42 protein-coding genes and 1 tRNA gene are annotated in these 53671 nt (G+C 40.8%); 18 read left to right on the top strand and 25 right to left on the bottom strand.

The annotated features are described in order from the left end of the window. From EDM53_RS00805 to EDM53_RS00760, 10 genes are all read right to left on the bottom strand, one after another. Positions 1-197 (bottom strand): AAA family ATPase (locus EDM53_RS00805; RefSeq protein ID WP_165379514.1); only part of this gene is annotated, 197 nt, incomplete at its 3' end. Then, entirely contained in the window at positions 194-2800 is a 2607-nt protein-coding gene (alaS, locus tag EDM53_RS00800; RefSeq protein ID WP_130121479.1) for an alanine--tRNA ligase, read from the bottom strand. The genes EDM53_RS00805 and alaS, both read right to left, overlap by 4 nt. A 66-nt stretch (positions 2801-2866) precedes the next feature. Then, the gene (ftsA, locus tag EDM53_RS00795; RefSeq protein ID WP_130121477.1) at positions 2867-4111 is read right to left on the bottom strand and encodes a cell division protein FtsA; all 1245 of its coding nucleotides are present in this window, start codon (positions 4109-4111) and stop codon (positions 2867-2869) included. A gap of 14 nt (positions 4112-4125) precedes the next feature. Beyond that, the gene (locus EDM53_RS00790; RefSeq protein ID WP_207215390.1) at positions 4126-4926 is read right to left on the bottom strand and encodes a cell division protein FtsQ/DivIB; all 801 of its coding nucleotides are present in this window, start codon (positions 4924-4926) and stop codon (positions 4126-4128) included. Between the two features lie 5 nt (positions 4927-4931). After that, positions 4932-5849 carry a D-alanine--D-alanine ligase gene (locus EDM53_RS00785; protein ID WP_130121473.1) on the bottom strand — a complete coding sequence of 306 codons (918 nt, stop codon included), beginning with the start codon at positions 5847-5849 and terminating at the stop codon, positions 4932-4934. A gap of 44 nt (positions 5850-5893) precedes the next feature. Further along, positions 5894-6736 (bottom strand): type I glutamate--ammonia ligase, encoded by an 843-nt coding sequence (locus EDM53_RS00780; RefSeq protein ID WP_207215389.1) that lies wholly within the window; start codon positions 6734-6736, stop codon positions 5894-5896. An 11-nt stretch (positions 6737-6747) separates the two neighbouring features. Beyond that, positions 6748-7362 (bottom strand): Holliday junction branch migration protein RuvA, encoded by a 615-nt coding sequence (gene ruvA / locus EDM53_RS00775; RefSeq protein ID WP_130121469.1) that lies wholly within the window; start codon positions 7360-7362, stop codon positions 6748-6750. A 48-nt stretch (positions 7363-7410) separates the two neighbouring features. Further along, on the bottom strand, positions 7411-8190 hold the full coding sequence (locus EDM53_RS00770; protein WP_130121467.1) for an NAD kinase: 780 nt from the start codon (positions 8188-8190) through the stop codon (positions 7411-7413). A 19-nt stretch (positions 8191-8209) separates the two neighbouring features. Beyond that, a complete protein-coding gene (gene radC / locus EDM53_RS00765; RefSeq protein WP_130121465.1) occupies positions 8210-8902 on the bottom strand; it encodes a RadC family protein in 693 nt (230 codons plus the stop codon). Between the two features lie 5 nt (positions 8903-8907). Then, the gene (locus EDM53_RS00760) at positions 8908-10437 is read right to left on the bottom strand and encodes an acyl-CoA carboxylase subunit beta (protein WP_130121463.1); all 1530 of its coding nucleotides are present in this window, start codon (positions 10435-10437) and stop codon (positions 8908-8910) included. Positions 10438-10608: 171 nt separating this feature from the next. Here EDM53_RS00760 and EDM53_RS00755 point away from each other — a divergent pair, with 171 nt between their 5' ends. From EDM53_RS00755 to secA, 4 genes are all read left to right on the top strand, one after another. Next, positions 10609-11385: an outer membrane protein gene (locus EDM53_RS00755; protein ID WP_130121461.1), complete on the top strand. Its 777-nt coding sequence runs from the start codon at positions 10609-10611 to the stop codon at positions 11383-11385. Positions 11386-11473: 88 nt separating this feature from the next. Continuing rightward, a complete protein-coding gene (locus tag EDM53_RS00750) occupies positions 11474-14368 on the top strand; it encodes a coiled-coil domain-containing protein (RefSeq protein ID WP_130121459.1) in 2895 nt (964 codons plus the stop codon). A 198-nt stretch (positions 14369-14566) separates the two neighbouring features. Further along, the gene (locus tag EDM53_RS00745; protein ID WP_130121457.1) at positions 14567-15778 is read left to right on the top strand and encodes a dicarboxylate/amino acid:cation symporter; all 1212 of its coding nucleotides are present in this window, start codon (positions 14567-14569) and stop codon (positions 15776-15778) included. A gap of 114 nt (positions 15779-15892) precedes the next feature. Then, positions 15893-18580, top strand: a complete 2688-nt coding sequence (gene secA / locus EDM53_RS00740; RefSeq protein WP_130121455.1) for a preprotein translocase subunit SecA — start codon at positions 15893-15895, stop codon at positions 18578-18580. Between the two features lie 135 nt (positions 18581-18715). On the opposite strand, the gene EDM53_RS00735 is transcribed toward secA, so the two are convergent. The 3 genes from EDM53_RS00735 to EDM53_RS00725 form a co-directional block, all read right to left on the bottom strand. Continuing rightward, positions 18716-18789 (bottom strand) — tRNA-Thr (locus EDM53_RS00735). 19 nt (positions 18790-18808) lie between these two features. Next, positions 18809-21775 (bottom strand): YhdP family protein, encoded by a 2967-nt coding sequence (locus tag EDM53_RS00730; protein WP_130121453.1) that lies wholly within the window; start codon positions 21773-21775, stop codon positions 18809-18811. A gap of 62 nt (positions 21776-21837) precedes the next feature. After that, complete coding sequence (locus EDM53_RS00725) at positions 21838-22692, bottom strand: polyprenyl synthetase family protein (RefSeq protein ID WP_130121451.1); 855 nt, start codon at positions 22690-22692, stop codon at positions 21838-21840. A 124-nt stretch (positions 22693-22816) separates the two neighbouring features. On the opposite strand from EDM53_RS00725, the gene dnaG reads away from it, so the two are divergent. From dnaG to EDM53_RS00705, 4 genes are all read left to right on the top strand, one after another. Further along, entirely contained in the window at positions 22817-24631 is a 1815-nt protein-coding gene (dnaG, locus tag EDM53_RS00720; protein WP_130121449.1) for a DNA primase, read from the top strand. A gap of 4 nt (positions 24632-24635) precedes the next feature. Beyond that, complete coding sequence (gene rpoD, locus EDM53_RS00715) at positions 24636-26564, top strand: RNA polymerase sigma factor RpoD (RefSeq protein ID WP_130121447.1); 1929 nt, start codon at positions 24636-24638, stop codon at positions 26562-26564. Positions 26565-26689: 125 nt separating this feature from the next. Then, positions 26690-27088, top strand: a complete 399-nt coding sequence (locus EDM53_RS00710; protein WP_130121445.1) for an HI0074 family nucleotidyltransferase substrate-binding subunit — start codon at positions 26690-26692, stop codon at positions 27086-27088. Further along, a complete protein-coding gene (locus tag EDM53_RS00705; RefSeq protein WP_130121443.1) occupies positions 27078-27371 on the top strand; it encodes a nucleotidyltransferase family protein in 294 nt (97 codons plus the stop codon). The genes EDM53_RS00710 and EDM53_RS00705 overlap by 11 nt, the downstream gene beginning before the upstream one ends. Before the next feature lie 347 nt (positions 27372-27718). On the opposite strand, the gene EDM53_RS00700 is transcribed toward EDM53_RS00705, so the two are convergent. The 5 genes from EDM53_RS00700 to EDM53_RS00680 all read right to left on the bottom strand — a co-directional run bounded on the left by EDM53_RS00700 (position 27719) and on the right by EDM53_RS00680 (position 33156). Continuing rightward, positions 27719-28702 (bottom strand): KpsF/GutQ family sugar-phosphate isomerase, encoded by a 984-nt coding sequence (locus EDM53_RS00700; protein ID WP_242507805.1) that lies wholly within the window; start codon positions 28700-28702, stop codon positions 27719-27721. A gap of 107 nt (positions 28703-28809) precedes the next feature. After that, positions 28810-29319: a pantetheine-phosphate adenylyltransferase gene (gene coaD / locus EDM53_RS00695; RefSeq protein ID WP_130121441.1), complete on the bottom strand. Its 510-nt coding sequence runs from the start codon at positions 29317-29319 to the stop codon at positions 28810-28812. Between the two features lie 72 nt (positions 29320-29391). Next, positions 29392-31824, bottom strand: coding sequence for a fimbria/pilus outer membrane usher protein (locus tag EDM53_RS00690; protein WP_130121439.1), 2433 nt, complete (start codon positions 31822-31824; stop codon positions 29392-29394). 50 nt (positions 31825-31874) lie between these two features. Further along, positions 31875-32603, bottom strand: a complete 729-nt coding sequence (locus EDM53_RS00685) for a fimbrial biogenesis chaperone (RefSeq protein ID WP_130121437.1) — start codon at positions 32601-32603, stop codon at positions 31875-31877. A 22-nt stretch (positions 32604-32625) separates the two neighbouring features. Further along, the gene (locus EDM53_RS00680) at positions 32626-33156 is read right to left on the bottom strand and encodes a Csu type fimbrial protein (RefSeq protein ID WP_130121435.1); all 531 of its coding nucleotides are present in this window, start codon (positions 33154-33156) and stop codon (positions 32626-32628) included. A gap of 212 nt (positions 33157-33368) precedes the next feature. Between EDM53_RS00680 and EDM53_RS00675 the strand changes: the two genes are divergently transcribed. The 5 genes from EDM53_RS00675 to lipB all read left to right on the top strand — a co-directional run bounded on the left by EDM53_RS00675 (position 33369) and on the right by lipB (position 38377). Then, on the top strand, positions 33369-34694 hold the full coding sequence (locus EDM53_RS00675) for a C40 family peptidase (RefSeq protein WP_130121433.1): 1326 nt from the start codon (positions 33369-33371) through the stop codon (positions 34692-34694). A gap of 20 nt (positions 34695-34714) precedes the next feature. Then, positions 34715-35632, top strand: a complete 918-nt coding sequence (gene thyX, locus EDM53_RS00670) for an FAD-dependent thymidylate synthase (protein ID WP_130121431.1) — start codon at positions 34715-34717, stop codon at positions 35630-35632. A gap of 156 nt (positions 35633-35788) precedes the next feature. After that, on the top strand, positions 35789-36673 hold the full coding sequence (locus EDM53_RS00665) for an RNA polymerase factor sigma-32 (protein WP_130121429.1): 885 nt from the start codon (positions 35789-35791) through the stop codon (positions 36671-36673). Between the two features lie 271 nt (positions 36674-36944). Next, a complete protein-coding gene (gene ubiG, locus EDM53_RS00660) occupies positions 36945-37709 on the top strand; it encodes a bifunctional 2-polyprenyl-6-hydroxyphenol methylase/3-demethylubiquinol 3-O-methyltransferase UbiG (protein ID WP_130121427.1) in 765 nt (254 codons plus the stop codon). After that, positions 37670-38377, top strand: coding sequence for a lipoyl(octanoyl) transferase LipB (lipB, locus tag EDM53_RS00655; RefSeq protein WP_242507802.1), 708 nt, complete (start codon positions 37670-37672; stop codon positions 38375-38377). The genes ubiG and lipB overlap by 40 nt, the downstream gene beginning before the upstream one ends. Here the strand turns inward: lipB and ndk are convergent. The 5 genes from ndk to htpG all read right to left on the bottom strand — a co-directional run bounded on the left by ndk (position 38374) and on the right by htpG (position 43682). Next, positions 38374-38796 carry a nucleoside-diphosphate kinase gene (gene ndk, locus EDM53_RS00650; protein ID WP_130121423.1) on the bottom strand — a complete coding sequence of 141 codons (423 nt, stop codon included), beginning with the start codon at positions 38794-38796 and terminating at the stop codon, positions 38374-38376. The genes lipB and ndk overlap by 4 nt on opposite strands. Before the next feature lie 204 nt (positions 38797-39000). Continuing rightward, positions 39001-40236 (bottom strand): aspartate kinase, encoded by a 1236-nt coding sequence (locus EDM53_RS00645; RefSeq protein ID WP_130121421.1) that lies wholly within the window; start codon positions 40234-40236, stop codon positions 39001-39003. A 128-nt stretch (positions 40237-40364) separates the two neighbouring features. After that, positions 40365-41189 (bottom strand): enoyl-ACP reductase FabI, encoded by an 825-nt coding sequence (locus EDM53_RS00640; RefSeq protein WP_130121419.1) that lies wholly within the window; start codon positions 41187-41189, stop codon positions 40365-40367. A 19-nt stretch (positions 41190-41208) separates the two neighbouring features. Next, complete coding sequence (locus EDM53_RS00635; RefSeq protein WP_165379512.1) at positions 41209-41721, bottom strand: RT0821/Lpp0805 family surface protein; 513 nt, start codon at positions 41719-41721, stop codon at positions 41209-41211. A gap of 77 nt (positions 41722-41798) precedes the next feature. Further along, positions 41799-43682 (bottom strand): molecular chaperone HtpG, encoded by a 1884-nt coding sequence (gene htpG, locus EDM53_RS00630; protein WP_130121415.1) that lies wholly within the window; start codon positions 43680-43682, stop codon positions 41799-41801. 106 nt (positions 43683-43788) lie between these two features. Between htpG and EDM53_RS00625 the strand changes: the two genes are divergently transcribed. The 4 genes from EDM53_RS00625 (at position 43789) to lptB (ending at position 48582) form a co-directional block, all read left to right on the top strand. Next, on the top strand, positions 43789-44667 hold the full coding sequence (locus EDM53_RS00625) for a cation diffusion facilitator family transporter (protein WP_130121413.1): 879 nt from the start codon (positions 43789-43791) through the stop codon (positions 44665-44667). Between the two features lie 125 nt (positions 44668-44792). Beyond that, entirely contained in the window at positions 44793-47522 is a 2730-nt protein-coding gene (locus EDM53_RS00620; RefSeq protein ID WP_130121411.1) for a sodium:solute symporter family transporter, read from the top strand. 90 nt (positions 47523-47612) lie between these two features. Then, entirely contained in the window at positions 47613-47894 is a 282-nt protein-coding gene (locus EDM53_RS00615; protein WP_130121409.1) for an exodeoxyribonuclease VII small subunit, read from the top strand. After that, positions 47863-48582, top strand: coding sequence for an LPS export ABC transporter ATP-binding protein (lptB, locus tag EDM53_RS00610; protein WP_242507799.1), 720 nt, complete (start codon positions 47863-47865; stop codon positions 48580-48582). Before EDM53_RS00615 ends, lptB begins: the two co-directional genes overlap by 32 nt. Here lptB and EDM53_RS00605 read toward each other — a convergent pair. Together EDM53_RS00605 and EDM53_RS00600 are read right to left on the bottom strand one after the other, a co-directional pair. Next, on the bottom strand, positions 48575-52330 hold the full coding sequence (locus EDM53_RS00605; RefSeq protein WP_165379510.1) for a hypothetical protein: 3756 nt from the start codon (positions 52328-52330) through the stop codon (positions 48575-48577). The genes lptB and EDM53_RS00605 overlap by 8 nt on opposite strands. Positions 52331-52432: 102 nt before the next feature. Then, complete coding sequence (locus EDM53_RS00600) at positions 52433-53215, bottom strand: division plane positioning ATPase MipZ (RefSeq protein WP_130121403.1); 783 nt, start codon at positions 53213-53215, stop codon at positions 52433-52435. A 176-nt stretch (positions 53216-53391) separates the two neighbouring features. On the opposite strand from EDM53_RS00600, the gene EDM53_RS06020 reads away from it, so the two are divergent. Then, positions 53392-53595 (top strand): hypothetical protein, encoded by a 204-nt coding sequence (locus EDM53_RS06020; protein WP_165379509.1) that lies wholly within the window; start codon positions 53392-53394, stop codon positions 53593-53595. Positions 53596-53671 lie beyond the last annotated feature (76 nt).

Raw genomic sequence — 53671 nt, 5'->3', positions numbered from 1 at the left:
TCCTTTGGCTGGAGATGATCAAAGAAGTAGTAAAGCATCGATAAGTTTAAAGTCTTGCCAAACCTTCTCGGCCTTGTAATGAGAATAATATCAGCTCCATCATCAATGATATCTCTGATTAGGTGCGTTTTATCGGCAAAGATATAGCCACCTTTTATGAGCTTTTTAAAGTCACTTAAGCCAACTGGAAGTTTCATTTTATACCTAACTTGTTGAGTTGTAACATATACTCTTTACAAAGTTGGACAGAGTCTTCAAGTTTGTCAGATTGTATACCACCAGCTTGTGCTAATTCCGCGTTACCACCACCATTACCTCCTATGTTAGCGATGATGTGTTTAACAATAGCAGAGGCTTGGTAGATGGCTGTAGCACCTTTTGTAATGGAAAGCATAAGCTCTACATTATCACCGCATTTGTTAAAAAGAAGTATTATGCCTTGCCCTTCTCCTAGAGACTGCAATAACCCGTTGATAAGACATTTCAAATCTTGCTTTGCAAAGTTTTCAACGATTTTGACGATGAATCTGAGGCCTTGTATCTCCTCCGATTTAATATCAAACTTTAGGGCCTTCAAAACCTGCAGTTCTCTATAGCTTTTCTCGATTTTTTGTTTATCATCCATGATTGCCGCCAATCTTTCAAGTATTTGGCCTTCCTGACATTTTAGCATTATGGCGGTTTTTTGCAAAATATGTTGCTTTTGGCTCATATAGTCTATAGCAGCAAGTCCAGTGACAGCTTCAATTCTTCGAACCCCAGATGCGATCGACTCCTCAGATACGATTTTAAAGGCGCCTATCTCCCCAGTTTGATGAACATGTGTGCCACCACATAGCTCTATAGACTCTCCAATCGTCATCATTCTCACATCATTATCGTACTTTTCACCAAACAAAGCCATCGCGCCAGCTGCGATCGCGGATTGAAGAGAAGAAAATGTTGTATGCGTTGTATGGTTGGTAGTGATCACTTGATTGATTTCTCTCTCTATCGCCACGAGCTCATCCTGTGAAATCCGCTCGGTATGTGAAAAATCAAAACGCAACTTATCTGGCCCAACCATCGAACCTTTTTGTACAACATGTGTACCCAATCTTTTTCGCAATACGTTATGTAAAATGTGCGTAGCAGAATGGTTGGCTTGTATCTTTCTTCTCCTTCCTGTGTCAATCTTGACATGCACCACGTCACCAACTTTTAATGTGTTTTTGATCGTCGTGATGTGTCCGATAATAGATTCAGCAAATTTCTTGGTGTCTAGTACGTCACTGTCGTTGATATTCCCTGTATCACCTACCTGGCCACCTGATTCAGCATAAAAGACTGTTTGATTTAACACCAATGTTGCTTCACAGTCACAAGCTTCATTTACCAACTCGTTGTTTATAACGATAGCTTGTACTACAGCTTCTATCTCCTTGTTAGTATACCCTACAAAGTCTGTTCCGCCAATTCGCTCTTTTAGTTGGTACCATAAAGCTTCACTTTTTGATTCTCCAGAGCCAGCCCATGAAGCTCTTGCTTTGATCCGCTGCTGCTCCATACATAGCTCAAAGCCAGCTTCATCTACTTGAATATTTCTGTCTTTCAAAATGTCCTTTGTTAAATCCAGAGGAAATCCGTATGTATCGTATAGACTAAAGGCGACATCCCCAGAAATGGTATCCCCAAATTTCAGCTCCGATGTGGCTTTATTAAGCAACGCCAAGCCCCTTTTTAAAGTGCTTTGAAATGTCTCCTCCTCAAGCATGAAAGTGGAAACGATAGCGCTTTCCGTTGCTTTTAATTCCGAATACGCTTCACCCATTTCTTGAACTAAAGTCGATACAAGCTTATGCAAGAATGGTGTTTGAACCTGAAGCATTTGAACATGCCGCATTGCCCTCCGCATGATACGCCTTAGCACGTAGCCGCGACCCTCATTTGAGGGCAATATTCCCGCAGCAATTAAAAAAGCTGCACATCTAAGGTGGTCCGCTATGACTCTATGCGATATGATGGTGTGTTGATCTGTAGAAGACAGTTTCTGGGACATACCTATTAACCTTTGAAAGACATCTGTCTCGTAGTTGTGGTAAGTGCCCTGCAAAACTGCTGTGATCCTTTCTAACCCCATGCCAGTATCTATGCAAGGTTTGGGGAGGGGTACTAAAGAACCATCCTGAAGCCTTTCATATTGCATAAAGACTAAGTTCCAAATTTCTACGTATCGATCTCCGTCAGATGTAGGTGTGCCGGGTAGACCTCCTTCATACTTTGATCCGTGATCATAAAAGATCTCGGAGCATGGGCCACATGGGCCTTGGTCCCCCATTGCCCAGAAGTTATCTGAGGAGGCGATTTTGATAATTTTACTGTCGCTAAAGTTGGTCAGCTTTTTCCAAATATTAAAGGCTTCCATATCATCATGGTAGACTGTAATGTAAAGCCTATCGTGAGGTAAGGATAGTTCTTTTGTGAGATATTGCCAAGCCAGCTCTATGGCCTCTTCTTTAAAGTAACCTCCAAAAGAAAAATTTCCAAGCATTTCAAAGAAAGTATGGTGTCTTGCAGTATACCCTACGTTTTCTAGATCGTTGTGTTTCCCTCCTGCACGTACACACTTTTGAGCTGTTGTAATTTTTTTGTGGTGAGGAGCCTCAAGTCCGGTAAAATAATTTTTAAACGGTACCATACCAGCTCCTGTAAACATGAGGGTAGGGTCATTGTGAGGGATTAAGGAGCTTGAATGCTCAACATGATGATCATGGTGTTTAAAGTAGCTTAAAAATGAGCTTCTTATTTCGTTGAGGTACATATTATTTTGCCTTGTTATAATTCTTCAGGCACTTTACCACATTTCTGTGAACTGATCTAAAAGTACTTAATAAAAGTGCTGCTTCAACCACTCGATCAGATTAGCAAACCAAGAGCCGTGTCTGTTGGTATTGTCCATACCGAAATGGTTCGGTTTGTGAATACCCTCAGAGACGTACAACAGCATTCCTATGGGTGCCGTGAAGGCTAAACCACTGGTGTTCTCGGCGAGCCCATCGATGACTACAGGGTAGCCTATTCTCACCGTCTTGGAAAACTTCTCTCCAACGAGCTCTTTGATGCCAGATAGCTGCGCTGTACCTCCAGTGATTACAACTTTATTGCCAGACAAATCCCCGACACGACTGTTTTCTAGTTTTTCTGCAACGATATCAAGTATTTCCTCAACTCGCGCTCTGATAATTTCGACAACTGTACTTCTTTGTACTATGTTCATTTCGCTATCATCTTCATTTGATAACGGTACCTCTATCATTTCCTTTGAGTCAGACACACTGGATATGACCGTTCCGTAAAGCGTTTTGACTCGTTCTGCACTTGCAAAATCTGTACATAGCACCCTTGCCAGATCATTGGTAATGCTGATGCCTCCGATCGGCAATCCATCTGTAAAGATAAGCCAACCATTGTAAAAAACAGAGATTGAAGTGCATCCTCCACCAAACTCTATCAGTGTCACTCCTAGACTTCGCTCATCTGGAGTCAAGCATGCAAGACCACTGGCATAGGAGGATGACACGTAGCTTTCCACTTCCAAATGGGACTTCGCAGCGCTGTTGGCAATATTAAGCAGTGTACTCGTGTGCCCTGATAGTATATGGAAATCGCACGACAACTTATTGCCATACATGCCGAGAGGGCTCTCTATACCTCTATTGCCATCTAGCGTATAATTGTATGGAAAGAAGTGTATCACCTCCATGTCCTGCTCGTTAAACCTGTCCAAGATTTGAAACAAAAGCTTGTTGAGGTCTTTGGCGTTAATTTCATGGCCAGTGATGGTGATGTCCGACGTCACTCTGTGTGACAACAGATTGTTGGAAGAAATGCTGATAAAGACTTTGTGTATCCGTTCTCCTGCCATCTTCTCAGCGGCTTCGATAGATTGCAAAATGGACTTTTCTATAGCCTTAAGATCGCTGACAATTCCAGCTCTGATGCCATTAGAGATGTGGTGGCTCACTCCCAGTACTTCCAAACGTCCATGTACACTTATCTTGGCGATAAAACAGACCACCTTAGAGCTTCCAAGGTCTAACACCGCAATCACATTTTTTCTTTGTTTAGACATGTATCAAAATGACCTTACTTGTTGATGTAGATCTTGTCAGGCATGAGTCTTAGGTCGATTATAGCATAATCTAAGGTTTTGCCTGCAAGTATTTTAGATAATGTTTGAATGGACTTTGAAAGTATGCCACTGCCGTTATCCTCTGGCAGCTTCACTATCGTCCCTGTTTTAAGATGAACGTTCCATCGTCTATTTCCAACTCTCTCAAGAGCCTTGACGGTTTGATCGATTGTGTGTTCAACTAATAAAGCATTTAAAGAAGCGTATGTATCGCATGCATTGTCACCCAGCAGGACCACATACTCTTCTTTGATATTTGAAATGTCTTTGGTATCTACTTGGGTGATGACTTGGCCCTTATTGTCCACAAAGTGATACTGATTGTTGTGATACCAAAGCGCATTGACAATGCTTTCTTCCACAGTGATTTGAACGGTATCTGGAAATATCCTTCTCACAGATACCTCGCTGATCCAGCTATTGCTCTTGATGTCAGCTCTGATTCCTTCAAGATCAAGTGTGAGAATGTTTGCGCCATCATACAAACCACTTAGCTTGATGATATCATCTTGTGAAAGACGCTTGTTCCCGGAGACTTGAATCGTACGCAATGTAGGTGTCATAGACGTTGCGATCATCTTTGTGACGATTTTGGCCCCGCTGTTCCAAATCTTCAAAGCGTCACGACACAAATACACCATCACACAACAAACTGCCAATCCCAGAATTATAGGCAAAATATAGCGTTTGTGATGCTTTTTTCTTATTTGAACCAACACCTGTTGTGATTTGGGTACATACCCTTGTATCTTCATGGGCACTAAACGGATATGTGGCATTTCGCTTGTGCGATCAGTTCCTTGATAAGGTCCTTCAACTCATATCCTGCGTAAGCAAGCAGATCCGGGACCATGGAAGTAAAAGTCAGGCCTGGCTGTGTATTAATTTCCAGAAAATACAAACCATCTGCTCCTTTGCTTTCATCAAATTTGAAGTCGCTTCTGCTGATCACAGAGCATCCAAGTGCCTGGTGCAGTGCTGTAGATTGTTTTGCTACCTTGTCGTATATTTCTTTTGAAATTGAAGCAGGTATGATATGTGTGGAGCCTCCTTCTGCATACTTAGCATTGTAGTCTGCAAACCTATCTTTGTAGGACAGCTCCAACACCCCAAGGGCTTCATTTTTAAACACAGCGACACTAAGCTCTTTTCCTGGTATGTAGGTTTCAAGCAAAAACTGATCTCTACATAGTGCATTAACATCCACATCACTAATGTCGTACACGATTTGAACGCCTATGCTTGATCCATCTGAGATCGGTTTGATCACGTAGGGGAGGGGCATCGGATGCTCACCATTTGTGATTAGATCAACCAAAGCTTCCTTTTGAACAATCTTGTGGTGTGGAGTCTGAATATTGAGCTGTGACGCTATTTGCTTGGTCATTATTTTATTAAAAGCGATGGCGGATGATGTGATGCCGGAATGAGTATATGGAATCCGCATGATCTCAAGTAAACCTTGTACTGCACCGTCTTCTCCATATGTGCCGTGTAATGCGTTAAAGACGACATTCGGTGATAATTCCGCGAGTCTGAGTGCTAGGTTCTTGTCGGGTTCAACAACAGTAACAGTATAGCCAAGTTCCCGTAGCACAGAAGCTACCCTTGTCCCTGAAACCACAGATACCTCAGCTTCCGTCGACGAACCACCCATTAAGACCACAACATGCTTCATTTATACAAATTACCTCATTGATAAACCACAAAAGCCTGCTTTCATTAATACTGGTTAGCAAAAAAATCTATATATTTTTTAAGCGTTTGCTTTGTATTAAAGAGCTTGCTTGCCATTTTTAAATCTTTTGGCAGAATTTGTAAAGCATACTGTTCGTCAAAGGCATTACCGTATATCTTTGGAAAAGAAAGGTGAGGGTTTGTAAAGCCGTGATATATACCTATTAGCAGAAATGCTACCACGTCTTTGACATCTGCGCTTGAGGGCGCGACTCTAAACTCAAACCTTCTCCTTGTATCATCGCTGATCGGTATGCGTATTGCTGTTGTTCTATTGTTGCCTCCCCAGCTAATGTTTGTAGGGCACATCATGCCTGGTACAAACCGTGCGAAGTCCCTGTCATGGCAAAATAGAGCAATGCCCTGATCAAGCAGCTCCAAAACTCCAAAGATGCTGCTGTGTAAGTATTCTTTCCCCATGGCATGTGTTCCATAAACATTTTGACCATTGTCATCATGTAAACTGACATGCACATGCAAAGCCGATCCGTAGTCATCACAAAAGGGCTTGGCGTCAAATATTATGTCAAGCTTTTCCATTGCTGCTACATTGACCAGTATGTCCTTAGCAGACTTTAGCTGATTTAGCAGATCTAAAATGCTGCCATTTTGTAGTATGTCTATTTCATACTGGTTTTGCCCTTTTTCTTTGACGACATGAAGTCCATTTGCAGCAGCACGACTTTGAAAGTTTGTGTACGCTCCATCAAAGCTGTCCTTTTGTGGTTTGAGGTAAAACTCAAGTTCAAGACCTATGAGTGGTGCTACATTAAAGCGAGACTTCAAGTGCAACTGCACATTTTGTAGCAGACTTGAAATTGATGCCACCATATGCACTACTATAGCGAGCCAAGTTGCCCCAAAGCCTCTTTAATCAGATTTTCCAGTGGTATGTCTTGATCAGAGGCGAGAATATCTGTCACGATCTTATAGGCATTGGTACGATTAAATCCCAAATTTGACAAGGCAACGACTGCATCTTGAGCCTTTGTACTGGTGGCTGCATTACCATGCTGCAATGCGCTATGGCTCAAAAACAGCTCGCTATTTTTACTATTTGTAAATTTGTCCTTGAGCTCGTTGATGATTCTGGATGCGATTTTACTACCTATGCCTGGAATCTGCTTAAAAAGGTGCTGATCTCCCGACAGTATAGCCCCCGTTAACTTTTCAGGTGACACAGATCCAAGTATCAGCAGAGCTACCTTGCTGCCAACTCCCTGAACAGTTTGTAGCAACTTAAACCACTTTTTTTCAATAGTTTGAAGAAAGCCGTACAGCACTATCTGCTCATCCTTGATATGTAGATCGGTGTAAACGGAGGACTTTTGGCCAACTTGAAGTGTGCTTAAAGTACCTACATGCCCAAAGACGATGTACACGACACCATCAACATTCAACAAGAAGTGATCCTCGTCAATGTGCTCAACTATTCCTACAAGCTTGCCTATCATATTGCTATAATTCAATGATACACCGATGAGGCTACATTTGACAGTGTCTCATGTCAAGAATTGTTCTCTCATTAAGCGCTCCTCAAAGGTGTATTCCTTATCAAATAGCAAAGTTAGTGGCAAATCTGATCTTTCAATGATCTCGATGAATTTGACGTTTCTGCATCCCACGTAATCCGCTGAAGCACCGACTGGGCGCTTTGTAGGGGATAACACTTCAAATGATATCTTGCTATTATGCGTTAAAAGTGCTCCGTGCCATCTACGCGGCCTAAAAGGCGCAAGTGGTGTCAACGCCAACATTTTAGAGTTGAGTGGAAGAATTGGGCCATAAGCTGCAAAGTTGTAGGCGCTGCTTCCTGCAGGGCTTGCTACTAAAATTCCATCGCCTACCATCTTGTCTAACTCAACTCTGTCGTTGATGCTAATTTGAATGTGCGCTGCCTGATTTGTCTCTCTTAGTAGGGCGATCTCGTTAATCGCAGTTGCTACAGTCACCGTTCCATGTACATCTGTACTTGTCATTTCCAACGGATATATGACAGTTTCTTTTGCGTTCTCAAGCTTAGCAAGTATGTCATCCAGACTATACTTATTCATTAAGAATCCAATAGAGCCCCTGTTCATACCGTATATCGGTACAGTGTGCTTCATGAATCTGTGCAACGCTCTGAGCATTACACCATCACCACCTATGGCAAGGATTACGTCGTAATTGTCATTCTCATCGACTTCTGCAAAACCGTAGCGCTTAAGTATTTCGTTATAAGCTTTTGATGCTACGTGCGACTTATGGTCCAGCACCACGCCAACTTTCTTAAATTTCATATGCTTTCATCGTTACAAATTATAGTAACCCTACATTTTTAAATGAAAAGATGCAATCGTGAGACACGATAAGATGATCGTGTACACTGATGTTAAGTGGCTCCAGTGTTTTTATAATATGTTTGGTCATCGAGATATCGTCTGACGATGCCCTAGGATCACCGCTTGGATGGTTGTGTACGAGTATGATGGCACTTGCTCCCATGTTGAGGCACGTCTTTAGAATTTCTCGTGGATATACCGCCACTCTGTCTAAAGTCCCTTCTTGTATTACTTCGTCACATAGCAGTAGATTGTTTCTGTTGAGGTAGAGCACTCTGAACACTTCTATGCTCTTGTAGCCCATTGTGGTCCTACAGTAACCTAAGACCGCAGACCAGTTGCTTAATACGTCAAAATTCTTTTTGTTTGGTATCACAACCCTTGATATAATGTCTTCAAGCAATTTAAGCATACATGCTGTATTTGCCCCTATACCTTTAATTGTAAGTAAGCTGGAGGGCTCTGCGTTTAATACTCCATGTATGCTGCCAAATTTTCGTAGCAATTCTTTGGCAAGTGCTTTTGTATCTCGCCTTGGATAGCAACTAAACAAAAACATTTCCAAAATTTCGTAGTCTTGTAGCGTGCCAATTGTAGATTTTAAAAACCGCTCTCTTAACCTTTCTCTGTGACCTGCATTAAAGTTAGGTTGTGTCTTTAACTCAGTCATGGCTCTTACAATGGTAGGTTGTCGTGTTTCTTCCAAATCTTTTGAACTGTTTTATGCTCAAGCAAAGCCAAGGCGCGGCATATTCTAAACCTTGTATTGTAAGGTCTTATAATATCATCCAAAAAGCCACGCGATGCTGCTACGAATGGATTACTAAACTTTTCTTGGTATTCCTGCACCTTTTTTTCAAACATCTCTGAGTCATTTGCTATGTCCCTGTGAAGAACACTGGCCGCGCTTTTAGCGCCCATTACTGCTATTTCGGTGTTGGGCCATGCATAATTGATATCTCCTCTGAGGTGTTTAGAGTTCATCACTATGTATGCTCCTCCGTATGCTTTCCTTGTGATGATGCTAATTTTTGGAACGGTTGCCTCTGCGTATGCATACAGTAACTTGGCACCATTTCTAATGATTCCGGTGTGCTCCTGTTCCAAACCTGGCAAAAACCCTGGTACGTCTATTAAAGTAACAATTGGAATGCTAAAGGCATCGCAAAATCTAATGAACCTAGCGCCTTTGATAGAGCTGTTAATGTCGAGACATCCTGCTGCGCACATTGGCTGATTTGCAACTATTCCGACAGTTCTACCTTCAAACCTTCCAAATCCCACTATGAGATTTTTTGCATAATCTGGCTTAATTTCAAAAAAATCGCCTTCATCCACCAACTTGTCTATGAGTTCCTTCATGTTATAGGGTTTGTTGGGATTTTCAGGAATAAAGTTTTCCAATGACATTTCAACCCTATCTGCTGGGTCGTATGTAGGTCTAAAAGGTATTCCCGATCTATTTGAAGATGGCAGGAAGTTAAAAAACCTTCTTACCTGCTGCAAACAATCTATATCATTTTCAAATGCGCTATCACAGACTCCACTTTTTGTAGTGTGTACATCTGCTCCTCCCAGTTTTTCGTGAGTTACTTCTTCGTGTGTAACTGCTTTTAAAACATCCGGCCCAGTGATGTACATGTAGGATCTGTTTTTTACCATAAATATGAAGTCGGTAAGTGCAGGTGAATAAACTGCTCCGCCTGCGCACGGCCCCATAATCAATGACAGCTGTGGAATAACACCTGAAGCATCTACGTTTCTTTGAAACACTTCTCCATAGCCTCCTAAGGAATCTACGCCTTCCTGAATTCTTGCACCGCCGGAATCGTTTATACCTATGATAGGTGCGCCCAGCTTCATTGCATAGTCTTGTACACGATTGATCTTTGCGGCATTAGTTTCACTTAAAGAGCCTCCAAATACTGTAAAGTCCTGGCTATACACAAACACTAACCGTCTGTTAATCGTACCATGGCCAGCAACAACTCCATCTCCTGAAATTACATTTGCATCCATGTCAAAATGTTTGCATCTGTGCTCCACAAACATTCCAAGCTCTTCAAAAGAATCAGGATCTAGCAAAAGCTCAACTCTTTCACGAGCTGTCAACTTCCCCTTTTGATGTTGCTTGTCGATCTTGTCTTGCCCGCCTCCCAACCTTGCAGCTTTACGTTTTTGTTCAAGAGCTTCAATGATTTCCATAAAATGACACAAAAATTTAACAATTGGGCACAGCTCAGATATACTCCAACTTTGACGAAGAAGCAAACTGAAATGTGGTGTTAAATAGGAATAAGGACTGATGTTAAAGCTTTACAGCAATGAAGTAAATGATATAATCCGTGACATGAAATTCAACTAACGTAACTTTTTATGAAAAAATCTCACATTATCGCTTCCATACTATTTTTAGCTCAGGTTAGTATTGCCTCAACTGCTTTTGCTGCTCCTGCAAGTGGCAAGAGGGCACCAACCACAAAGCGCGACAAAGGGTTTTACGTTGGCCTCAGCTTCCCTATCACCTCTTCGTTTGATAAGTTTAGGGGGGTTGATAATGGTCTTCCCGAAGATGACCGGTTTGTTTTGTATTACAAAAAGGCCCCAAGTCTCAAATCACCAGCGTTGCCATCTGTATACTTTGGTTATCAATTCAATAAATGGTTTGCTGCAGACATCAACGCTCATGTGATGCGTTTGGGTTACAAATGTACAGATGTCGCTTACGAGAAAGGTAAGCGTTGGGACGGTTCTATATCACAAAACAAAATTACATCTCAGTCGCTATTCCTAAACGCTTACTATCAGGGAGTGCTCAATAAATATGTGTCTCCCTATCTATCGCTGGGTGTTGGGTATGCGAGGAATAATGGTGGAAGCATAACAAGAAGAGAATTTGCTGTGAGCGGGGAGTCTGGTATAGTGGGAATGGGTGGTGGAACAATTCATAATCTTGCGTGGAATGTGAGTACAGGAATGAAGCTGCATATAACCGGGAGTTGGAATATAGACTTAAAGTATGGGTATTATGACCTTGGTAATATTAAAAGTGTAAATACGTGGACTAGCTCTATTAGTGCGATAAATAGGCGATCTATCGTACAAAAAATGAAATTGCAGCAGTTATCCTTGGGTCTAAGCTATTATTTGTAAGAATATTAAATTTATTTTTGCATATTATTGGTTTTGATTGTATAATTTGGTAACTAATTCTAACAGTTTTTGAGGTCAAAAAGTCGTTATGAGTATAAAAAGTGTTCTAGAAAGCAAGAATTCGGCCTACCAAACCCAACAGGGTGGCGCGAACAACAACCCACAGTTAGGTCAGACTCCTGTCTCTGGTGGATCTAATAACCAACAGCAGGCTTCGTGGGGTTTGCTTCCTGCTGCAAAGTGGGCGCTTGGCGCAGGTACTGCTTCTGCCTTGTTATCTGTAATAGGTATAGTGGGTGCCGCAGTATTAAAGAAGATGAAGGGAGCTGGCGGAGGATATAAAAAACTAGATGATATCAAGGGCGTTGACAAGGGCGTTGAGCATATTGAGATGAATAAATTAGATGATCGAAAAGTCGACAAACCTGAAGTGCCTGATAATGATCCTAACCAAGATGGTGGGAGTCGAGAACTTTTGAACATTAACCAGGGCCGAGGTAATCCTGATGCGCCTAATGAAGAAGGTAGGCCCTTGATTCCAGGACTCTTGTATAACTCAAACCTTGTGCCCATCGAAAATACTGCTGCATCCTCTCTTCAAGAGCACCTGGTAGCAGAGGAGTCTCAACCAACTGATTTCGAGGGGTGGTTTGCACACCATCCTCTTGATGATGTTCCTGAATCTCTTCACATACAGAGTCAAGCTACACAGACAACCCTGGAGGAAGAGGTTGATGAATTAGTTAACAGTGTTCACGCAATAGCTGTATCAGTAGAAACTTTATTGGGTGTGTTATTGAGCGTTACTGCTGACGTACATGTGGATGGATTGAACATTCAAGCCTTAAGCAACCAGGTTGTGGTTCTGCAAATGGTACTACAATCCGGGAAGGAACATCCCGATGTCATTATCTCTAAATTGACAGAGCTTATAAAGCAAACTGTAGAGGTTTTGAACGTATTGTACACCCATTTTAGCCACCAAATAGGTGATGGTGTTGGCAATCACAACCCTGAAAGTTTAGCTTCTGTGGTGAATGAGGTCATCAAGCAAATTGGTATATTGCATCGACTTGGTCGTGAAGCGAGTGAAGTCAATGCAGAATCAATGGCGAAAATACAAATTCTCCAAAGAGAGATAAATGACTACATTGATGAACTAGCACTGAAGCGTGAATATTTGGAACAAGCAAATGAAGCGCTGTCAGGGCGTGAGGCCGATTTAAATGCAGAACAAGCAAGAATCCAGCAGGAGCGAGCAGATTTTGAGATGGCGAAACAAGTACAGCAGTTAGAGTATGACCGGATTGTGGATAGAGCCAAGATTGAAGTAGAAGAAGCTACTGACTTAGTAGAGATCGTGGGCTCTGAAATGGTACACCAACAACTGCTACTACAGCAGGAGTTAGGGCAGCGCCAGAGCAGACTAGAAGATCAGCTTCCTGAAGAAAACCAATCCAATGATGAAGTGAATAATCAACCAAACGTTCCTGATGTAGTACCACAAAACACAGGTATTCCGGGTAATGATGTGACTCAAGTGCATGAAGATCCAGATGCACAACATACGATAGGTAGTGTGTTGTCAAAGAGGAATGAGAACAATCAGGAAAATGAGGATTGTGAATTCTTATCTCTTCCACCTTCTGAGGTAGGGGAAGATGATCTAGATTCACCGTCAGAGCAGGATCAACCTGGTGCAGTAGGTACCTCGCAATCGACAGGTTCCCAAAGTAGCGTAACCCAAAATGAGGGACAACCTCCACAGCAAACCAATGCAGCACCGTCTGCTCCTCTGCATAATGAGGGGCTCACTACCCCGCCTACACATTCTCCTACGGACAATACTCAACAGTCGACTTCGCAAATTCTCGAGCCTATTCAGATAGGTGGACACCAATCCAATGATGAAGTGAATAATCAACCAAACGTTCCTGATGTAGTACCACAAAACACAGGTATTCCGGGTAATGATGTGACTCAAGTGCATGAAGATCCAGATGCACAACATACGATAGGTAGTGTGTTGTCAAAGAGGAATGAGAACAATGAGGGAGGTGAGGCCTTGCAATTCTCCTCTCCTAAATCTTCTGACGCAGGGGAAGATGACCGAGATTCATTGTCAGAACAGGATCAACATGGTGCAGCAGGTACCTTGCCACCGACAGGTGTAACCCAGAATGAGGGACAACCTCCACAGCAAACCAATGCAGCACCGTCTATTCCTCTGCCTAATGAGGAGCTCACTACCCCGCCTACACATTCTCCTACGGACAATACTCAACAGTCGACTTCGCAAAGTCTGGACACTAGGGATGCTAGGAATGTCGAATGTAACACCGTTTTCGCTAGATTAAGTGGATTATTGGATAATGAGGCTAAAACCGAGCTCATTGCACTACTCAATGAATTACTTAATGGATACAATGTGGCTCGCGACCTACCCCCTAATTCAGAAGAGTCTATCGATGAGACTGATGTCCACGATGAGACTGATGTCGAAAGACCTGCTAGAAATACCGATTTTGATAGAGTTATAGTCGAATTACGTCAAAAATTTAATCGAGACAATGTGGCTAGCAACCCAGACGGCCATACTGAGTTACAACCTCCACAGGAAACCAATCCAGTACCGTCTGAGGAGGAGATACAAGGAGAGCACACTACGCCTACACATTCTCCTACGGACAATACTCAACAGTCGACTCCGCAAAGTCCGGAGCCTATGGATACCGTAGATACAGATTATTTGATTGGATTATCTGCATTATTTGGTCAAGACAATGTACCTGGCGACCCAGAGGCTCCTACTGAGTCACAACCTTCTGATGATGTGCAGCAGACCACTCAACATACTCCAGAGGTATCAACGCTTCCGTATCAGGAACAAACTTATACTACTCCGCATAATATCGACGGACTCGGCGTCCCACACTCCAACAACGGCGGAGAGGGGGACCACCCCAATGGTGTCGGGGACTAAACTTAACATTTGCTGCGGCGCAGTATAGGTTTGTCTTGCAATCAAGCTGAAGTTATTGTGTGCTATAAACCAGCACACAAAAGGTTAGGCTGTTCTATGAACCGGGAATTCAAAGAGCTTGGCACACGTTGAGTGTGCCAAGCTCTTTTGCATAAAACAGAGTAATTAAGGCTAATCGATGATTTTGGTGAGGTTTGTATGAAATTAAAAATGTGGCAAAAAGTTGCTATCGGAATGATACTTGGAATCTTACTAGGGCATTTTTATAAGGATACAGGCATAGTCTTAAAACCTATAGCCATCATCTTCATCAACATGATCAAAATGGTGGTAGTGCCACTTGTCTTTTTTTCAATACTAAATGGAGTTGCAAGTATGACGGATGCTGCAGCGTTCACTAGGATTGGTTCAAAAGCTTTCATGGCGTACACCTGTACTACTATTGTTGCGGTGATAATTGGATTAAGTTTTGGCACAGTGTTTGAGCCAGGGAAGGGTATCAATATAGAGCTGTCTCAGTACTCACAGTCGTCGCAGCAGTCCACAAAGGGTGTAATGGAATTTATACTGGATATCATTCCTACAAACCCTATTCAAGCAATGGCAACCGGCAATATAATGCAAGTGGTGGTATTTGCCTTTTTTACAGGCTTTGCTTTAATTTTGATCGGTGAAAAAGGCAATGAACTAAAAAAGCTAATAGTATCAACAACTCATCTGGTTTTTAAAATGATAGAGTTGGTGATTTCATTAACTCCATATGGTGTTTTTGCAATGATGGCTTGGGTAGTGAGTACTCATGGGCTTGTCATTATATTGACACTTGGTAAATTGATAGTCGTACTGATGGGAGGTTTTGGACTACAGTATCTCCTGTTTGGGGTGATGTTGATGGTTTTTGCTAGACTTAAGCCGTTCCCGTTTTATAAAAAGATGATTCATACTCAAATGCTTGCACTAGCTACGGTAAGCAGTAAAGCAACTTTACCGATTGCAATGCAGGAACTAGAAACAAAAGTCGGAGTCTCTAAAAGGTCTGCTTCATTTGTAATGCCTCTAGGTGCTGCTGTGAACATGGATGGTAGCGCTATATACCTTGGCATTTGTAGCGTCTTTTTTGCCCAAGTCGTAGGGGTTGATCTGACACTCGCTCAGTACTGTATACTGCTTTTTACTTGTACATTTGGTTCAATAGGAGCAGCAGGCTTTCCAGGAGGAGGAGTGGTAATGCTAAGCATGGTACTTGCTTCTGTTGGGCTTCCAATAGAAGGAATATCTTTGGTGCTTGGCATTGACAGGTTTGTCGACATGTTTAGAACCACTTTGAACGTTACAGGAGATTGCGCTGTGACTGTAATTGCAGACAGGCTTGAAGGAACCTTTAATGAAAGTATATACTATTCAAAGTAAATGACATAGCATGCAAAAAGGAATTGTAGGTTGCTTGAAATAAGAAAAGTTGCAATGTACTGACTATTGCGCTACTAATAGATACCAGGAATAAATTGGTACCATTAAATATACGTGTTTAAGTACATAGCAAAAAAGCTTTTTAGCAGTTCCAACGATAGACTTTTAAGGTCTTTGCAACCGACTTTAACTAAGATCAATCAGCTTGGGGATATCATTAAGCCTCTTTCAGATCAACAGCTTAAGTTGAAGACTGAAGAGTTTCGTGAAATGTTGGAGCGCGGTTCTACTTTGGATGATATATTACCTGAAGCATTTGCAGTGGTCAGAGAAGCTGCAAGTAGAGTGTTAGGTGAGAGGCACTTTGATGTGCAGCTACTAGGAGGCATGATTTTGCATAAGGGGATGGTTGCTGAAATGAAGACCGGAGAAGGTAAAACTTTGGTTGCGACACTACCGGTGTATCTCAACGCGTTGTCTGGTCATGGAGTACACGTTGTAACGGTAAACGACTACTTGGCAACTAGAGATGCTGCTTGGATGGGTGCACTGTACAAATTTTTAGGGCTTACAGTTGGTACAATCACAGGAAGTATTTCTGAAGACATGAGAAAAGAATCATACTTAGCGGATATTACATACTGTACAAATAACGAGTTAGGGTTTGACTATCTAAGGGATAACTTGAAGTTTACCAAAGAAAAGATGGTTCAAAGGGGCTTTAACTACGCGATTATAGACGAAGTAGACAGTATATTGATAGATGAGTCAAGGACACCTTTGATTATCTCAGGAAGTACGGAGGATAATTCAGCATTATACTATAAAGTGAACGAGTTGATACCAAAATTGGTGTCGGTAGATTACGAAGTTGATGAAAAAAACAAAAACTGTATGTTGACCGAGCATGGCCATCAGTCAGTTGAAGAAATGCTAAAAAAGGCAAAATTGATAAACCCAAACACCAGCCTTTACGATATTGAAAATATGGAGTTGGTGCATCATGTCAACCAAGCACTAAAAGCCCACCACATGTTTAAAAAAGAGGTGGATTACATAGTCAAAAATGACGCTGTAATGATCATAGACGAGTTTACGGGAAGAGTTCTTGATGGTAGAAGGTATTCAGATGGGCTCCATCAAGCAATAGAGGCAAAAGAAAACGTTCGTATACAAAACGAAAATCAAACGCTGGCATCTATTACTTTTCAAAATTACTTTAGAATGTATCCTAAGATTGCAGGTATGACTGGTACAGCGATGAACGAGGCAGCAGAATTTCAGGATATATATAAGCTTCAAGTTGTGTCTATACCGACTCATCTGGAGATCAAAAGGCGAGATGAAGAGGATATAATATACAAAACTGCCCATGAGAAGTATAAGGCGATAGTTGAAGAAATAGCTCGTGTGTCAAGCGAGGGTCAGCCTATACTTGTTGGTACAATTAGTATAGAAAAGTCCGAGCACCTCTCAAACTTGCTGCACAAGAGGAAAATTAAGCATAGCGTGCTAAATGCCAAGTATCACCAGCAGGAAGCAGAGATTATAGCGCAGGCCGGTAGGCCTCATGCCGTTACAATCGCTACTAATATGGCTGGGCGTGGTACTGATATTATGCTTGGAGGAAACCCAAAGATGCTTTACAAAGCTGCGTCCGAACACTATAAGGGAGATCTTGAAGCTCTTGAAAAGAAGATTCATGAGCAAGTTGAGCTTGATAAGAAAAAAGTGTTGGAACTTGGTGGTCTATACGTTTTGGGAACTGAAAGACACGAATCAAGGCGCATAGATGATCAGCTGAGGGGAAGATCTGGAAGGCAGGGAGACCCTGGAATCACCAGATTTTACATATCGCTAGAAGATGATCTTATGAGGATATTTGGTTCTGACAAGATCAGCACTGTATTGACAAAGTTTGGCCTCAAAGACGGTGAAGCGATCATACATCCGTGGATTAGCAGGTCCATAGGAAAAGCTCAGCAAAAAGTTGAATCGAGAAACTACGAGATACGCAAAACGCTATTGAAGTTTGATAACGTTATGAACGAGCAACGTTCAGTGATATATGCTCAGAGGTTTACATTAATGGACTCAGAGACAATACTGGAAATACTGAGCGATATCCGTAAGGAAGTGAATCGTGAAATGGTAGAACGGTATGTGCCCCAAAAGTCGCTGCCTGAAGAGTGGAATTTGGCACAACTTGAAAAGGAGATGTTTGGGTTATATGGACTGCACATTGACTTACAAGCGTTTGGAAAACAGGAAGACGTGACTGAATTAGAGATCTTTGAATACGTGGATAAAGAGACAGGAACAGTATACGAAGAAAAGATCAAAGAGTACGGTCCAGAGATGATGACAACCGCTGTAAGAACGGTGATGCTCAATACGCTTGATCAATTGTGGAAGGAACATTTACATAGGTTAGATCACCTGAGAACAGGGATCAACCTCAGAGCATATGCACAAAAAGATCCGCTGCATGAGTACCAAATGGAGGCCTTTGAGTTGTTTAAAAGCATGCTAGATACATATAGCGTTTTATCAGTGCAAAGGTTGGCACATATTGAGATTTCCACAGAGCGCGTTGACGGAGGAACGTTAAGTCTTGATGGTAAGCCTAGCAGCCAAAGCTTAGAGACTGATGGTGAAGTGAACACTTCAAATTCAAAGATGGTGAACCAAAGGGTGCCAAGGAATTCACAATGTCCTTGTGGCTCAGGTAAGAAATACAAGCACTGCCACGGTTTGCAGGGATTTTCTAGTGTTGGTTCTACTAAACGGGATGGTGAGTGATATAATACCAGCTCTCATTTTTAAATGATTCAAAACGGATTTTGTGAAACTCGGCTCTGCGCATGTATTTCAATACGCTTACGAAGCCTCATCCTCAAATCCATTTGCCTGATTTAATCTGAAATTTGGTATAAGTGGTGCCGCTACCAAGAATCGAACTTGGGATTGATGATTACGAATCAACTGTTATGCCCCTTAACTATAGCGGCTTCTGACTACTGTATATCATTAATATAAATTTCGCTCCGGAGCAAACAATTTTCGTAGAGGACCAAGAGCAATTATAGATAATGGGTTAACAGATATCTTTGGATCGTCTTGAAGACCACCATCTACAGTAAAGCTTGTCGCTATGAAGTTTGTCCCCCAAAACGGTAATGCACTCATCAGTGAATTGATGATGTTGGCAGGCACAAGCAATCCAGACATTTTAAGCTTTTGGGTTTTAAAGTCAATTTTACCGCTAATTCTTATCATGAGTGTAGGCCCATTTTGAGTGCAATCATCAAAAACTATTGCGTTGTTAAGATACTTAAAATTGCAGGCCAGCTTGTCAAAAAATATACCTTTGCCCTGCAACATGTTAAATATACCAGTTGCAGTGGTAATGGAAGTTAATGACAAAAGCTTGGCAAATGCAGGCGCATTTTTAATTGTGTATTTGGTGATTTGAAGGTTGGCATTGATATTGTACTGCATATCGTACGTGCCAAATAGTTTCAAAGCTCCACCTGCAATATTGGATGATATTCCAAGAGCCTGTAATAGACGACCTGCATTACCAGAGCTGATAGTAAAAGATGGATAATGCCCAGTGAGTTGAACAGTCTCACCACTACCAAATTTTGCACTACTTTCAATTTTTTTGAATCCCGTTCGATCAGATTGTGCCAAAAACAGAAAGTTGTATAGCATTGTATCGTTTTTAAGCTTTAATGCAGGTATTTTGACATTAATAGTCAATGGTTTGCCATTTGTGTCTGAGTTTTGAAATAATCGACCAAAGTTTACTGTTGCTAAGTTAACAACGTTTCCAGCTACGTTTAGTGTTCTATCTGTGTCGCTTTCAAAATAACTAAATTCAAAGGTGCTATTGTTGATAGAGCTGTCTTTAGATCTTAACTCTCTAAGGGTCAGATTTCTATCAACTGTACCGATCCCATTGCTTGTAAATTGTCCTAGTGCAAGCTGATATTGCTTTATTAGATACTCTGTTTGTCCGTTCTGGTCGATCTGCTCTTTTACCGTTAAGCTAAGTGAACTTGGTTGACCTGTTTTCTTAGGTATACCAAGTCCCGGTATATCTATGTGATTTTTCTTTAGATCAAACTTCAGGTCCAATTCCAAACGTTCTTCGTGATCCATTCTAGCAGTTGCTTCAAAACTGATAGTATTACCCAATATGACGGTTGGTACTTTATATCCAGCTTTTAGTAGCGCTGCTTTTGAATGGGTCATAGGTCCCGTTTGTACAGTTGTCATACCATCTTTTGCTGAAGACGTGATATTAGATTTGTGAGCAATTGTAACTGGAAACAGTCCTTCATATAATCCAGTACCAGTCAGGTTTACCGTTCCATTGGTATACTGTACGTCAAATTTACCATTCGATATTGTAAACCTGTCATACAGCTTGCTTACCTTGACGTTCTCCAATGTAGATTGCACGTCGATCACAAAATCTTCTATTGCAAGATCATCCTTGTGTAATGGTACAGTAAGCCTAACCAAGGACTGTGCTGCACCACTGAAGTCATGTAGCCTTTTGTTATCCGCTTCAGCATAGGAAAAAGCCAGATCTACTGCGTCTTGGACAGGGCCACTCATCGATCCTTCAAGAGTCAGTACAGGAGATTTAGTAAGACTGGTAATATCAACTTTAAAATCCTTCAAGGAAGACTGCAGTACATTCGCACTGGACACGTTGATGCTTACTTTCTCTTCTGTAATATTGATATCTCCGGTGATCCCCTGTATTGAAGGTCCATGAGTAGGAATTTGTAAAGTTGCTTGCTGTATTGGAATGACCACAGAAAGCCGGCCTGCTGAGGTATTTGTAGTACCAATATGAGCTACACCATCAATAGTGATTGCGTCTGTATTGATCGCCTTCACGTATTCTTTTAGCCAGGATCTGATGTTTGTACCAAGATCAATAGGCCAAAAGTTAAATACATCCTCCAATATAAGCGGGCTCATATTGCACTTAAAAAATACAACACCATTTGTAATGCTAGCGTTCCCGGTTATGGACTTTGTACCCCTTGTGATATTCATGTTGGTAATATGGGATGTGCCATTCTCTGAGTGCTGGTAGTCTACTGTGATCTCGTCCAAATTGACGGGCTCACTCATTCTGTTTTTGGACTGTATGGTAATGTTTTTACCAAGTATGTGAACATCACAGTTTTTAATAGAAGCCCCAGCACTACAAGAACCATGAACCAACAAATCAAAACTAAATTTAGCATGTTGAATATCAGAAAAGACGTCTTGATCAACGCCAAACATTGCATAGTTAAAAGCTTTGATAGTCATAGAAAACTTGTAGCGCTTTGATTTCGAATCATAACTCAAATTTATAACAACTGGGTTTTGATCGATCCTACAACGCACGTCGATGTTAAGCTCTTTTGAATCTCCTGACACAGGGGACAGGGCAAAATGACTAAGCTGTACAATACGATGCTGACCAAAAGCAGGAATAGTGATCGTAATGTCGCTTAAAATGTCTTCAAGGTGCTTGTGATTTAAACTGTCCTCTATAAAAAGATGTGAGAAAAGTGCGTTGATCGTACCACCATCACCCATATGTGTCGCCGCGTTAAAGTATTCCTCAGATAAAATAACGTTAACATTTACTAGCGAGTGTGTCGTAAAAGGTATAAGGCCTATCGGATCAAATCTGATACCTATTTCATTGACCAAAGTCGGGGCACCATTAAGAGAAAATTGAAGATCGGTAAGATTTAAAGCAATTTGATAGTAATTTGTTAGACCAATGCTCGTTTTGCCAACATTAATATCAAGATGATCGCATTTTTCCTTGATGATCTGAACAAGATGTCTAGAAATGACTTTGGCAATCAATGAATCAAATTTCGGTCCGGTAGCTAGCCATGCATAACCACACACCACTGCTATAAGCACGACGGCAAGTGTGTACAATGCCGCTGTTTTGACAAATTTTAACATCCTGTGTACCAAAGCATAAAACGCAATATGTTAACCTAAGATCAAGTCGACTTTAATTACAATTAATACTCTCTATTGCTTACAAAATGAGCCAATTCTCTTAGAAGGGAAGCGTCGTCATTAAAAATTTCAACACATTTCACTCCTTCTGTAATCATTTGCTGCCCATATTGTATCAATCTTTCTTGTTCAAGACTTGACGTCTCGTTTTCAGCGACATTCTTTTGACCGTCAAGCACATCATCCCTAATTTGAAATGCTATACCAACGTTCACGCCGTATTGTCTTAGAGCCTTTCTGACGATCATGTCAGCTTGACTGATTATAGCACCAGCTTCACATGATATTCCAAATAACTGTGCAGTTTTCATGTTTTGAAGCCTTATTTTGCTGTTAAAGTCTAAATTTATACTTTGTGCACTTAGGTCAATTGCTTGTCCGCCTATCATTCCTTTACAACCTATTGCTTGCGCAACTAATTGAACTAGTTCTGCTCTGACTTGCCCGTCATGATGAGTAGCTTGATCCGCAAGCACCTCAAAAGCGTATGTCAGCAAACCATCTCCTGCAAGTATAGCTGTTGCTTCGCCAAACTTGTTGTGACAACTTGGTATGCCACGTCTATAATCATCATTGTCAAGAGCAGGTAGATCGTCGTGTATCAATGAGTATGTATGAATCAACTCGATGGCAGATGCAACACGCAACGCATAGGGCATGTGACCGTTGCAAATGGTGGCGCTTGTTAGCGTCAAGAACGGGCGTATTCTTTTGCCAGGAGAAAGAGCTGAATACCTCATGGCTTCAAGTAGAGAGTCCTCTTCTAACCCTTGAGGTACAGGCAGTATCTCACTTAAGCATTCTTGCAACAGTGCGGCAGTTTCCAACATTTTTTGTTTGAGAAGAGAATGTGACATAGTGCTTTAAAATATTGGTACAATTGGTAATGTATAACAGCTATTTAAAGCGCTGAAAATGTTTTTATTAACTAATCAAAGATACTTCAAACAAAATATGGTATAGTGTTTGAGGTAGAACTATATGAACGCTGTAAAAATGTCCGATATCGTAGATAAAATAAAGGATGCGCTTCATCTATCCGGATACGTTTCAAGGAAAGTACGCTTATCCAAAAAAAAAAACGGAGCTTTCCTCGGGCTATGCCCGTTCCATGGAGAGAAAACACCATCGTTTCACGTGAATGATGAAAAGGGTGTGTACTATTGCTTTGGGTGCCAAGCACACGGCGATATATTTGAATACGTGATGCGCTCGGAAAATGTCTCGTTTAAGGATGCACTGGAGTTACTTGCTGATGCGGCTGGAATTAAAATACCAAAAAATGGAGATGATAAAGCTCAAGAGGTATACAAGCAGTTTACTTCAATTTACGAAATAGTCGCCAACTACTATCGTAGAAAGCTGACAAGCGTGGAAGGCAAAAATGCATTAAAATACCTCAAAGGAAGAAACTTGAGTCCTGCAACAATTGAAGAATATGGTCTTGGGTATGCACCTAATAGTGCTAATGAGCTTCTAAGCATTTTGCGGGAGCAATTTAGCGAAGAGGATATCATGTCTTCAAAGATACTGATCGAGGGCACGTATGGCATCTATAATCAGTTTAGAAACAGAGTGATCTTTCCGATATTTAGCAGGCAAGGTGCGGTCATTGCATTTGGGGGCCGATCTTTGGATGATACAATGCCCAAATATCTGAACTCACCAGAGACGCCAATTTTTGCAAAGAGTCAGGTTCTATATGGCTTAAATTTCGCAAAACAACATATCACAAAAGAAAGAAAGGTACTGATAGTTGAAGGGTATATGGATGTTCTGGCATTAGCGAATGTTGGTATACTAAACGCTGTAGCTCCATTGGGCACCGCATTGGGTGCTGCACACATCAATATGCTCTGGAGGATAGTTGATTGCCCCACCATTTGTTTAGACAATGACGAAGCTGGTCAAAGGGCAATGGTTAGAATCGCTGAAGAGATACTGCCTCACTTAAGAGAAAACAAAACATTGGAGTTTGTGTTACTGAGTGGCGGCAAAGATCCTGATGAGATAGTAACAAAGCGTGGGCAGGGATATTTTCAATCCATCTGTGCTACAGCCGTACCACTCTCCCAACTAATATTTGATCACGAAGTGAGGACGTCATCATTCACCACACCAGAAGGATATGCTAGCCTTAAAAAAAGATTGAACAAATACTCCGATAGCATAGTCGATAGGGACATCAAGAATGCTTACAGGCGTTTCTTTAGCAATAAACACTACGAATTATCACTGTTCAAAAAAAACATTAAATACGATCTAAAAGAGAGGAGGGGAGTAGGGATCATCAACCTTACCAAACTCTCTTTTGCAGAGCAAGTCAGTGTGATGAGAGTGTTAGAAGAATTGAAAAACGCTCCGGAGCTGTTATATGATGACGCGATATACAATTTACTCTATACTGTGTCTATAGAATCTGATTGCCTTGACAGTCTTAGGGGGCTAATATTAGACTTAAAAGTGGCGGGAAATAATAACCAAGAAGTTGCTCAGATTACTATTTCAAAGATGCTTCAAAAATATTATGAAGAAAACAGTGAAGTGGTGTTGTACAGAAATAGTCATTGTGCTGAATATGTGGAGCCCAACATGGAGAGCGCCGATAGGATCAAGAGGGAAATAAAAGTATTGCTCTTGCACCTTTTGCGTCCAGAAATAAACAGAATATCTGAATTATTAATTGCAAAGTGCGACAACGAAACATATAAATATTTAAATAAGCTAAAATGCTATGAAATGGAATTGCAAAAAGAGCTAGGCATACACACAATACACGAACTCATAACAGTATAGAAAGATGTCAAATATTAAAAAGAAGTCAAAGGAACCTCAGCCATCTGTACCTCAGAACGTTGAGGCGCTTTTAAAGAAAGGACAGGCCACAGGGTCGATTACCTATGAACAGCTTAACAGGGTAATAGGAGCAGATGCAGATCTTGAGAAAATTGAGGATGCCTTGTCATGTTTTGATGAAGCCGGTGTTGTCTTGACAGAGGCTACAGAAGAGCTAGAAGACCCGTTCTTTGGTCAATCTACATACGAGGATGTTGAAGAAGAGGAAGAAGAAGTACTGAAAAGCGACGATCCAGTTCGAATGTATTTAAAAGAGATGGGCAATGTTCAGCTTCTTTCTCGTGAAAAGGAAGTAGAGATAGCTAAAAAGATAGAGACCGGCAGAAACAAGATGATGACGTACTTATGTCAGACGTCACATGCTCTCAAAACGTTTGCTTCTTGGTATGACAACTTAAGCAATGAAACTATGCTTTTAAGGGATGTCATAGATCTTGATGCTACGTATGCCAAGGAATTTGGGCAGGATGTATTTACGGAGGAGAAGATTAGAAACGCGGCTTTCACTAATCTGGTAGACAAGGAGTCGGTAGTTGAAGGTCATGAAGACGAAGAAAAAGCGCCAGGTGATCCAGGGGATGAAAGGGCAGAGTCCGATGAGAGCCTATCGATACTGGGTATGGAAATGGCCTTAAGGCCTAAGATGATGGATCTCTTAGGTAGAATTGCACAGCTTGCTGGTCATATTATCAATATTCAGCAGGATAAGCTTATAGGAGCCTTAGAAGATCAGAGGGTAAGTGCAGAGATTGAAAAAAGATACAACAAGCTGAACAGTGACTTGTCAAAGCTTATTCAGGAGATCCTGTTTAATGAGACACAGATCGATAACATATTGCAGGGGCTTTATTCTACTAATAAAAGGCTGATCGCTATTGAATCTGAGCTACTTTCAGTAGTGGATAGACGTAAAGTAAATCGTGCTCTTTTTTTGGGTAAGTATCAAAATAATGAGCTAAGCTTAAGATTCCTTGAAAACATGAAAAATGCCAAGGAAAAGGTCTTAAGAGATTTCTACGCAAATGAAAAAGACAGGCTAACTGAACTGCAACAAGAACTTATAGGACTTGCAAAGGAAATCGGCTTAGACATCGCAACATTTAAGTACTTGATTGCAGAAGTACAGCGTGGTGAAAGGCTTGCTACTAAGGCTAAAAAAGAGATGATAGAAGCAAATTTGAGGCTTGTTATCTCAATTGCAAAGAAATACGCCAACAGAGGTTTACAGTTTCTTGATTTAATTCAGGAGGGTAACATCGGATTAATGAAAGCTGTAGATAAGTTTGAATACAGGCGTGGATACAAATTTTCTACTTATGCAACATGGTGGGTAAGGCAGGCGATCACTCGTTCCATAGCTGATCAAGCTAGAACCATCCGTATACCTGTCCACATGATTGAAACGATTAATAAGATATTAAGGACTTCGCGTCAGATCATGCACGACATAGGTAGAGAGCCAATTCCTGAGGAGATCGCAAATAAGCTTAACATGCCGGTTGATAAAGTAAGGAAAATTTTAAAGATTGCAAAGGAGCCTATGAGCCTTGAAAACAAGGTGGGGGACGACGAAGGCAGTATACTAGGCGACTTTATTGAGGATAAAAACGCTATACAGCCTTTGGATGCGGCGATATTAAATAACTTACGTGAAGTGACCACACGAGTTCTTTCAACGTTGACAGCAAGAGAAGAAAGGGTCTTAAGAATGCGGTTTGGTATCGGTATGAACACGGACCATACTCTTGAGGAAGTGGGACAACAGTTTAAAGTAACACGAGAACGTATTAGACAAATTGAGGCAAAGGCGATTAGAAAGCTCCGTCATCCAAGCAGAGCAAAAAAATTAAAGGGCTTTTCATCTGTGATGTAGTGTTAGGTGGTCCAAATCCCTCCTGTCGTCATTTAGGTCCATCTGCAACACACTCTTTACATCATTTCTGACGCCGCCTTGTGTCAAATCGTGGTAACTATTAATTTATAGGCTTGAATATAAATATGGTTGGAGAGATAGAGGACGTTAATTTAGAAAGCTTAAAGAAGGCACATATGACTTTAAAGAGGTTCATAGGAAGTGCCAGCACAGAAATAGAAAAAGCAGGGGTTGTGCAAGCATTTGAGTTTTGTTATGAGTTGGCGTGGAAGACCATAAAGAGATTTCTTTTCAATGAAGGTATAATGGTCAGTTCTCCTAGAGAAAGTTTCAGAGAAGCTGGTCGGAATGGACTGATAGAAAATGTAAGGATATGGCTTGATTTTATCATCATAAGAAACAAAACTGTTCACACTTATAATGAGGTTGTTTTAAAGGAGATAGTAGATATTGCGCCAATTTTTGAACAAGAATTAAATAAATTAATAGAAAAGTTGGAAAATAAGATTCGTAATGAACAATAAGATTGTTATAGACGAAAACGATAGGAAGGTATTGTTAGACATCTTTTCAAAATATCCTTATCGATTTTATGTATACGGCTCTCGTGTTAAAGGATGCTCTAGGAGATACTCCGATATTGATATTTGTTACTTTGACGATATTCCTTCTATAGAGTTATTTGAAATAAAAGAGGCGCTAGAAGAATCTAATCTTACAATTAAAGTGGACCTACTACCGGTATCTGAGTTAAGTAGCAAATTTTTTAAAGCAATAGAAAAAGATTTGATAGAGATGAAGCTATAGTCCCTATAAATACGCTATAGGACTTTCTAGCAGTGTTAGGGTAGGTCTGTATGATTCTTTTTATTCCTTAAGTTTACCATAACTCTTTATAAATTGAGCTTTATATAGCGTCAAAGCTTTGTTGGCTCTATTTGTAGAAGCGTTATTCCTTTTTTATTATCAGATTTACAGGCTGTGAAAATAGAAATAAAAATAAGAATCAAGATAAAGATAAAAACAAATAGAGATCAAAATATAAAGATAAGGACACAAATGGTAACCACAAAAGCAACGAAATGAAGGTGACGGTCTTGTGTGTCCCTTGTTGTGTGGCTAAACAGTGAAAATGTCTGAAGACTTAAAGATGATTAGCAGATCTTCAGCAGATCGTGAATGTGTATGATGCCAATTGGCTTGTGTTCCCCATTGACTATGAACAGGTTGGTGATACAGCGCTTGTTCATTATAGCTAACGCTTCAAATGCCAGCATATCCTTTGTCACGACGACCGGTTTTGTTGTCATTACAGACGTAACGCTTGTATTACTAATGTCAACACTTACCACATGCCTTCTTAAGTCACCATCTGTAATGATCCCAATCAGTACAGATCTTGAATCTATAACACCAACGCACCCAAACCGCTTGCTTGTAATCATTAAGATTGCATCTAGCACAGTGCTGGAATCAGAAATGATCGGAATTTCATTTTCCGTATGCATAACATCCTCCAATTTCAGCAGTTTCAATGCCAAACTTCCAACCGGGTGTAATATCTGATAATCCGAGATCGTAAATTGTCTCTTTTTATGTAAAGCAACCGCTATAGCATCTCCATAAACCATCATCATGGTAGTAGAGGTAGTAGGCGCAGAGATATCAGAAGCTTCTGGTATGTCTGGCAGTACTACCTTGAAGGTGCTAGCCTCTATGAGAGCAGATTTTTCTTTTCTGGAGATTCCTATAATCTCTATCATCTGCCTCTTACAGTAATTGACGATCACTGATAATTCAGACGTTTCACCAGAGTTTGACAGCAATAGGACTATATCCTGCTTTGTGATCATTCCAAGATCGCCGTGACCAGCCTCAGCCGGATGTATATAGATAGATGGAGTGCCTGTTGAGGATAATGTGGATGATATCTTTCTGGCGATATGCCCACTCTTCCCCATGCCGCTCACTATTACTCTGCCACGAATTTTCAAGATTGCGTTGACTATTTCAGCAAAGGTATCATCCAGACAAGACGTTAGAGACTGCAACCCCTTGATCTCAGTCTCTATAACAAAGCGCCCAATATCTCTCAAATCTTTTATTTCTTGAGCTTTGTTGCCGGTATGATCTTGCATAAATATGTGTTGGTTCTCGTAGCGTTGGAATTTGTACCGAACTAAGTAGTAGTTAGTTCATGATCGACAAGATGCTCTATACCACACTGTTGAAAGATATCCAACTTTTAATCTGATTTAAAAGCACTTTTGAGCGCTTTTGCAACCTCATCAGATACAAAATGTGATAAATCTTGTCCGTGGAACCTCGCAATCTCCTTAACCCAGCTAGATGAAATGAAATGGCAATTCGCTGTTGCTGGTAACAAGATGGTCTCAAGGTCCGCACAAAGCTTCCGATTGATGTAAGAAAGTTGAAATTCGTACTCAAAATCCGAAAAAGCTCTCAGCCCCCTTATAATCGTGTGCGCATTCTCACTACGAGCAAAATCAACCAATAAGCCTTCAAATGGCTTTACAATCACATTGGGAAGTTGCAATCTTTCAATCTCGTTGGCTATAAAATTGACCCTTTCTGTGACGGAGAAAAGTACATTTTTTTTACCACCTTCAGATGCAACACCAACGATAATTGTATGAAAAATTTTTGCAGAACGGACGATAATATCAGTATGACCACAAGTAATGGGATCAAAAGTACCAGGATATATCGCTATCGTTTGATTTGAATTTTTCACAAAAGCTATAACTTTTTAAGCGCGTTTATGATCAGAGTATACAGTAAGAATGTACCGATTAGAAGCACATATTTATCGCTTGCAAATAGTGCTACCGAGGTCAAGTGTAGCGTCATTAGTGTCCTGTGGAACCTCCTTCTCAAAAGAACAATAATAGTTTCCATCCTCGTCATACACTTTTGCATCTATGTTGGTGATATTTTGAACGTCAGACACGTATACTTTGCCATCAAATCCTGTGTAATTATCATCGCTCAGTCCTTTGATCTTGAGCACATAATTGACAGGAACTGGCTCTTGGTGTTCATTAGATAATGTTAGCATTACGCTTTTAGATCGCTGTATATCAAACTTTGCTACTATTCCAGACTTCCATTTAGGTTTTAGTAAAAGCTTGACGTCTGTAAAATTCGCGTCTAAAGGCAGCTCCGACTGCTCCAATTTGACCTCAGAGTCTGTATATGGTGTGACATTCGGTACAAGTACTAGCCCTTTTGAGTTTGTCTTTCCAATAATGTTGTTGTTATAGTACACCGAGACATTGGGTATGTTACCAACCTTCACTAGCGCTATGCTGTTTGTTATTTGCGGTGTCATAAAGAAGGATCGACCTATTCCAACGATTCCCCCTGATACACCTATCTCCTGAGCTTCCCTTCTTCCGGAGCTATGTGATTTTATGTAACCGTTCCCGACTCTAGTAGTTTTCGCGATTTCAATGTGATGAGACCTAGTTTGATGACCTCTGGAGACATCAAGCCTATATGAAGTACCAAACACGGCATTTGGACTGTATGATATGCTGAGGTCCCTAGTCTTTGACTTACCTGTGCGTGATTGACTCAATGAAATGCTGTAATGATCTAGCAACGCTGACATGCTCAGAAGATAATAGCTGCCGCTACGACCCTTATGGGGATAGTTTCTGCCAACATTCAAGCGTAGAGATAAATTAGAGGTTATAGAACGCTCGTATGCTCCGGTAAGCATTCTAGTTACTGTTTTATCGCTTCCAATAGAGGAGGAAAAGCCCACGAAAAACTGTCCTAACTTAGAATTAGAGTAGTTAATGCCGGTTTGTGATGTAAATCTATTGCCAGCTTTTGTGTTTTTCGGATCATAGCTATAAATGTCTGTAAATTTCTTACCTCGCATGTTGATTGTTGTGTTGAGACCAACATTTTTATCACCATAGCTATATCCAAGTGAAAATAAATAAGCCTGTGATGGGTTGCGTAGATTTGCCGCAATAGAATTCGAAACTATGCCTATATTGCCTAGCTTGATGTAGTTCGTCATACCTAAAGATGCTCTGTTCTGTATGGACTCCCAGTGTACTCTTGTAGTGAGATAGTCTGTGATACCACGTCCATAATCCAAGTTAGTAATAAGATTGCGATAACCGTCGTTGCTTAAAGTAAAATGTTGCCTCTGCATTCCTGTTTCAAAGGAATATTCAGATAATCCAGGTCTTAGCAACATGGGAGAGTTGTAGTATGGCACCACTATTGTTTCTGTTCTTCCAGATATGTCCTTTGTTTTGATGATAAGCTCACCTTTACCAGTGGTTATAGGTAGATTATCCACAAAGAAATCCCCAGTTTTCACAGAGGTTTGGTACACCTGAAAAGCATCATTGTACACATCAAGTGTAGTGGGTAGGGAGGCGCTTCCTCTAAAGTTTAGCAATGGGTATTTTATGAAACCAGGCTTGATTTCAAAATTGGTTGCGTATTGTATACCAGCAAAACGTGAGCTACCAGACCAATCAGCTGGTTTTGTAACGCTGTCACCTATTCTTAGTCTGCCCATATTGACTTCGTTATCAAAAGTCCAATTTGTTTCAAGCCTTGCAATGTCCTTATTGGTGTATCGATCCTGTGTGCCCCCTGATTTTGGATTATCTATTCTTTTCTTGTATAGGAAGTTTGTTGTAAATGTACCCGTAGGTGTGAAATAGTTAAACTCAGGTATACCACTGATGTATGACATCTCTTTGCTTCTAGAGAGTGTAGCATCATAGTTTAAAAAGAAACCGCGCGCATTATATGTTGCTTGAGCTGGCCTCTTTTCCTTGTCCTCTTCATCACCTGTAGTGTCTTCGTTCACAGCTGCGTCCATACGTTGTGATTGCATTGCAGACGCTGGAAAGTCAATTGACAACAACAGGTTATCTCTGTCTAGTTTACTTTTGACCTGACCTAATGTGTGAATGTTTAAATATTCTTCGTCACCTATTGTTTTTACCCTACCGCTTTGTAAAAATTCGGGCCTTACATCGCACTGAGATAAGACAGTTTTAGGGACGTAGATGTTCTGATCAGCACCGTCTGTAAAAATGTGGACGATCTCTTCTAAAGGATCTTCATGATTGACTTGTAGGGAGACTAGAAACTCTACAAGCTCTTCCTCTGCTGCGAAGCAACGAGTTGAGCCGCAAATGAGTAAAATGAGCAGTAAAAAGACAGAAGATAAGCATGACAACCCCTCGCGTATATTGTACACACTTATCTCCCCCAAGCAAGTGTTGAATTTTTACTGACTTTGTGGTGTGATTACTTTGCCTGTCTTTCTTTAGGTGTTTCTCCTACTGCTGTATTGGTACTTTTATGTATTATGTTTACAGTACCTGAAACAGGGTTGGTGTTATTTGCTGGTTTTTCTACAGAGTGCTCTATAGTTTCACCAGGAAATACGTACTTCCCTATAGGATGCTCAGTTTTTTGATCTTGTTCATCAGCTAGATGTACCGATGAAATAACAGCGTGTTGGTTGTGTGAGTTTTCACACTTGATATTTACGTGCTGATCACCGTGATCAAGATCGCAATCCACCTTTCCATCTGAATGTACATTAGGTTCAATAAAGATAGGTACGTTAAATGTCGTGCCCATTTGTACTGCACTACCTTTTATATTTTTCTTGGCAGGCAACTCTTTAATGAAAAGTCTATATGCTTTTTCTGTTGCTCCACGGACGTTGTTTTTTAGTCCGACTCGAACCATTTGAGACTTACCAGGTTTGATATTAAACATCAGTGGCGTGATGATCAGATCGCTTGTGTTTTCCATCTTGTCTTTGCCTTTTTCTTTGTTCCAACTGTAAAGTTTAAGCTGAAAATTTGTGTCTGTATCGCCACTATTTGTGATAGTTATTGCTCCTACCTTTTCGTCGGGTTTGACGTATAGCTTGACAGGAGATATTGAGAAGTTTGCAAGGGCCACGGATGGTACAATCGCTGCCATCAACAGCACATTTGAGTATAAGAAATTCTTTGTCATCATTTTTTCCTTTAAAATAAATTAGTTAAAAGCTGAGAGTAACTGTGATTGTATCAGCATATGAACCTACAGGGGGTTTCTGACCTGCTGCAATTACACCGTATACAGGAATGGATGTCTCTCCACCCAAACTGGCGTCCTTAGTCTTTACATACCCGTCAGCGTCTGATCCAAATCGACTTTGCTTAGAGGCATCACTGTACAATTCATAAAGAATATAACCCTTAGGATTGGCCCCTTCCTTTACCATTCTACGCTGCGTGCCGTCACTGTTTTGACCATTGTCTAGATCGATCGTATACTCCGTTCCAGCATTGCAAGTGGCGGTGATCGTCCCCTCAGTCTGAACCTCCTGCCCAGTATACGAAGCAAAAGATAGCGTGCCATTTGTAGCCAATGTGCATGCTGCTTCGACGTTTGTAGTTACTACTAACTTTTGTGTCAGTGTTTTATTGCCAGCATAAGCGACATTATATGTCATCAACACTGCTGCGCTCCCAAGCGATAAAATCCTGCAAAGTTGCGATAATTTACTAATAGATCCTGTAAATATCATATTTTCCTCCCTATTAATTATTTAGTTGGTTATTTAACCCACTAATATCATGCTACTTAATGGCCCTTGATTTTGCAAGGAATTGTTTGGTGGTTTTGAATGTTGTGAATCCAATACATACCAAAAATACAAAGGAATTTGAAATTTTTCAGCTTGACTGATTTACACCAAAAGGTATCATGGGCCTACAGTCAAAAAACTTATAAAACAAAATGTTCCGTCGAACACTCGTGCAATCGCTACTGTTACTGGTTCTAGTATCTGGCTGCACTAACACGAATTATAAGTCCGCATCTCAGAAAAATACTTGTATACCTATACAAGACTTAGCTTCTATTCCACAAGATCCTGCTTATGTGGCAGAGTTTGCACCATCTGCGCCCGAACTTATAAAAGGTGGAGATGTGCGTTCGTATAACTCATTCATATTATCCCCTTGGGAGAAAAGCGCATCTACTGTCACTCCAGATACTCAAAGAGCTTTTGAATATCCTCTGAGCGATTGTTACAGAGAAAATTTGTGCAAATATACCAACCCTGACTTTGCTGAATCGCTTAAGTTAAATGCAAATTTCGGTGCCATTAATACTGCAAAAGCGAGAGGTATCGTTGTATCTCATGCAAATCTAAGGAAGATGCCAACAGACTTTCCTTGCTTCTACGACAGTCAGAGCGGAGGGCAGGGCTATCCATTTGATAATCTTCAAAATAGCTTGATATATGCTGGCACTCCAGTGTTCATAAGCCACTTTTCAAAAGACAAGGCTTGGGCTTTGGTTGAGTCTCCTTACAGTGAGGCTGGGTTTGTCAAGGTATCTGAAATCGCAATCGTTGATCAACAAGCATTTGATAGAGTCAGTAACCTAGACATCGCAGTGATTTCCTCAGACCAGGTTCCTCTGTATAGTGGCACAAGGCAATTTTGGAGTTATTCAAGAGTTGGAATGGTGCTGTTTGTAGAAAAGGACATGAACACTTACTACAAGGCTCTGTTGCCTGTAAGGGCTGAAAACGGTTTTGTGAGCTGGCATAGCATTAATTTGTCCAAACAAATTTCCTCAACAGATGCGATGGGATTCACTTCAGAAAATCTGAAAAAACTGATAAACGTGCTCCTATCACAGCACTATGGTTGGGGCGGTTACATGGTAAATAGGGACTGTTCTTCACTAGTGAGAGACTACTTCAGTGTTTTCAGAATTCCGTTGCCTAGAAACTCTTTTGGACAAAGCAAAGAGGGGAAGGTCGTCGATCTTGCCAACATGAGTCTAAAAGCAAAACGACAAGCGATAATAAAGCATGGCGTACCTTTTAGAACGATATTGTATCGCCCTGGTCACATTGGAATATACCTAGGCTACAAGGACGGCAAGATATTGATGTTACAGAGCGTGTGGGGTAACCACATAAGAAGGGCACATGGAAGAAACATCATTGGTCGCACAGTGATTTCAAGTGTGGAATATGGACAAGAGCTTAAAGAGGTTGACAAGGAATCGTTGTTTTTGAACCTTGTCTCATCAATGAGTGTACTATAGTATCAATTTTCAAGTGACTTATGCAAAAAGATGTTGAAATATTGAGATCAAAAGCTGACGAGACCTTCCGTGTCACTGTTTCAGCCATAGAGCAGATCATATATGAACCGTTTCAAGTTTTGGATCACGGTTTTGTTAGAGTGATAGACTATATGGGAGATGATGCCGCAATTGTCCAAGCAGCAAGAGTATCATACGGACGGGGAACCAAAAAGACAACCGAAGATCAAGCGCTAATCAACTACCTCATGAGGCACGCTCACACCACTCCATTTGAGATGTGTGAAATCAAGTTGCATGTCAAGTTGCCTATATTTGTTGCTAGACAATGGTTGAGACATCGCACTGCAAGCGTCAATGAGTATTCTGCCCGATATTCAATACTTGATAAAGAGTTCTACGTGCCTGCACAAGAGAATTTAGCTGCACAGTCTACTTCAAATAAGCAGGGGAGGGCAGGAACTCTCAGCGGGGAGGAGGCAAGGCGTGTCCTAGACATTTTTAAAAATGACTCTCAGCAGTGTTATAACCATTATGTTGAGATGATGAATATAGACGACGTGTCTGGAGATGTTATTGATGAAGACCGCAGCGGGCTTACAAGAGAGTTAGCTAGAATTAATTTGCCTGTCAGTTCTTATACCCAGCTGTATTGGAAGATAGATTTGCACAATTTGCTACATTTCCTACGGCTTAGAAGCGCTCCTGGTGCCCAGTATGAAATTAGAGAATACGCAAAGGTAATATTGGACATAGTCAAAAAATGGGTGCCGTTTACATACGATGCCTTTGTAAACTACAAGCTAAATGCGGCAACGATTTCAGCGAATGGATTAGAGGTGATACGGAGAATGTTGAGAGGAGAGAATGTATCGGAGCTGAACAGCGGCCTGTCTAAGAGAGAGTGGTCTGAACTAATGGCACAAATAGGCATCTGAATTGCTATAATATTATATCAAGACCATCTCAGACTCTGAGGTCTTACGTAGTGGACTCAGTCATCACTTCTAAAAAAAACTTTATGCCTCTTGATTATCACGTATAATATGACTATATAAGAATCAGATGGTCTGTAACAAGAAAGAGGCGGTTTTATGTATCCATTGGCTCCTGTAGTTGCTTCTGAAGCGGGGTTAGTCAGATACCTTCGCGAGATTCAAAAATTTCCTATCCTTTCAGAGGAATTGGAAAGTTCATTGACTTGGAGATGGTATGAGCACGGCGATCTTAAGGCTGCTCATCAGTTGATTACAAGTCACCTGAGGCTAGTTGCGAAGATTGCACTTAAGTTCTCAGGCTATGGTTTGCCCGTTTTAGATATCATATCTGAAGGTAACCTTGGATTGATGAAAGCGGTTAAGAAATTTGATCCCAAATTGGGTAACAGATTTTCCACTTATGCAATATGGTGGATCAAAGCCTACATACAGGATTATATTTTGAAATGCTGGAATTCAGTCAAAGTTGGTACATCCGCAACAAAGAAAAGGTTGTTTTACAACTTAAATAAGATTAAAAACCGCTTGTTCTCTACTACGGGTCAAGCTCAAGAGATGTCTGAAGCTCAGATCCATACCGTTGCCAAAGAACTTGATGTCTCCAAAGAGGAAGTACTGGAGATGAATACGCTGATGCATAATCAGAGCGTATCTTTGAACGACCATGTATACGATGATGGCGAGAATAATACAGAATTGTTGGACCTTATACCCGACTCAGCGCCTAGTCAGGAGACCTTATTGCTTGAAAGAAATGACTTTCAACACAAGAGAGCTATCTTATCAAATGCGATATCAAGCTTGACAGAGCGGGAGCAGGACATACTACATGGCAGAATGCTAAATGAAAAGCCAGTCACATTAGACATCCTGAGCAATAAATATGGAATTTCTCCAGAGCGTGTTAGACAGATTGAGAAACGTGCGTTTGATAAGCTTAAGTCAGCAGTTTACGAGATGTATACTCCATCCATAAATTGACATCACCAAACTTGAGCTAGCTTATCAGCAACATAATTAGCGTTCCCTTTGTCTCACCTCTTTGCGTAGGGTTGGATAGGAAAGTACACAATATCGGCACTTTTCTCCTTCTATGTCGTGTATGTATGTTTTCCCTTCTGGACTTTTGCTGAGGCCTGGTGTAGTGTGATCGAATCTCTGAAACCTAGCAACACCTCTGAAGGCTAGAACGATCTCTGGAGCTAGCAACCAGTGGTACACATCCTTTGAGTGTTTCAAATTGACTGCATATATGTTGAAGTTTTCACAATTGTCATCGGAATGGTGGAACGAAGAAGGAAGCTTTAAGGCACTTCATCAGCTCAATCCACTAAGAATTGATTATATTCTAGATAAAATTGACTCACATATAATAAGCAGTTCTCACTCTACCAAAAACTCTACCAAAACAAGAAGAGACGTAAAGTGTATAGACATAGGTTGTGGGGGTGGTGTCTTATCTATACCCTTAGCAAAGGTTGGATTACAGGTTTTAGGTGTAGATCCTGGTAGCGCTAACATCGACGCCGCTTATCAATATCTTGACGCGTCTCAATTACAACATCTTTTAAATGAGAATCTCAGCTTTGAAGTTGCAACAGCTGAGCAGTTGCTGACCAAAGAAAGATATAAGCATAGCTTTGATGTTGTCATAGCTATGGAAGTGATAGAGCACGTTATGGATCCAAAGGAGTTTATAAGGGCCTGCATGGACCTATTAAAGCCCAATGGACTGCTCTTTGTATCCACGCTCAATAGAACACTGAAGTCTTACATATACGGTATTATTGGTGCAGAGTACATTTTGAGAGTAGTACCTCGTGGAACCCATGCTTGGGACAAATTTGTGAAACCATCTGAATTACAAAAATTTGGACAAAATGCTGGAGGGAGTGTTATGGATGTCACAGGAATTAAGTTAAATCCGTTTACAGGTATCGCATCGACATGTAACACACACGATATGAATTATATTATGTGCCTAGTTGCAGACCACCAGCCAAAATCGACGGCATGATAGCTCTGGATTGTGCATATTCTAATCATCCTATCAGCTATGATGTAGCAATGGACATAATGGACAATATTGTCCATGAAATCATTACACAAAACAGAACCAATACGATTTGGTTTCTAGAGCATCACCCAGTATATACAGCTGGTTTAAACGCACTTCCTCTAGACTTAATTGCACCAGTGTTTCCCGTATATAAAACCGACAGAGGTGGTAAATATACATATCATGGCCCCGGACAAAGAGTGGTATATATTATGGTGGACTTAAAACAGATATATCATACGCCAGATATACGTGATTTTATAGTGAGACTAGAAAGCGCAGTAATAGATACACTTATGGCATTTGAAGTACAAGCCAGTACTCAGGAAGGGATGATAGGTATATGGGCTACACACATGGGCCAACAACGCAAACTAGCTGCGATAGGCATGAGGGTAAAAAAGTGGGTGACGTACCATGGTATTGCAATCAATATTGCGCCCAACCTCTCACACTACAGCGGAATCATACCATGCGGCATTCACGACACCCCAATGACATCCCTTGAAGAAATGGGCTGCTACGTCCCAATGAAGCAATTTGACGATGCGTTTATACAGCGCTTTCAAAAAGCGTTCGAGTTTGAAATTAGCAGCAAATATGAGATCAAAGGCTCTTGCTCTTAACCCACTATCTCAACTGTGCTAAAGAAAAAGCCTATCTCAGTGTTTGCATTTTCTACAGAATCAGAACCGTGCACACAGTTTGCTTCTATATTCTCAGCCAAATCCCTTCGAATTGTACCTGGAGCAGCCTGTGCTGGATTGGTAGCTCCCATGACCTGACGGTTCACAGATACAGCATTGTCACCTTCCAATACCTGCACCACTACAGGTCCAGATGTCATGAATGTTACTAGTGAATCATAAAATGGCATGGCTTTATGTACAGCATAAAACTCCTTCGCCTGATCAACAGTCAAGCGTATGCGCTTTTGCGCTACGATCTTGAGGCCTGACTCTTCAAGCTTTTTATTGATTGCACCAGTAATACCTCTTCTTGTGGCATCTGGTTTGAGAATGGATAAAGTACGTTGTAAGTTCATAGTTAAATGCTCATTAAATTTATATGTTAAAAAGAATTTTGAGAAGGGGCCCTTCTAGTGCATGGACTCCAGGGATTGTCGCTGTCAGCACCTGCACAAGGGCTCTTCAAGTCATGAGAAGAAGAACTCCCACTACACGCGGCAAGCGCCAGACAAAATAACATCAAACATATAACATTTTTGAACTTCAACATGCGTCTCACCCTAGTTATTAGTTGATAACCTACCATCCGCTAGAACAAAACCAGTATGCAAAGCTTGGACCGCAGCATCCTTATATTTTGCTCTCACTAATACACTCACATTAATCTCTGATGTGGAAATAAGCAAAATATTTATACCTTCGACTGCCAGTATTTCAAACATTTTTTGCGCAACACCAGCATGAGACCTCATGCCTATGCCTATGATTGATACTTTTACCACATCTTCGTCTATTGTCATGCTATTTTGATTTATGCTTTGTGACTTTAACAATTCCAAACTTTTTGGTAAATCAAATTTAGCGATGGTAAAAGTAATATCTACTAGCTCATTACGAGGCATGTTTTGTACAACCAAGTCGATGTTGATGTTAGCCTCCTGAAAAGGTTTAAAAAGGTTGGCAGTGACATTTGGAATAGCTGGTAGTGCATATACAGTTATGCTCACTGTGTTGTCTACAGACGATATACCTGTGATTTCATACTGTTCCATTATTTCCTCTTCGTTAACTATCATAGTACCTGGGGTATCTTCAAAACTTGACAGCACTTGTATCTTCAAGTTGTGCTTCATAGCCATTTCAACACACCTGTGGTGTAATACTTTAGCACCAGAAGAGGCCATCTCCAACATCTCTTCAAATGCTATTTTATTTAATTTGTGAGCTTCTGGGACGATTCTAGGATCTGCTGTATACACGCCTGGCACGTCTGTGTATATGTCACACCTGTCTGCGTTTAAAGCTATTGCTAGAGCTGTAGCTGTTGTGTCTGAACCTCCTCTACCTAAAGTTGTAATGCGCTCACCGTGCGCCCCCTGAAAGCCAGCTATGACAGGCACCACATTATCTTGTAGCTCTTTCATTAATATTTCATTGTTGATGCTTACTATCTTGCTGTTACCAAAGTTGTTGGTTGTAACGATTGGTATCTGCCATCCAAGCCATGATCTAGCTCTTACACCACGGGCTTGAAGCGCAAGTGCAAGAAGGCCCGATGTAACCTGTTCGCCAGATGACAGTATCGTGTCATACTCTTCCATAGCTTCTGATGTTTGTAATGAAGAGAGCTCTCTGGCCTGTGTAACCAGGGAATCAGTGACCTTAGCCATGGCAGAAACCACCACGACTACAGTGTTGCCAAGTTGAAGCTCTTTTAGTACTATATTTGTGACGCTCTTGATCCTTTCAATCGAACCAACAGAAGTGCCACCAAACTTTTGTACTATTAGTGCCATGCTAAAACCACAAACGGAGTTCTACCCATTGTTGCAAGGTTTTGAGGACAACTCAAGAGAGAAGAGGTCGCTTGCAAGTTACGAAGCACAAATACTAAGATGGTTGATCTCATAGTCCGCTATTTTATCTACGCATCGTTTTCTTGAAATTGATGCATTTTCATTCCTATTGCGTGGTATCCGCTGTCAACGTGAATGATCTCACCAGTTACTCCGCTACTTAAATCACTCAGTAGATAAACAGCAGAATGGCCTACGTCCTGTAATGTCGTGTTTCTTCTAAGTGGAGCGTTTTCTTGGTTCCAATGTAGAGAATCTTTAAAACCTCCTATACCAGACGCTGCCAACGTTCTTATAGGACCAGAAGAGATACCATTAACTCTAATGTTATTTTTACCAAGGTCGTTGGCAATGTATCTCACGCTCGCCTCCAAAGCAGCCTTTGCAACACCCATGGTATTGTAGTTGGGTATCACCTTTTCAGCCCCATAATACGTGAGGGTTAAAATACTGCCTCCGTCTGACATGAACCTCGATGCGCTTCTTGCAGCTGCAACGAAAGAGTAACAAGAGATGTTCATAGTATTTAAAAAATTCTCGACGGTAGTATCAACGTATCTGCCCTTTAACTCGTTCTTATCAGAAAAGGCTATACCATGAACAACAAAGTCTAATCTACCCAATGCCTTGAAGGCGGCTTCAAATGCATCATCTATTGCAGATGGATTGGATACATCACAAAGCACAATCGGCGCTGAGTTTAAAGAGTGCGCCAGCGGTTCAATGCGTTTTTGTAGAGCCTCCCCTTGATAGGTGAAGCAGAGGGCCCCACCTTGAGCATGCACAGCCTCTGCTATACCCCAGCATATCGACTTGTCATTGGCAACACCCATGACAACACCTTTTTTGCCGTCTAACACACTGCCTCTCAAAAAAACACTAGACTCCAACATATAGTGTACCCTATTAAAGTTATTTAATTATTTCCCATACACCATCTGGCTGCCTACAAGCCTTACCGTAGGCCTGTTCTTTTTTAGCGCCTATTTGGACAACCTGTGTATACTCACGACAGTATCTACCATCTTCTTTATATGTTTTTGTTGGTGTGATACTGCCAGAAGCGTCTGTGTCTGGATTACGCCAAGTCGACTGCATACCCGTCTTGTTATTTTCTAAAGCTTTTGCCGCCGTCTGGTTGTGACGTATAGTATCTGCATCGTCCAATGACGAACCAATGTGATTACCCAAAAACGCACCAAGAATGCTACCTGCAGCTATACCAAGCATCTGGCCACTACCTTTACCGAGAGTGGAACCGATCAATCCACCACCTAAGGCACCTGCAATCAATCCAACATTCTTTTTGTTAAGCTTACCAGCCTCATTGGTCCACATTTTTTCAGAACACCCTGTGGTAAGCAAGATTGCAGCAACTGAACCAAGTATAGTCAACTTGTTGAAAAGGGAATGTTTAACGATCATATATAAACACATTAAAATAGGTTGCAAACGTTGTTACTATCCCCCATGTGGGGATATAAGTCAATTGTAATTAATTGCTACAAATGTCCTCCAAGCAACAGGTTGTTAATCCTTTTTGTAAATTCATATGGATCGCTCATAGGCTCACCTGCAATTAAACAAGCCTGATCAAACACAAGCTCCGCCAACTCTTTGCCCAGTTGACTAGTCGGCTCAGTTGAAGCGATATGGGCTATCTTTTTTAAAACGCCATGATGAGGGTTAATCTCCAGTATCTTTGGAGCTTTATGATGAAGCTGCTTTTGTTCGATCAGATACCTCTCCATTCTGATATTCATGCCTCCTTCAGGGATCGCAATACAGGCAGGGCTGTCGATAAGCTTTGTGGAGATTCTGACGTCTTTTATTTTATCACCCAGAGCATCCTTAATATACTTTGTAAGCTCAACGCTATGGGCTTGATTAATATCTTCTGTGACGTCTGCTTGAGCTTCCAACTTGACTATGGCGTCTAGATCTATGTTGGACCTGCTGATGGAACACAACTCTTTATTTTTGTACTGATTGACAACGTTGTTCCAAAAATCGTCTACGTGATCAGGCAATAAGATTACCTCTATATCGCGTTTTATAAAGCCTTCCAATTGTGGGCTATGCCTGAGATTATCGATTCTATCTCCTGTTAAGAAAAAGATCTGGTTTTGACCGTCTTTCATACGGTCTATGTATTGGTCGATGCTAATGATCTGATCCCCCGAATGTGTCGTATAGAATCTACATAATTCCAGTAGCTCTTCCTTCTCTTCCAAAGCACCTTCGCACAACCCTTCCTTCATAACTTCCCCAAAGTTTAACCAAAACTTCTTGTAATCTTCTGGCTCCTCTGTCGCTTTTGTTTTTAAACTGGATAGGACCTTCTTTACTATCGATTTTTTGATCTTTGAGACGACTTGGTTATGCTGAAGTGTCTCACGACTAATATTTAATGGAAGATCTTCTGAGTCTATTATGCCCCTTAAAAACCTGAGATATGGAGGGATGAGTGCAACCTCGTGTTCTGTGATAAACACACGCTTTATATACAACTTGATCCTTGATTGTCTATCCGGATGAAACAAGTCAAACGGCTTCATAGTTGGAATAAACAGCAAGCTTGTATACTCTACAAACCCCTCCACTTTGTTATGTAAGGTCAACCAAGGTTTATCAGGCATGTGTGCAATGTGGTGGTAAAACTCATTGTATGCTTCTTCTGTGATCTCGGATTTTGGACGCATCCAGAGCGCTGAAACAGAGTTTGCAATCTCGGAATTATTTTCGGCGTCAACGATGTAGATAGGGAAAGATATGTGATCAGAGTACGTCTTTACTATGTGCTGAAGCTTATACTTCTCAAGGTACTCTACTTCAGAAGGTTTAAGCTTCAAATGAATTTCCGTCCCTCTTGATAACTGCACCTGATTATCGACAACTTCATGAATCGTATATTCTCCGTCACCTTTCGATCTCCACAGGTACGTTTTGTTCTGACCAGCCTTGGTACTGTATACTTCCACTTCTTCCGCTACCATAAATGCAGAGTAAAATCCCACACCAAACTGTCCTATGAGGGTCACATTCTTTTTTATGTCCTCAGTTTTGAGGCTTTCCAAAAATTTCTGGGTTCCACTTCCTGCAATCGTACCAAGGTTTGTAATCATGTCGTTCTCGTCCATTCCAATACCGTTGTCCTTGATGATCAGAACGTTGGAGTCTTTGTCACACCTTACTTCTATGCTTAGTTTTTCGTCAGACTGACAAAGCTCGGGATTGGCTATAGAGAGATAACGAAGCTTATCACAAGCATCTGATGCATTTGAGATCAATTCCCTCAAAAATATGTCCGTGTTAGTGTAAAGAGAATGAATAACGAGCTGTAGTATTTTGCTAACTTCAGCGTCAAATTTTCTTACTTCTGACATAGATTACCTTTTATATTTACAATTATAACAACATGGCAGTATAACATGGTCGCTCTTGCTATCAAGACAGATTTTTTACTTTGCACAACTTTTTTTGAGACCATAGATGTACGAGTACGATCGAGGGGAGAAAGCTTTAATGATTTCTCTAGTTATTAAGTTTGTGTTAACTCTAGCAGAGATAATAGCGGGTATACTATGTGGAAGTATTGCGCTATTGGCTGATGCATTGCACAATCTTAGCGACACTATAAGCCTTCTTATAACTCTCATAGCTCAAATTATCGGAAAGAGACCTCCAGACTTTGATAAAACCTTTGGATACAAACGAATAGAGGTCGTAGCGGCACTGATTAATTTCACTTCTATGGTGATGATTGGAATATACCTAATGCTTGAGTCTCTAGAGCGTTATCTACATCCCCAGGATATAGATGGAATGATAGTCATCATAGTCGCAGTGTTTGCAGTGTTTATTAACGGAATTACTGCGCATATTTTGTACTCTTTCTCAGGCAAAAATTTAAATTTCAGAGCAGCGTTTCTGCATAACTTTACTGATGCAATTAGTTCAATCGGCGTGATCATAGTCGGCGTATTAATATTGCTTTATCAGTTTTACATAGCTGATATTTTAATAACACTGGTGATATCGATATACATCACCTGTCAGGGACTGAGTGGATTGTCAAAGGCAGTCAACATACTTGTGAACGCTTCACCAGAGGGCTTGGACGTTAAAGCGCTGATAAAATCCATAGAAGCCCTAGATGATGCTATCATTAATGTGCACCACGTTCACATATGGCGTATCGACGAATACAAAAATGCACTAGAGGCACACGTGGTAGTTGGGGAGTTTGAAAAGATGGAAATGGTAAAAACAAAGATCAAGCAGCACATCAAACAATATAACGTAGAGCATTCCACCCTAGAGTTTGAAAAGTTTGATGGGATGTTTGAGGAGGATAAGTGCTATAATTAAGGGGCCTGCTGAGCTTTTGAGCTTCCTTGATATAAGCTCACTGATTGTGACTTAATTTTTCTTGCGTATTGTTGCATCTTTTGTTACTTGTGCTTAACAAAATATTAATATTTTGAGCACCAAAAATGTTTGGGAAACTCAGCGTCCTTGATTTCAGCATTATTGTAACGTACTTCGTCGCATGTCTTGTAGTGACGTTTTGGAAGTCGACCAAGATAAAAACGATCAAGGAACATACTTTAGGAAGCGGACCCATACCAACAGTAGTTTTGGTCTCTACAATATTTGCGACATTCGTGTCATCTGGAGAAACGACAGGAGTTGCAGGGAAAGTCTATACTGTAGGTATATCATTCATTATCGCTGCAATCTTTAATCCACTCTTTTGGGTCATAATGTCGAAAGTGTTTGCGAACATCGAACAATTTAAAGGTTGTTTGTCTATCAGTGATATCATGCACAGGCTTTATGGTGAACCTGCAAGATGGATCACTAATTGTTGTGGGATTATGGTATGCATAGGCGTAGTTGGTCTACAAGCAATAGCTATAGGTACGGTTTTGAACTATTTTGTTGGGGTAGAGAAACTTGTTGGTGCTATAGTAGGTGTCGGCATTTTGATACTCTACTCTGCATCTGGTGGTATTAGAGCGGTTGCATTTACTGATGTACTACAGTTTTTTGTGTTTTACATTGCTATCCCTGTATCATGTATGGTGGCTCTTTATGACATGGGAGGAATGATGTCGCTTTGGAATCAGTTGCCTGCTTCCCATACCGCTTTTGACTTAAGCGGTAGTAAGCTATACGATTTTATTAGCTTGGTTATCGTCATACTGATTCCTGAAACTGGCGCTACTTTCGTTCAACGATTTCTCATGTCTGGAAATAGCAAACAACTGAGTAGATCCCTAAACATTGTTGCAGCACTTTGGGGACCTTTACTAATTATGATCTGCATCATTGGGTTGATCATGCAGGTTAAAGAGCCCAACATTCAACCGGACGACGTATTCACCGCATTTATGGATCATCATTTGATGTACGGAGTGAAAGGTTTGATGATAGCAGGAATGGTAGCCGTAATGATGTCCACTGCTGATTCATGGTTAAATACAGCCTCAGTATTGTGCGCTCACGATATTTGCAAAAGATTGTTTCCCCGCATCACTGAATATACAGAGTTAACAATTGCAAGAGTGGCAACCTGTATCATAGGCTCTCTTTCTATTGTGATGGTAAAAATAGAGGGGGGTATTCTAGATCTTTTTTGGAGTATTGGCAATCTGTGGTATCCAGTCATCATGGTACCTCTTTGCGCTGGTTTTTTGGGGTTCAGAACCAACACCACTTCGTATTTGTGTTCTGCTGCTTTAGGTGCTATGTCTGCTTATATCACAGGTTATTTCTGGGATCAATTAGGTACTGCAAGTCTCAGCGTTGGGTTGATGGGAGGTGCAGTGGGGTTGTTTGGGGCACATTACGTACAGCTGTTCTTTGGAGTTAAAATGCACAGGCTTGAGCAACGCTTAAAAGAAAAAGAGGAGCAAAAACTGTATAGCCCCAGCAAACCTACGCTTATTGATGTGGTTACTAACTTTATGCGTAATTTGCACTATAAACGCCTCGTCCATTCAATTCGCACTAGAGCTCAGCACCAACACATTCCATATGAGCTTTCAAGCATATCCGCAGCAGTCGTGTGCTTATTTCCCTTTTTTATGGATAATACAGCCAGCAATATCTTTACATACAAGGAGTTGCTTGGAATAAGAGTTGGTTTTGTCGTCTTTGCGATATGTATATGCTTGAATGAGTATTGGCCTAGATGGGTAAGACAGAGATATATCGATGTGTTGTGGTATATCATGGTAGTACTCAGCCTACCATATCTTTCAAGCATGTCTTTGTTGTTAAGTGGTGGACAGACGTTTTGGATAGTTAGCTATATAATTGGGTCGCTTCTACTTGCAATGTTCATAGATTGGTTAAGCTTTGCATGGATTTCAATCATAGGTACTGTTTGTGGTATAGCTTCTGGAGTGTTTATAGGCGGTTTCGTTGTGCTCAACAGTAGCTTCATGACAGGTATGCTTTATGCTATGGTTGGACTATTAGTCGTCGCTTACTTCAAAAAGATGAGTGAGAATGCTATCAAAAGAGGTATCATTGCAGGCGGAGTAATAGCCCATGAAGTCCGAACTCCATTGGCAGCTACATATAGCGCCTCTGAAATGCTTAAAAAATTTATTAAGGCTGCTGTAGAGGATTCCAAAAAAGAAAGTAACGATCGTATATACCTCACCAAAGAAGTCTGCGACACTGTCCAAGATACATTACAGGAGGTCCTAAGAATATCAAGCACTGGTATGGGAACTGTTGAGATGTTATTGGCAAGAGTAAGAGGTCAAGATGAAGCTAGTGATGTAGGTACCTATAGAATGAGAAAATGCATTAGCAGCGTCATAAATGAGTATAGGTTTGATACAAATATTCAGAGTCGCATTAGCTTTGACGCAAGTAACGATTTTCCATTTAGAGGATCGTGGCAGTTTGTAAAACACACGTTCATCAACATTTTAAATAATGCGATTAAGTATGCTGGATCGAACGTGAGGATTGAAATCAGAATGATGGACAACAAAGTGTATGTTAAAGACTATGGCAAGGGTATATCACATAAGCAACTGCGGCACATCTTTGATGATTTGTACACTGGGGAGTCTGGTGGGACTGGTATAGGTTTGGCTTTTTGTAGGGAAGTGATGGAACACATAGGCGGTAGCATCGCTTGTACATCCGAGTTAGGGGTATATACTGAGTTTATCTTGACCTTTCCAAAATGCGACAACTAATAGATTTGAAATTTACAAGTTATTGCAGTATAGTCCCGATGACTTCAATTGTTGTTCCTGACATTTTTATATTAATTGCAAGGTGTAAACATGAGTGAATTCCTGAATGATAAGTACGAAGACTTTAGAAACTTGCCATTTGAACAAGCTATGATCGAATTGGAAAAAAAGGTAAGGGAGCTGGAGAGAGGGCAGATGAACCTTGATCGTGCGATAGAGCTTTATCAGGATGGTGAATTTTTGTATAAGCAATGTAGCGAAAAATTAGCACAGGCAAGGTTGAAGATTGAGAAGATAATACAGCAAGATGGTCAAGCAACAAGGACTGAACCAACAACATATGACACATTTAGTAGCAAGGAATCTCGGTAAAGCCTACGGTGGACGTAGAATTGTAAGGGATGTTACAATAGAGATAAAAAGCGGAGAGATAATAGGTTTGCTTGGTCCTAACGGGGCTGGCAAGACCACTACTTTCTTTATGATCATTGGGCTAGTAAGGCCGGATTATGGAAATATCCTTTTGAATGGACATGACATTACACAACTTCCAATCTATAGAAGAGCTAGATTGGGTATAGTGTATCTGCCACAGGAGCCTTCAATCTTTAGAGGATTAAATGTGGAACAAAATATTATGGCGATTTTGGAGATTGCAGAGTCTTCGGTTGACAAGAGAATCCCGATACTTGAAGAGCTGTTGGCAGAGTTTTCAATTACGCACTTGCGTCATGTTCCGGCAATCGCACTATCTGGAGGAGAAAGAAGGAGAGTGGAAATAGCCAGGGCCTTGGCTGCTAAGCCACAATTTATTCTTTTAGATGAACCATTTGCTGGAATTGATCCGATCGCTGTCAGTGAGGTGAGAGAATTGATACTACGACTTAAAAGAATGGGAATAGGTGTCGTATTAACAGAGCACAACGTCAAGGAGGCTTTATCCATTACTGATATGGCATACGTAATACACGATGGTGTAGTACTGACACGCGGTAAACCTGATGAAATCGTACAAAACAAAGAAGTCCGAAAGGTATACCTTGGGGAGGGGTTTATTTAGATTGACCAGGATGATGCTGATCTGTGGTTGGAGTAGCGGCTCGACCTGAATTTGTTCTACCTCTTTGGCGAGCTTTCCCTGTGGTGCGACCTGAGCTCTTGTCATTCCGATGTATATGCGGTTCGAATTGATAAAGTTCTTGGGTTTGCTTAAGTATATGTTCAGAGAACACATATATTGGTTTTTTACTACCGACATCGACTCCAGCCTGTATATTTGTAGTAGAGCGGTTGTGGAGACAGTAGGCCGCAGCACCTAGAGCGCCTATAGTAACTCCGGCGGCTGCTAGAGGATATGTAGCAGCTGTCGTTCCTATTGCCGTAAATGTTGGTCCTATCGTGCCGCCTACTTGTGATGCAACGTTAAATGCTTGTGATCCAAGATTCCATATCGAACCACAGACGCCTGCACCAACAGAAACTACTGTTGCACCTACACCACCAACAGCTGCACCTTTAACAGCTCCTTCTGCACTGTTTGTTGAATATTTAGCACCAATGACTCCACCAAGGAGAACACCGATTGGACCATAACTGCTGAGCCAGGGTAAAGAAGCAGATGCAACAGGAACTGCAACTGCTGCAACTGGAGCGACAGTTCGTTGAGTAGTTTGGCGTAATGTAGGAATATCAATACGTTCACTCAAAGCTCCTGCTGTAGTACCAAGTGCTAATGCACTCATATTGCCTAATAATGTTGATATTGTATGAGAAGCTTCTGCGTGTGTCACTCCAGACATTTTAGCATATGCAGCAGGTACTATGCCTAAAGCACCTTGTGCAATAGACCAGCACATATCTGCTAGAGATCGACTTTTTTTAGTCACAACGGGGTTGAGCTGAGCATTATGGCGCTCTATCAACGTTCTGTTTATATGCTGGCGCATCTTCAGATCTTGTTGTAATGTTGTTGCGGCCGCGTTGATTATCATATCTCTTTTTTGATCATTTTTCTCGTCTTGCTTAAAATTTATACCATATGTTTTTGCTACGGTATCTAACTCAAGAGGCGTCAGTTTATCGAGATCACATCCACTATCTTTCAATAAACTTACAGCATGTTGCTTAAGTATCTCAGACTCTAAATCAGCCATATCTTTCTGGTAGTTCTTAAAAGTACTAGTTGGTGTTGGCTGCCTATTCATCTTGCTCCGCGCAGCTTCTATGCTATTATCATCATCGAGATGCTTAGATAGCATCTGCAATACGTATCTTGTTTCCACACCAGCCATCAGTGCACCGCTTTGAACTAATCCATTAAGCTGCTCAAAATCCTTTCGAGATTCAGGCGACGACGATGAAGTTATTTCAACTAACAACGAATTGTAATTTGCCTTAGTAAATGTCTCAGCAATTGTTCGATCGCAGTTAAAAGAGCGACCCTCGCTTATTGGTTTCAGAAAATCCATCAGCTTAGAGCCAGTTTGAACCCTTGTATTTTTATACGCCTCCAATATCTCTGCTTGTGCTTTTTTAAGACCTCTTCGCGTCCAAGGCATCATGAACTTCGATAGCCTTTCTTCTATTCTACAGTAATTAGCAAGCATGCTATCACACAGTTGTATTCTCTGCTGATAGGGTAGTTCGCTTTTAATATCATTTATACTAAACAGACCTTTCCTTACATTATCATACGCTACGTGTGTATCCATGTATGACTTAAGTCTTTCGCCTGAAATAACTCTTCCAAAACCTGTGATATGGTATGCACCGATCAAGGGTGCATCCTTAAGATTTAACATTGTGCTCTTTGCATAATTTGGATCTAATAGCCTACGACTTTGGAAATAAGCTATATCTCTGACTGCTGCTCCAGCTGCGATCCCGGTTGCTCCACTTATCAGTTTATTTGATAACCATACTAAGGGAGATGCAACTGTCTTGCCTACTTTTTGCTCTAATAAGTCTGTTGTACTAAAAACCAATGTCTTCAGTGCACCTGACATTCCACCGACTAAAGCTAATCTTTGAGTAAGCGGCATTCTATATTTGCCAAAGATAGGATCTGCTCCTGCCTCTATCAGTATACTTGCAATTACAGATGGGCCACGAAATTCCCATATTCCATCACTTTTTTTGAGCCACTGCTTTGTAAAGCCTTGGAATGCTTCATTTATTGTTTCCTTTGTGGCTCCTGCTTGAATTAAAGCTTTCACTATTTCCAACCTAGAATTTTCTGCTGGCATGCTTTTCAATATCTGTGTTTCTGTTTTTTCGATATTTGCTTTGACCTCATCAAGCTCTCCTTCTAACTCTGTGCATTTAGCTAACTTTTGCTGCATAATTAGAATTTTTGCGTTCAATGCATCTAATTGTGTTTGGGTGAGATTATCAGAGTTTTTGATCTGTTGTTCTATCGCCTGCTGTGTCTTTTCAATGCCCTCTCTGTTATAATTTTCTCTCAACTGTTTTTGAATTTCTCGTCTTTTTTTTAGTAGGTCTTTATAGCCTTCATCATTTTCACCCAATATCGCTTGTACCTCCCCTGGAGTATACTTCAATGCTTCCATTAAAGGACTTTTACCTTTAATGCTAAAATTGGCTTTAACCCCGCACGCTAGCAGCACATTAACTTTATTGATATCTTTAGCGAGGCAAGCGTCAAGGAGGGCTCCTTGATAATCATTCGGATTGGACGTTACCTCATTGATACTTATTGTCCCCTCTTCTTGTCGGATACTTGCTGCACTTGCCTCTGTGGATATGCTGCCCATATTAGGTCTTTGATCTGTATAGCTCGTAAACAGGCTATTGCTCAACACAATATCCTTCAAATCTTCCATCCCTGGCTGCGATACCAAGTGAAATATCTCAGGATGTTCGTTCAAGATGCCTTCGCTTAACTTGTTTGTTCGAGCGAGCATTTGTAACAAGTCAACATCCCTATTTGCAAATGCTTTCTCCAGTACTTGCATGAGCTCACTTCTTGTAGGGAAATACTCTGCAGTCATTGTAAATTTCTGTGCATTGGGCTCTGTAAACAAATCACTGTAATATGATCTCAGCAGTGCTACATCTGGCTTTTGAACTTGTAACTCTTTTTGCCAAGTCTTGCTACCACATACCAGCTCTTTTGTGTCTTTGATATTAGTGAATTTTATCTTACCTCCTTCTAAAGGAGTTACTCTATACACCTCTTTTGTCAGCTGATTCTCTGGACCACGTACAAAGATCTCAAGAAACTCAAAGGATTTGAAATTACTTATGATATTTTGAGCGCTTTCTTGAGCATTTTGATCGAGTGTTGTATCTTGTTTGATCTCTGCCTCGCTTTTGTAAGCTTGTATGGATTCCGCACCTATCTTTGCCAACTCTAAACTTGCCTTGGTTCCGTCAGCATTAAGAAGTGCCTTATTGCTACTTACTATTTCCGAACCACTCAGTCCAGATTCGATATCTCCATCATCTGTGTATGATAGCACGTAAAATTGATCATGATAGCGAATCAGCTTTTTGTTACTGATCTCTTTGAACGTTTGCTCAATGTCGTCATGATTGTCTACGTGATCCTTAAATTTATCTTTGAGCTCATTTTCAGTTATTATCGTACTCGTTGTTGCTAGTAACTTCTGTATCGTATCATGAGCATTGTTCGCACTTTGAGGATCTGGACTCTCTTTAGCTCCTTTTCTAAAGCTACTCAATACGGAGTATGACTCCGTGAGTATATTACCTTTCTCTTTAATTGGTTCGCCGAACATTAAGACATCAGTATATTTACTAGTATTCTCGAAATGTTCTGCTGGCATCGTACCACTACTTCATATGGTTAGTATACCAATCAATAATAGTATAAATGTCTTAATAATCAGTTAATACTCTATGCAAATGCTATGTGCAGGAATTGTATTCTATATTTCTAATTTCAGAGTCTGCATTAGCTGACGAAGCTCTTGACGAGCAGCCACCATTGACGATGTCATTCTGACTATTTGACAAATGTTCACATCATGCAAAGTTAATCCATGTAGAAATAACTCCTTAAATATTACCCTATCACTGAAACCTGGTGAAATCACAAAGCCAAATTTTTTCGACAATTTATTTAAGGCGCTGTCTACGTTCCTTTTGTTGATACTCTCCAGCTGTGACAAACGGTTCGTCATGATAATCCAGCGAATTTCCGTACCATCCTGCGCGGCTCTTTTTACCTTTTGTTCCCATAACATCGCACTGTACACACCCGGAGTGATCACGTCCAAACTATCTGCGCTAATCTTTCCTATTAGATCTACGTCAACAAAGCTATCGTTTAAGGGTGTAATGACGGTGTTGGCCCAAAAATGAGCAATACGACTTAACGGAGAATCATTACCAGGAGTATCGATCACTATAAAGTCATTGCTTTCCTTCATTGCGTTAAAGACAGTTAGAAACGCTTCCTCTTCCTTTACTCCAGCACCCTTGTTATTTGGAATCACTGAGTGTGTTGGTAACAATAATGGTATACCAAGTTTATCCTTTGTTATGGTCCTGTTCTCCATGTACCTTGTCAAAGAACACTGCCTTGTGTCTATATCGATTGAGCCTACTTTAAATTGCAAGTTAAGAAGGCTGACTATTAGATGCATGGCGGTAGTTGTTTTGCCGGAGCCACCCTTTTCGTTGCCTAATACTATTACACGAGCTGCCATTCAATAATTCTCTCAAAGTTTATACGGGACCAGGTGAGCATGTATTGAATATCATGTTTTGTCTAGAGCTTTGTTATGATTTTTTTTAAACCTGTTATCATCATTTTATTGACAAGATATTGACAGTTTTATAGCATGTTGGGTATCGAGAATAAACTCTAATTGGGGAATAAAAAATGCAACAAATACCGCACAACGTACTTCGGTTGGCATTGTCTTCAGCATCAAAAAGAATAGAGGACATATTGACAGCCAAAGGTGAAACACTGTATGCGAGTGACCGTAATAAATTAGGGCAAAGTGGCTGGCGTATATCTTGTGTAGCCAGTAATGGTCCAGATGGTTCAATCCAAGTCAAAGTTGAGACCTCTGAGAACTGATACCAAGTTTCAGATTAAATCAGGCAAATGGATTTGAGGATGAGGCTGCGTAAGCGTATTGAAATACGTGCGCAGA

It is taken from the genome of Rickettsiales endosymbiont of Peranema trichophorum (assembly GCF_004210275.1).
In the GTDB taxonomy this organism is placed as follows: Bacteria; Pseudomonadota; Alphaproteobacteria; order Rickettsiales; family Midichloriaceae; genus RICK02.
This window is presented reverse-complemented; position numbering and strand designations above follow the sequence as displayed.

Coding starts and splice junctions, on each gene's coding strand:
- alaS (WP_130121479.1), bottom strand. CDS start 2,800: ATGTACCTCAACGAAATAAGAAGCTCATTTTTAAGCTACTTTAAACAC.
- ftsA (WP_130121477.1), bottom strand. CDS start 4,111: ATGTCTAAACAAAGAAAAAATGTGATTGCGGTGTTAGACCTTGGAAGC.
- EDM53_RS00790 (WP_207215390.1), bottom strand. CDS start 4,926: ATGAAGATACAAGGGTATGTACCCAAATCACAACAGGTGTTGGTTCAA.
- EDM53_RS00785 (WP_130121473.1), bottom strand. CDS start 5,849: ATGAAGCATGTTGTGGTCTTAATGGGTGGTTCGTCGACGGAAGCTGAG.
- ruvA (WP_130121469.1), bottom strand. CDS start 7,362: ATGATAGGCAAGCTTGTAGGAATAGTTGAGCACATTGACGAGGATCAC.
- EDM53_RS00770 (WP_130121467.1), bottom strand. CDS start 8,190: ATGAAATTTAAGAAAGTTGGCGTGGTGCTGGACCATAAGTCGCACGTA.
- radC (WP_130121465.1), bottom strand. CDS start 8,902: ATGACTGAGTTAAAGACACAACCTAACTTTAATGCAGGTCACAGAGAA.
- EDM53_RS00760 (WP_130121463.1), bottom strand. CDS start 10,437: ATGGAAATCATTGAAGCTCTTGAACAAAAACGTAAAGCTGCAAGGTTG.
- EDM53_RS00755 (WP_130121461.1), top strand. CDS start 10,609: ATGAAAAAATCTCACATTATCGCTTCCATACTATTTTTAGCTCAGGTT.
- EDM53_RS00750 (WP_130121459.1), top strand. CDS start 11,474: ATGAGTATAAAAAGTGTTCTAGAAAGCAAGAATTCGGCCTACCAAACC.
- EDM53_RS00745 (WP_130121457.1), top strand. CDS start 14,567: ATGAAATTAAAAATGTGGCAAAAAGTTGCTATCGGAATGATACTTGGA.
- EDM53_RS00730 (WP_130121453.1), bottom strand. CDS start 21,775: ATGTTAAAATTTGTCAAAACAGCGGCATTGTACACACTTGCCGTCGTG.
- EDM53_RS00725 (WP_130121451.1), bottom strand. CDS start 22,692: ATGTCACATTCTCTTCTCAAACAAAAAATGTTGGAAACTGCCGCACTG.
- dnaG (WP_130121449.1), top strand. CDS start 22,817: ATGAACGCTGTAAAAATGTCCGATATCGTAGATAAAATAAAGGATGCG.
- rpoD (WP_130121447.1), top strand. CDS start 24,636: ATGTCAAATATTAAAAAGAAGTCAAAGGAACCTCAGCCATCTGTACCT.
- EDM53_RS00710 (WP_130121445.1), top strand. CDS start 26,690: ATGGTTGGAGAGATAGAGGACGTTAATTTAGAAAGCTTAAAGAAGGCA.
- EDM53_RS00705 (WP_130121443.1), top strand. CDS start 27,078: ATGAACAATAAGATTGTTATAGACGAAAACGATAGGAAGGTATTGTTA.
- EDM53_RS00700 (WP_242507805.1), bottom strand. CDS start 28,702: ATGCAAGATCATACCGGCAACAAAGCTCAAGAAATAAAAGATTTGAGA.
- EDM53_RS00685 (WP_130121437.1), bottom strand. CDS start 32,603: ATGATGACAAAGAATTTCTTATACTCAAATGTGCTGTTGATGGCAGCG.
- EDM53_RS00680 (WP_130121435.1), bottom strand. CDS start 33,156: ATGATATTTACAGGATCTATTAGTAAATTATCGCAACTTTGCAGGATT.
- EDM53_RS00675 (WP_130121433.1), top strand. CDS start 33,369: ATGTTCCGTCGAACACTCGTGCAATCGCTACTGTTACTGGTTCTAGTA.
- thyX (WP_130121431.1), top strand. CDS start 34,715: ATGCAAAAAGATGTTGAAATATTGAGATCAAAAGCTGACGAGACCTTC.
- EDM53_RS00665 (WP_130121429.1), top strand. CDS start 35,789: ATGTATCCATTGGCTCCTGTAGTTGCTTCTGAAGCGGGGTTAGTCAGA.
- ubiG (WP_130121427.1), top strand. CDS start 36,945: ATGTTGAAGTTTTCACAATTGTCATCGGAATGGTGGAACGAAGAAGGA.
- ndk (WP_130121423.1), bottom strand. CDS start 38,796: ATGAACTTACAACGTACTTTATCCATTCTCAAACCAGATGCCACAAGA.
- EDM53_RS00645 (WP_130121421.1), bottom strand. CDS start 40,236: ATGGCACTAATAGTACAAAAGTTTGGTGGCACTTCTGTTGGTTCGATT.
- EDM53_RS00640 (WP_130121419.1), bottom strand. CDS start 41,189: ATGTTGGAGTCTAGTGTTTTTTTGAGAGGCAGTGTGTTAGACGGCAAA.
- EDM53_RS00635 (WP_165379512.1), bottom strand. CDS start 41,721: ATGATCGTTAAACATTCCCTTTTCAACAAGTTGACTATACTTGGTTCA.
- htpG (WP_130121415.1), bottom strand. CDS start 43,682: ATGTCAGAAGTAAGAAAATTTGACGCTGAAGTTAGCAAAATACTACAG.
- EDM53_RS00625 (WP_130121413.1), top strand. CDS start 43,789: ATGTACGAGTACGATCGAGGGGAGAAAGCTTTAATGATTTCTCTAGTT.
- EDM53_RS00620 (WP_130121411.1), top strand. CDS start 44,793: ATGTTTGGGAAACTCAGCGTCCTTGATTTCAGCATTATTGTAACGTAC.
- EDM53_RS00615 (WP_130121409.1), top strand. CDS start 47,613: ATGAGTGAATTCCTGAATGATAAGTACGAAGACTTTAGAAACTTGCCA.
- lptB (WP_242507799.1), top strand. CDS start 47,863: ATGACACATTTAGTAGCAAGGAATCTCGGTAAAGCCTACGGTGGACGT.
- EDM53_RS00605 (WP_165379510.1), bottom strand. CDS start 52,330: ATGCCAGCAGAACATTTCGAGAATACTAGTAAATATACTGATGTCTTA.
- EDM53_RS00600 (WP_130121403.1), bottom strand. CDS start 53,215: ATGGCAGCTCGTGTAATAGTATTAGGCAACGAAAAGGGTGGCTCCGGC.
- EDM53_RS06020 (WP_165379509.1), top strand. CDS start 53,392: ATGCAACAAATACCGCACAACGTACTTCGGTTGGCATTGTCTTCAGCA.